This window comes from Janibacter massiliensis (assembly GCF_900289115.1).
Lineage (GTDB): Bacteria > Actinomycetota > Actinomycetes > Actinomycetales > Dermatophilaceae > Janibacter_A > Janibacter_A massiliensis.
In genome coordinates, this window is sequence record NZ_LT985196.1 from 2,343,995 (window position 1) to 2,398,607 (window position 54,613).

Annotated in this window: 56 protein-coding genes and 4 pseudogenes (1 of these 60 only partly in view); 25 read left to right on the forward strand and 35 right to left on the reverse strand. The window is 72.1% G+C overall.

Annotated elements, in window-relative coordinates:
* Positions 1-61: 61 nt before the first annotated feature.
* The 5 genes and pseudogenes from DAA34_RS11445 to DAA34_RS12570 all read right to left on the reverse strand — a co-directional run.
* Positions 62-292: a hypothetical protein gene (locus DAA34_RS11445; protein ID WP_106819449.1), complete on the reverse strand. Its 231-nt coding sequence runs from the start codon at positions 290-292 to the stop codon at positions 62-64.
* A 76-nt stretch (positions 293-368) separates the two neighbouring features.
* Entirely contained in the window at positions 369-3,965 is a 3,597-nt protein-coding gene (gene smc / locus DAA34_RS11450; RefSeq protein ID WP_106819451.1) for a chromosome segregation protein SMC, read from the reverse strand.
* A 57-nt stretch (positions 3,966-4,022) separates the two neighbouring features.
* A complete protein-coding gene (locus tag DAA34_RS11455) occupies positions 4,023-4,460 on the reverse strand; it encodes a hypothetical protein (protein WP_158707723.1) in 438 nt (145 codons plus the stop codon).
* 234 nt (positions 4,461-4,694) lie between these two features.
* Positions 4,695-5,060 (reverse strand): DUF952 domain-containing protein, encoded by a 366-nt coding sequence (locus DAA34_RS12565; RefSeq protein ID WP_267894626.1) that lies wholly within the window; start codon positions 5,058-5,060, stop codon positions 4,695-4,697.
* Positions 5,049-5,360, reverse strand: a pseudogene (locus tag DAA34_RS12570) (chorismate mutase); the annotation flags it as partial. The pseudogene DAA34_RS12570 and the gene DAA34_RS12565, both read right to left, overlap by 12 nt.
* A 79-nt stretch (positions 5,361-5,439) precedes the next feature.
* Here DAA34_RS12570 and DAA34_RS11465 point away from each other — a divergent pair.
* Together DAA34_RS11465 and DAA34_RS11470 are read left to right on the forward strand one after the other, a co-directional pair.
* Entirely contained in the window at positions 5,440-7,302 is a 1,863-nt protein-coding gene (locus tag DAA34_RS11465) for an acyltransferase family protein (RefSeq protein ID WP_106819457.1), read from the forward strand.
* A gap of 84 nt (positions 7,303-7,386) precedes the next feature.
* Complete coding sequence (locus tag DAA34_RS11470; protein WP_106819459.1) at positions 7,387-8,895, forward strand: HNH endonuclease signature motif containing protein; 1,509 nt, start codon at positions 7,387-7,389, stop codon at positions 8,893-8,895.
* Between the two features lie 3 nt (positions 8,896-8,898).
* On the opposite strand, the pseudogene DAA34_RS11475 reads toward DAA34_RS11470, so the two are convergent.
* The 4 genes and pseudogenes from DAA34_RS11475 to DAA34_RS11490 form a co-directional block, all read right to left on the reverse strand.
* Positions 8,899-9,045 (reverse strand): annotated as a pseudogene (locus DAA34_RS11475) (zinc finger domain-containing protein); the annotation flags it as partial.
* Positions 9,046-10,012: 967 nt separating this feature from the next.
* On the reverse strand, positions 10,013-12,472 hold the full coding sequence (locus tag DAA34_RS11480; RefSeq protein WP_106819461.1) for a heavy metal translocating P-type ATPase: 2,460 nt from the start codon (positions 12,470-12,472) through the stop codon (positions 10,013-10,015).
* Complete coding sequence (locus DAA34_RS11485; protein WP_106820144.1) at positions 12,472-12,702, reverse strand: heavy-metal-associated domain-containing protein; 231 nt, start codon at positions 12,700-12,702, stop codon at positions 12,472-12,474. Before DAA34_RS11485 ends, DAA34_RS11480 begins: the two co-directional genes overlap by 1 nt.
* Positions 12,703-12,723: 21 nt before the next feature.
* Positions 12,724-13,113, reverse strand: a complete 390-nt coding sequence (locus DAA34_RS11490) for a nuclear transport factor 2 family protein (RefSeq protein ID WP_106819463.1) — start codon at positions 13,111-13,113, stop codon at positions 12,724-12,726.
* A gap of 143 nt (positions 13,114-13,256) precedes the next feature.
* Here DAA34_RS11490 and DAA34_RS11495 point away from each other — a divergent pair, with 143 nt between their 5' ends.
* Positions 13,257-13,577 (forward strand): four-helix bundle copper-binding protein, encoded by a 321-nt coding sequence (locus DAA34_RS11495; RefSeq protein WP_106820146.1) that lies wholly within the window; start codon positions 13,257-13,259, stop codon positions 13,575-13,577.
* Here DAA34_RS11495 and DAA34_RS11500 read toward each other — a convergent pair.
* Positions 13,574-14,002 (reverse strand): heavy metal-responsive transcriptional regulator, encoded by a 429-nt coding sequence (locus DAA34_RS11500; protein WP_106819465.1) that lies wholly within the window; start codon positions 14,000-14,002, stop codon positions 13,574-13,576. The two genes, DAA34_RS11495 and DAA34_RS11500, sit on opposite strands and share 4 nt — an antisense overlap.
* Positions 14,003-14,542: 540 nt before the next feature.
* Here DAA34_RS11500 and DAA34_RS11510 point away from each other — a divergent pair.
* A pseudogene (locus DAA34_RS11510) lies at positions 14,543-14,770 on the forward strand (MerR family DNA-binding protein); the annotation flags it as partial.
* 297 nt (positions 14,771-15,067) lie between these two features.
* Here the strand turns inward: DAA34_RS11510 and DAA34_RS12615 are convergent.
* Positions 15,068-15,205: pseudogene (locus DAA34_RS12615) on the reverse strand (zinc finger domain-containing protein); the annotation flags it as partial.
* A 483-nt stretch (positions 15,206-15,688) separates the two neighbouring features.
* The gene (locus DAA34_RS11520) at positions 15,689-16,096 is read right to left on the reverse strand and encodes a MerR family transcriptional regulator (protein ID WP_106820148.1); all 408 of its coding nucleotides are present in this window, start codon (positions 16,094-16,096) and stop codon (positions 15,689-15,691) included.
* Positions 16,097-16,195: 99 nt separating this feature from the next.
* On the opposite strand from DAA34_RS11520, the gene DAA34_RS12335 reads away from it, so the two are divergent.
* On the forward strand, positions 16,196-16,348 hold the full coding sequence (locus tag DAA34_RS12335; protein WP_199847460.1) for a hypothetical protein: 153 nt from the start codon (positions 16,196-16,198) through the stop codon (positions 16,346-16,348).
* A gap of 447 nt (positions 16,349-16,795) precedes the next feature.
* Here DAA34_RS12335 and DAA34_RS11530 read toward each other — a convergent pair whose 3' ends face one another.
* Together DAA34_RS11530 and DAA34_RS12195 are read right to left on the reverse strand one after the other, a co-directional pair.
* Positions 16,796-18,313: a multicopper oxidase family protein gene (locus DAA34_RS11530; RefSeq protein ID WP_106819471.1), complete on the reverse strand. Its 1,518-nt coding sequence runs from the start codon at positions 18,311-18,313 to the stop codon at positions 16,796-16,798.
* 208 nt (positions 18,314-18,521) lie between these two features.
* Positions 18,522-18,965 carry a DUF6153 family protein gene (locus DAA34_RS12195; protein WP_158707724.1) on the reverse strand — a complete coding sequence of 148 codons (444 nt, stop codon included), beginning with the start codon at positions 18,963-18,965 and terminating at the stop codon, positions 18,522-18,524.
* Positions 18,966-19,115: 150 nt separating this feature from the next.
* Here DAA34_RS12195 and DAA34_RS11540 point away from each other — a divergent pair, with 150 nt between their 5' ends.
* The 7 genes from DAA34_RS11540 (at position 19,116) to DAA34_RS11570 (ending at position 26,068) form a co-directional block, all read left to right on the forward strand.
* Positions 19,116-19,325: a heavy-metal-associated domain-containing protein gene (locus DAA34_RS11540; protein ID WP_106819473.1), complete on the forward strand. Its 210-nt coding sequence runs from the start codon at positions 19,116-19,118 to the stop codon at positions 19,323-19,325.
* A gap of 137 nt (positions 19,326-19,462) precedes the next feature.
* Positions 19,463-21,733, forward strand: a complete 2,271-nt coding sequence (locus DAA34_RS11545) for a heavy metal translocating P-type ATPase (protein WP_106819475.1) — start codon at positions 19,463-19,465, stop codon at positions 21,731-21,733.
* Positions 21,734-21,787: 54 nt separating this feature from the next.
* Positions 21,788-22,126 carry a hypothetical protein gene (locus DAA34_RS11550; protein ID WP_106819477.1) on the forward strand — a complete coding sequence of 113 codons (339 nt, stop codon included), beginning with the start codon at positions 21,788-21,790 and terminating at the stop codon, positions 22,124-22,126.
* Between the two features lie 155 nt (positions 22,127-22,281).
* Positions 22,282-22,878 carry a YdhK family protein gene (locus DAA34_RS11555; RefSeq protein ID WP_106819479.1) on the forward strand — a complete coding sequence of 199 codons (597 nt, stop codon included), beginning with the start codon at positions 22,282-22,284 and terminating at the stop codon, positions 22,876-22,878.
* A 94-nt stretch (positions 22,879-22,972) separates the two neighbouring features.
* On the forward strand, positions 22,973-25,144 hold the full coding sequence (locus tag DAA34_RS11560; RefSeq protein ID WP_106819481.1) for a heavy metal translocating P-type ATPase: 2,172 nt from the start codon (positions 22,973-22,975) through the stop codon (positions 25,142-25,144).
* An 11-nt stretch (positions 25,145-25,155) separates the two neighbouring features.
* Complete coding sequence (locus tag DAA34_RS11565; RefSeq protein WP_267894617.1) at positions 25,156-25,497, forward strand: metal-sensitive transcriptional regulator; 342 nt, start codon at positions 25,156-25,158, stop codon at positions 25,495-25,497.
* A 46-nt stretch (positions 25,498-25,543) separates the two neighbouring features.
* Positions 25,544-26,068, forward strand: coding sequence for a carboxymuconolactone decarboxylase family protein (locus tag DAA34_RS11570; RefSeq protein WP_106819485.1), 525 nt, complete (start codon positions 25,544-25,546; stop codon positions 26,066-26,068).
* Between the two features lie 132 nt (positions 26,069-26,200).
* Here the strand turns inward: DAA34_RS11570 and DAA34_RS11575 are convergent, their stop codons facing one another.
* The gene (locus DAA34_RS11575; RefSeq protein ID WP_106819487.1) at positions 26,201-26,815 is read right to left on the reverse strand and encodes a CueP family metal-binding protein; all 615 of its coding nucleotides are present in this window, start codon (positions 26,813-26,815) and stop codon (positions 26,201-26,203) included.
* Between the two features lie 408 nt (positions 26,816-27,223).
* On the opposite strand from DAA34_RS11575, the gene DAA34_RS12770 reads away from it, so the two are divergent.
* The 4 genes from DAA34_RS12770 to DAA34_RS11595 all read left to right on the forward strand — a co-directional run bounded on the left by DAA34_RS12770 (position 27,224) and on the right by DAA34_RS11595 (position 30,374).
* Positions 27,224-27,472 (forward strand): methyltransferase, encoded by a 249-nt coding sequence (locus DAA34_RS12770; protein ID WP_407657039.1) that lies wholly within the window; start codon positions 27,224-27,226, stop codon positions 27,470-27,472.
* Between the two features lie 213 nt (positions 27,473-27,685).
* A complete protein-coding gene (cmtR, locus tag DAA34_RS11585; RefSeq protein ID WP_106819490.1) occupies positions 27,686-28,045 on the forward strand; it encodes a Cd(II)/Pb(II)-sensing metalloregulatory transcriptional regulator CmtR in 360 nt (119 codons plus the stop codon).
* Positions 28,042-30,039, forward strand: a complete 1,998-nt coding sequence (locus DAA34_RS11590; RefSeq protein WP_234354229.1) for a heavy metal translocating P-type ATPase — start codon at positions 28,042-28,044, stop codon at positions 30,037-30,039. The genes cmtR and DAA34_RS11590 overlap by 4 nt, the downstream gene beginning before the upstream one ends.
* A gap of 11 nt (positions 30,040-30,050) precedes the next feature.
* Complete coding sequence (locus tag DAA34_RS11595) at positions 30,051-30,374, forward strand: thioredoxin family protein (RefSeq protein WP_106819491.1); 324 nt, start codon at positions 30,051-30,053, stop codon at positions 30,372-30,374.
* A gap of 223 nt (positions 30,375-30,597) precedes the next feature.
* On the opposite strand, the gene mutM is transcribed toward DAA34_RS11595, so the two are convergent.
* From mutM to DAA34_RS11640, 9 genes are all read right to left on the reverse strand, one after another.
* Positions 30,598-31,440: a bifunctional DNA-formamidopyrimidine glycosylase/DNA-(apurinic or apyrimidinic site) lyase gene (gene mutM, locus DAA34_RS11600; RefSeq protein ID WP_106819493.1), complete on the reverse strand. Its 843-nt coding sequence runs from the start codon at positions 31,438-31,440 to the stop codon at positions 30,598-30,600.
* Positions 31,441-31,444: 4 nt separating this feature from the next.
* Complete coding sequence (rnc, locus tag DAA34_RS11605; RefSeq protein ID WP_106819495.1) at positions 31,445-32,242, reverse strand: ribonuclease III; 798 nt, start codon at positions 32,240-32,242, stop codon at positions 31,445-31,447.
* Between the two features lie 11 nt (positions 32,243-32,253).
* A complete protein-coding gene (gene rpmF / locus DAA34_RS11610) occupies positions 32,254-32,448 on the reverse strand; it encodes a 50S ribosomal protein L32 (RefSeq protein WP_106819497.1) in 195 nt (64 codons plus the stop codon).
* Position 32,449: 1 nt separating this feature from the next.
* Positions 32,450-33,052, reverse strand: a complete 603-nt coding sequence (locus DAA34_RS11615; protein ID WP_106819499.1) for a YceD family protein — start codon at positions 33,050-33,052, stop codon at positions 32,450-32,452.
* 120 nt (positions 33,053-33,172) lie between these two features.
* Positions 33,173-33,688 carry a pantetheine-phosphate adenylyltransferase gene (gene coaD, locus DAA34_RS11620; RefSeq protein ID WP_234354230.1) on the reverse strand — a complete coding sequence of 172 codons (516 nt, stop codon included), beginning with the start codon at positions 33,686-33,688 and terminating at the stop codon, positions 33,173-33,175.
* Complete coding sequence (locus DAA34_RS11625; protein WP_106819501.1) at positions 33,685-34,239, reverse strand: hemerythrin domain-containing protein; 555 nt, start codon at positions 34,237-34,239, stop codon at positions 33,685-33,687. The genes coaD and DAA34_RS11625 overlap by 4 nt, the downstream gene beginning before the upstream one ends.
* On the reverse strand, positions 34,236-34,823 hold the full coding sequence (rsmD, locus tag DAA34_RS11630) for a 16S rRNA (guanine(966)-N(2))-methyltransferase RsmD (RefSeq protein WP_106819503.1): 588 nt from the start codon (positions 34,821-34,823) through the stop codon (positions 34,236-34,238). The genes DAA34_RS11625 and rsmD overlap by 4 nt, the downstream gene beginning before the upstream one ends.
* A 3-nt stretch (positions 34,824-34,826) precedes the next feature.
* Positions 34,827-36,992, reverse strand: a complete 2,166-nt coding sequence (locus tag DAA34_RS11635; RefSeq protein WP_106819505.1) for an ATP-dependent DNA helicase RecG — start codon at positions 36,990-36,992, stop codon at positions 34,827-34,829.
* Between the two features lie 3 nt (positions 36,993-36,995).
* On the reverse strand, positions 36,996-38,777 hold the full coding sequence (locus DAA34_RS11640) for a DAK2 domain-containing protein (RefSeq protein WP_106819507.1): 1,782 nt from the start codon (positions 38,775-38,777) through the stop codon (positions 36,996-36,998).
* Between the two features lie 192 nt (positions 38,778-38,969).
* Between DAA34_RS11640 and rpmB the strand changes: the two genes are divergently transcribed.
* Complete coding sequence (gene rpmB, locus DAA34_RS11645; protein WP_106819509.1) at positions 38,970-39,164, forward strand: 50S ribosomal protein L28; 195 nt, start codon at positions 38,970-38,972, stop codon at positions 39,162-39,164.
* An 82-nt stretch (positions 39,165-39,246) separates the two neighbouring features.
* On the opposite strand, the gene thiL is transcribed toward rpmB, so the two are convergent.
* Positions 39,247-40,230 (reverse strand): thiamine-phosphate kinase, encoded by a 984-nt coding sequence (thiL, locus tag DAA34_RS11650; RefSeq protein ID WP_234354231.1) that lies wholly within the window; start codon positions 40,228-40,230, stop codon positions 39,247-39,249.
* Between the two features lie 53 nt (positions 40,231-40,283).
* Here thiL and DAA34_RS11655 point away from each other — a divergent pair, with 53 nt between their 5' ends.
* Positions 40,284-40,748, forward strand: a complete 465-nt coding sequence (locus DAA34_RS11655) for a DUF3515 family protein (protein WP_106819511.1) — start codon at positions 40,284-40,286, stop codon at positions 40,746-40,748.
* 4 nt (positions 40,749-40,752) lie between these two features.
* Here DAA34_RS11655 and DAA34_RS11660 read toward each other — a convergent pair whose 3' ends face one another.
* Positions 40,753-41,892 (reverse strand): D-alanine--D-alanine ligase family protein, encoded by a 1,140-nt coding sequence (locus DAA34_RS11660; protein WP_106819513.1) that lies wholly within the window; start codon positions 41,890-41,892, stop codon positions 40,753-40,755.
* Positions 41,893-41,937: 45 nt separating this feature from the next.
* Between DAA34_RS11660 and DAA34_RS11665 the strand changes: the two genes are divergently transcribed.
* Positions 41,938-43,041 carry a trans-sulfuration enzyme family protein gene (locus tag DAA34_RS11665; RefSeq protein ID WP_106819515.1) on the forward strand — a complete coding sequence of 368 codons (1,104 nt, stop codon included), beginning with the start codon at positions 41,938-41,940 and terminating at the stop codon, positions 43,039-43,041.
* Between the two features lie 18 nt (positions 43,042-43,059).
* Here the strand turns inward: DAA34_RS11665 and DAA34_RS11670 are convergent, their stop codons facing one another.
* From DAA34_RS11670 to leuC, 5 genes are all read right to left on the reverse strand, one after another.
* Complete coding sequence (locus DAA34_RS11670) at positions 43,060-44,070, reverse strand: NAD(P)H-dependent glycerol-3-phosphate dehydrogenase (protein ID WP_106819516.1); 1,011 nt, start codon at positions 44,068-44,070, stop codon at positions 43,060-43,062.
* The gene (locus tag DAA34_RS11675) at positions 44,067-44,816 is read right to left on the reverse strand and encodes a lysophospholipid acyltransferase family protein (RefSeq protein ID WP_106819518.1); all 750 of its coding nucleotides are present in this window, start codon (positions 44,814-44,816) and stop codon (positions 44,067-44,069) included. The genes DAA34_RS11670 and DAA34_RS11675 overlap by 4 nt, the downstream gene beginning before the upstream one ends.
* A 44-nt stretch (positions 44,817-44,860) precedes the next feature.
* A complete protein-coding gene (locus DAA34_RS11680; RefSeq protein WP_106819520.1) occupies positions 44,861-45,235 on the reverse strand; it encodes an HU family DNA-binding protein in 375 nt (124 codons plus the stop codon).
* A gap of 129 nt (positions 45,236-45,364) precedes the next feature.
* Positions 45,365-45,958 carry a 3-isopropylmalate dehydratase small subunit gene (gene leuD / locus DAA34_RS11685; RefSeq protein WP_106819522.1) on the reverse strand — a complete coding sequence of 198 codons (594 nt, stop codon included), beginning with the start codon at positions 45,956-45,958 and terminating at the stop codon, positions 45,365-45,367.
* 15 nt (positions 45,959-45,973) lie between these two features.
* Positions 45,974-47,386, reverse strand: coding sequence for a 3-isopropylmalate dehydratase large subunit (gene leuC / locus DAA34_RS11690; protein WP_106819524.1), 1,413 nt, complete (start codon positions 47,384-47,386; stop codon positions 45,974-45,976).
* A 145-nt stretch (positions 47,387-47,531) separates the two neighbouring features.
* Here leuC and DAA34_RS11695 point away from each other — a divergent pair, with 145 nt between their 5' ends.
* Positions 47,532-48,278 carry an IclR family transcriptional regulator gene (locus tag DAA34_RS11695; RefSeq protein ID WP_106819526.1) on the forward strand — a complete coding sequence of 249 codons (747 nt, stop codon included), beginning with the start codon at positions 47,532-47,534 and terminating at the stop codon, positions 48,276-48,278.
* Positions 48,279-48,302: 24 nt separating this feature from the next.
* Here the strand turns inward: DAA34_RS11695 and DAA34_RS11700 are convergent, their stop codons facing one another.
* Both DAA34_RS11700 and DAA34_RS11705 read right to left on the reverse strand, forming a co-directional pair.
* Positions 48,303-48,758 (reverse strand): DoxX family protein, encoded by a 456-nt coding sequence (locus DAA34_RS11700; RefSeq protein WP_106819528.1) that lies wholly within the window; start codon positions 48,756-48,758, stop codon positions 48,303-48,305.
* Entirely contained in the window at positions 48,758-48,949 is a 192-nt protein-coding gene (locus DAA34_RS11705; protein ID WP_106819530.1) for a hypothetical protein, read from the reverse strand. Before DAA34_RS11705 ends, DAA34_RS11700 begins: the two co-directional genes overlap by 1 nt.
* A gap of 81 nt (positions 48,950-49,030) precedes the next feature.
* Between DAA34_RS11705 and DAA34_RS11710 the strand changes: the two genes are divergently transcribed.
* Entirely contained in the window at positions 49,031-49,636 is a 606-nt protein-coding gene (locus DAA34_RS11710) for a MerR family transcriptional regulator (protein ID WP_158707725.1), read from the forward strand.
* A gap of 60 nt (positions 49,637-49,696) precedes the next feature.
* On the opposite strand, the gene fumC is transcribed toward DAA34_RS11710, so the two are convergent.
* Positions 49,697-51,091: a class II fumarate hydratase gene (gene fumC, locus DAA34_RS11715; protein WP_106819534.1), complete on the reverse strand. Its 1,395-nt coding sequence runs from the start codon at positions 51,089-51,091 to the stop codon at positions 49,697-49,699.
* Between the two features lie 9 nt (positions 51,092-51,100).
* Positions 51,101-51,583 (reverse strand): MarR family winged helix-turn-helix transcriptional regulator, encoded by a 483-nt coding sequence (locus tag DAA34_RS11720; protein ID WP_106819536.1) that lies wholly within the window; start codon positions 51,581-51,583, stop codon positions 51,101-51,103.
* 101 nt (positions 51,584-51,684) lie between these two features.
* Here DAA34_RS11720 and DAA34_RS11725 point away from each other — a divergent pair, with 101 nt between their 5' ends.
* The 4 genes in view from DAA34_RS11725 to crtI are tightly spaced (at most 8 nt apart) and all read left to right on the forward strand, a layout consistent with a single transcriptional unit that may run on beyond the window.
* Complete coding sequence (locus tag DAA34_RS11725) at positions 51,685-52,263, forward strand: hypothetical protein (RefSeq protein ID WP_106819538.1); 579 nt, start codon at positions 51,685-51,687, stop codon at positions 52,261-52,263.
* Complete coding sequence (locus tag DAA34_RS11730) at positions 52,260-53,045, forward strand: glycosyltransferase (RefSeq protein ID WP_106819540.1); 786 nt, start codon at positions 52,260-52,262, stop codon at positions 53,043-53,045. Before DAA34_RS11725 ends, DAA34_RS11730 begins: the two co-directional genes overlap by 4 nt.
* An 8-nt stretch (positions 53,046-53,053) precedes the next feature.
* Positions 53,054-54,133 (forward strand): polyprenyl synthetase family protein, encoded by a 1,080-nt coding sequence (locus DAA34_RS11735; protein WP_158707726.1) that lies wholly within the window; start codon positions 53,054-53,056, stop codon positions 54,131-54,133.
* On the forward strand, positions 54,130-54,613 hold the start of the coding sequence (gene crtI, locus DAA34_RS11740; RefSeq protein ID WP_106819544.1) for a phytoene desaturase family protein. It continues 995 nt past the right edge of the window; only the first 484 of its 1,479 coding nucleotides appear in the window; its start codon is at positions 54,130-54,132; the stop codon falls past the right edge of the window. Before DAA34_RS11735 ends, crtI begins: the two co-directional genes overlap by 4 nt.

Genomic DNA, 54,613 nt, shown 5'->3' on the forward strand with positions numbered 1-54,613 from the left:
ATCCCCGCCCGCCCCCGGGACGGGGACGGGGACGGGCGGGGATCGGCTCAGGAGCCGGGGGTCACTGGCGGAGCGAACGGACCTTCGCGGCGCCGGCCTTCGTCGCCCCGGCGATCCCGGAGGTGGCCTGCCCGACCTTGTCGGTGCTGCGCCGGACCTTGACGACGACCTCCTCGCCGCGCTCCGTCAGCAGCTCACGTCCCTCCCGGCGGGCGGGCACCGCGACGAGCGCGATGACCGCGAGGGAGAGCGCGGTGATCAGCAGGAGAGCCAGCACGACGGGGAGGAGCATGACACCATCGTCCCCCGCCCGACGGCGCCTCCAAAATCGACACGCGCGAAGGCCCCCCCCGTGACGGCGGAAGAGATCAGACCGGGGCCGACCCCGTGTCCGCGGGCGCGACGTCGCGGATCCGTTGGCTGACGACCGTGGTGATCCCGTTGCCCTGCATCGAGACGCCGTAGAGCGCGTCGGCGACCTCCATCGTCTTCTTCTGGTGGGTGATGACGATGAGCTGGCTGCTGTCCCGCAGCTCCTCGAACAGGGTGATGAGGCGCCCGAGGTTGGTGTCGTCGAGGGCCGCCTCGACCTCGTCCATGATGTAGAAGGGGCTCGGACGGGCCTTGAAGATCGCCACGAGCAGCGCGACCGCGACGAGCGAGCGCTCCCCGCCCGACAGCAGCGACAGTCGCTTGACCTTCTTGCCGGGCGGACGTGCCTCGACCTCGAGCCCGGTCGTGAGGAGGTCGTCGGGGTTCGTCAGGACCAGCCGCCCCTCACCGCCGGGGAAGAGCCGACCGAAGACCCGCTCGAACTGCTCGGCGGTGTCCGCGAACGCCTCCCCGAAGACCCGCTCGACCCGCTCGTCGACCTCCTTGACGATCTCGAGCAGGTCCGCCTTCGAGCGGCGGAGGTCCTCGAGCTGGGTCACGAGGAAGGTGTGCCGTTCCTCGAGCGCGGCGAACTCCTCGAGGGCGAGCGGGTTCACCCGCCCGAGCGCCTTGAGGCCTCGCTCGGCGGTGCGCAGGCGCTTCTCCTGCTCCTCGCGCACGTACGGGCGCGGCTCGGGAGCGGGGGTGTCCTCCGTCGGCTCCGAGTCGTCCGGGCCGGGGACGTGCGGGACGAGGCGGTCGGGACCGAACTCGTCGACGAGGACGTCGGGGTCGATCCCCAGCTCCTCGACCGCCCGCTCGCGCAGCTGCTCGATGCGCGCGACCTGCTGGGCGCGGGCGACCTCGTCGGCGTGGACGCTGTCGGTGAGCTGCCGGAGCTCGTCCTGGGCGACGCCGAGCCGCTCCCGGGCCTGCCGCAGGGCCGCGTCGCGCTCGTCGTGCTCCCGCTGGGCGGCCTGGCGGCGCTCGTCGGCGATCCCGACGAGGGAGGCGATGCGGGCCGCTCCCCATGCCCCGGCCTCGTGCACGGCGCGGGCGACCTCGGCCTCCCGGCGGCGGCGCTCGCGCCGGGCGCGCAACCGGTCGCGGGCGGCCTGCTCGTTGCGCGCGGCGCCCTCGAGCGACTCGGCTCGGCCGCGCAGGGACCGCGCCCGCTCCTCGGTCGTGCGCAGCGTGAGCCGGAGCTCGGTCTCGGCCGTCCGGGCCCGGGATGCCTCGAGCTCGAGCCGGTCCCGCTCGTCGGTCGAGTCGTCGGCGTCCTCCGGCTCCTCCTGCTGCGCGGCGGCGAGCCGTTCCTCGAGCCCGGCGAGCTCGACCCGGTCCCCCTCGAGCCGGTCCCGGACCGCGGCGGCGTTCTTCTCCGTGCGGTCGGCCTCGGCGTGGGCGGTGCGGACCGCGGCCCGCAACGAGCCGAGCTTCTCGGCGACGGCCGACATCCGGGCGTCCGACTCGTGCAGGGCCTCGAGGGCCGCGTCCAGCCGGGCGCGGGCCCGGGTGACGGCCTCGCGGGCGGGGACGAGGGCGAACCCGATCTCCTCCCCCCGCGCGGCGTGGCCGGCGACCTCACGCTCCGCCTCCTCGAGCGCGGCGGTCAGCTCGAGCTGGCTCGGCGGGGGGGCGCTGCCGCCGCGGACCCCGGCGGCCGTGACGACGTCCCCGTCCGGGGTGACCGCCGTGACCGACGGCTCGGCGGCGACGAGGCGGGCGGGGGCCTGCGCATCGGGAACGAGAGCGACGAGGTCGAGGACCCGGGCGAGCACCCCGCCCACGCCGTTGCGGGCGCTCGTCATGTCGAGCGCCCACACGGCTCCCTGGGGCAGCGGCGGGCGGTCGGACGCGGCGGGGGCGGGCGCGTCGGCGACGACGACGGTGACCTGACCGGCGTCGTCGGTGCGCAGCCGGTCGAGCGCGGACAACGCGCTGGGCGTGTCCGCGACGGCGACGGCGTCAGCGGCCTGGCCGAGCGCCGCGGCGACCGCGGCCTCGTGGCCCCCGGTGACGTCGACGAGCGTCGGGAGGGCTCCGATGAGCCCCGGGAGGTCGTCGCCGAGCTCGAGCAGCGCGGCACCGCCGTCCTTGCGACGCAGGCTCATCGCGAGCGCCTCGACCCGGGCGGCAGCAGCGCCGCGGGCGGACTCGACGGCTCGCCGCCCGGTCTCGAGGCGCTCGACCTCGGCCTCGGCGGCCCGGACCGCCTCCTCCGCCGCCTCGTACGCGGAGTCGAGGTCCCCCTCACCCGACTCGTCGGCGGCGATCGTCCCCTCGAGCGCGTGGAACTCCGCCTCCGCGGCGCTTGCGCGCGCCCGGGCAGCCTCCGCGGCCTCGACGAGCCGACCGGCCTCGGCCTCACCGGCCTCGATGCGGCTACGGCGGGCCCCGACCTGCCCCGCGAGCCGCGCGAGCCCCTCGCGCCGGTCGGCGGCCGCGCGGGCCAGGGCCGCCAGGCGGTCGCGCTCGCGGGTGTGGGCGGACTCGGCCTCCTCCTTCGCGGCGACGGCCGCCTCGACCTTCTCGCGGACCGCGGCGACCTCGGCGAGCATCGCCTGCTCGGCCTCACGGGCCCGTGCGGCCTGGGCGCGCAGCTCCTCGGGGTCGCGGCCGCTCGTCGACTCCTCCTCGTCGTCCCGGGTGAGCAGGCGCACCCGGTCGCTCGCGAGCGCGGCCGTCGCCTCGAGCCGCTCGGCCAGCGACCGCAGGCGCACCCACCGGTCCCCCGCGGCGGCGAGCTCGGGCGCTGCGGCCCGGGCGGCCTCGTCGAGCGCGCGGGTCTGTCCCTGCAGCTGCGCGACGGTCTCCTCGGCGCGAGCCCTGCGGGCCAGGAGCGCACGCTCGTCTGCGACCTCCTGCTCCAGCGCCGACGTCAGCTGGACGAGGTCGTCGGCGAGCAGGCGGGAGCGGGCGTCCCGGGCGTCGGCCTGGATCGTCGCGGCGCGGCGGGCGGCCTCGGCCTGACGACCGAGGGGACCGAGCTGACGCCGCAGCTCGCTCGTGAGGTCGGCCAGGCGGGCGAGGTTTACCTCCATCCCCTCGAGCTTGCGCAGCGCCTTCTCCTTGCGCTTGCGGTGCTTGAGGACGCCGGCGGCCTCCTCGATGAATCCCCGGCGTTCCTCCGGGGTGGCGCGCAGGACGGCGTCGAGCTGCCCCTGCCCGACGATGACGTGCATCTCCCGGCCGATGCCGGAGTCGGACAGCAGCTCCTGGATGTCAAGGAGGCGGCAGCTCGTGCCGTTGATCGCGTACTCGGACCCGCCGTTGCGGAACATCGTCCGGCTGATCGTCACCTCGGTGTAGTCGATCGGCAGGGCGCCGTCCGAGTTGTCGATCGTCATCGTCACCTCGGCGCGACCGAGCGGTGGCCGCCCGGAGGTGCCGGCGAAGATGACGTCCTCCATCTTCCCGCCGCGCAGGGTCTTCGCGCCCTGCTCGCCCATGACCCAGGCGAGGGCGTCGACGACGTTCGACTTCCCGGACCCGTTCGGGCCGACGATGCACGTGATGCCGGGCTCGAGCCGCAGGTGGGTCGCCGACGCGAAGGACTTGAAGCCCTTGAGGGTCAGGCTCTTGACGTACACGCGGGCGGCTCCGGGGACGGGGACGGTCGGGCCACCCTACCTGCGCCCCGCCAGGACTCAGGCCGTCTTCAGGCGTGCCTCGACCTCATCGATCGTCGATCCGTCGATCGCACGGGCGAGATCGTCCAGCCGATCGTCACGACGAGGCGAGACATCCACCCGGCCGTCGACGACCCGGAACGTGCCGCCCGCCGAGAACGCCCCCCAGACCGATCGCCCTCCTTGGCGATCAGGCGTGTCCCCCAGCACGAGAAGCACCTCGTCCCCGGCCTTCAGCCAGGGCTGGCCGGACTCGGTCTGGCGATCGCCCTCCCCTGACGAGGCAGGGACGGCCCGCTCGTACTCGACGTAGCCGTTGTGAATGTCGATCTCCTGCGGCGTGCGGACGGCCGTGAGGTGGCGGTCGACCTTGACGGTGACGACATGGAGCGCCAAGAAGCTGTCGGTGTCACCATCGGGCGTCGTTTCCCACGACCGGGTGACGGTCCCCGTCACCACAGCGTGCTTCGCGGCGTCGCGCAGACCACCCAGCACCTCGCGCTCAAGGGTGACTGCACGGACCCCCGGATCGACCCCCGTGGTGCCCGCAGCCGTCGAGGTGGCCGACCGGTCATCGCCCACCGGGGCGTCGCGTGACGCGTCGTCGCTGCACCCGACGAGGCCTAGACCGGCGACCAGCGCTGCGACCCCTGTCCAGAGCCGAATCCCTGCCATGCCCCCGACGGTATGTCAGTCGGGCGGTTCGATGGTGGCGACCTCGGTGACCGCGTCGACCGGGATCGGCCCGTACACGTGGGGGAAGAGCTCGTCACCGCCGGGCACACCGGGTTCCCGGACGACCTCGGCCTCGAGCCGAGCGGGGTCGATGGTCAGCAGCAGCAGCGGCCCGTCGACGTCTGCGTAGAAGCGCCTCCGGACGCCCTGCCACTGGTGCGGGCCGCTCGCGTGGATGAACCCGACCTCCTCGAGGGTCATCCCGCGGGTCGAGACCCGGTACTCGCCCACCTCCCGGGCCCGGGCCCAGTCCTCCGGGAGCGCGAGGTGGAAGATCGCCGGGGCAGGGTCCGTGCCGCGGTCGCCCCCCTCCCCTGCGATGGCCTCGTGGTGGCGGATGACCTCGGCGATGACGAAGGTGAGGAACTTCTCGGCGAACGTCGGGTCGAGCCCGGCATCGTCCGCAAGCGAGCGCAACCGGGCGATCTGACGCTCCTCGCGGGAGGGGTCGGCCGGGGGCAGCCCACGCTCGGCCTTGAGCACCCCGACCCGCTGCGTCGCCTTGAACCGCTCGGCGAGCAGGTGGACGAGCGCGGCGTCGATGTTGTCGATGCTCGACCGCAGGCGCTGCAGCTCGGCGGGGACCTCGACGGGTGGCGTGGTGCTCGGGTCGGTGCTCACGGACGCCAGCGTAGGAGCGCGGCACGGGCTCCGGCGCGCCTGCCCGACCGACGGACGCGCGCTCCCTACGGTGACGACCATGGCGGCGACCACCGAGGCGGTCGGCGCGGCGCGGGCCGTGCCGGAACGACCTCGTGCGCGCGTCCACCTTCCCGGGCTCGACGGCCTGCGCGGGCTGGCGGTCATCGCCGTCATCGTCTACCACCTCGAGGGTTCCTGGCTGCCCGGTGGCTTCCTCGGCGTCGACGTCTTCTTCGTCGTCTCCGGGTTCCTCATCACCACGCTGCTGCTGCGCGAGGGTGAGCGGACCGGGCGTATCGACCTGCGCTCGTTCTGGGTCCGGCGCGCCCGACGACTCCTGCCGGCGCTCCTGCTGTGCGTCGTCGGGTCCGTCCTCGTCGCCTCCCTGTCCGAGCGCGACCTGCTCGTCGGGATCGGCCGGCAGGTCCTCGGCGCCCTGACGTTCAGCACGAACTGGCTCGAGATCGGCGCGGGCTCGGACTACTTCGACCGCGGCTCCCCCCAGCTGTTCCGAAGCCTGTGGTCGCTCGCCGTCGAGGAGCAGTTCTACCTCCTGTGGCCGTTCGCGGTCGTCGGCCTGGGCGCGCTCACGCGCTCGTGGCGGGTCCGCACGGGTATCGCCGCCGGGCTCGCCACCCTCTCCACGATCCTCATGGCCGCAGCGTGGGAGCCGGGCTCGGCGACCCGCGCCTACTACGGCACCGACACCCACGCGACGGGCCTGATGATCGGCGCGGCGCTCGCGTTCGCGTGGTCGGCACCGCACCGCGCGTGGACGAGCACGGTGACGTGGCAGCGGTACCGCCGGTGGGTCGTCGGGGGGAGCCTGGGGGTGCTCACGCTCCTCGTCGTCGTGCTCGCGGAGTCCTCCGCGGTCACCTTCCGCGGCGGGATCGCCCTCGCCTCGCTCGCGACCGCCGGCGTCCTCCTCGGGACGATCGACCGCGACGGCCCGCTGCGCCGCGCCCTCGAGTGGGGCCCGCTCACCGCCGTCGGTCGGCGTTCGTACGGGCTGTACCTGTGGCACTGGCCGGTCATCCTCGTCGTCGCCCAGGACATCCCGGCGAGCGACGGGACCGCCCGGTTCCTCTGGTCCCGGGTGTGGGCCGTCGTCGTCACGTGGGCGTGCGCGGACCTGTCCTTCCGGCTCGTCGAGACGCCGATGCGGCGGCACGGCTTCCGCGGCTGCGCCCGGCTGCTCCTCGCGCGCCTGGGGCCGCTCGACGGGCGCCGGGCGAAGATCGCCCTGGCCGCCGGCCTCCTCACCGCCGTCGCGGTGACGACGGTCGTCCTCACCGCGCCCGACACGAGCTCGACGCAGCGGATGATCGAGGCGAACGAGGCCGCGGCGTCCGGGCCCCGGCAGGACGAGACGGTCGTGCTGCGGGACGACTTCACCATGCCGAGGGGGCGGGAGATCGACGCCTTCGGCGACTCGATGATGGTCGGTGCGGTCCCCGCGCTGAAGTACTACTTCCCCGGCATCCAGATCGACGCGCGCTCGAACCGGCACTGGTCGGACGGGGAGGCGGCGGTCGAGCGGGCCGGCGACACCCTGCGCCGCGCCGTCGTCATGTCCTTCGGGACGAATGCGGGTATCGACGAGGCGACCGTGACCGCGGTTCTCGACCGGATCGGGCCGGACCGGATGGTCGTCCTCGTCACGATCCACATCGACGAGCCGCGCACGAGGGCGGACAACACCCTGCTGCGGCGGGTGGCGAAGGAGCGGGCGAACGTCGAGGTCGCCGACTGGGACGCGGCGGTGCGTTCGCGCCCCGATCAGCTCCAGCCCGACGGCATCCACCCCAGCCTCGAGGGCGCGCACCTCTACGCCTCGACCATCCGCGCCGCCTTCGCCCGGTTGTCGGAGGAGGCCACGGGGACGAAGGTGAAGCTCGCGCCGAAGCCCATGCCCTGATCGTCGGGCGGGTGACGGTTCGTTCCCGGCCGTGGGAACGAAGGCCCGGTCCCGTTGTCGGACCCCTCCGGCAGAGTCGTACACATGTTCGATGACATCGACACCCTGTGCGCGACGATCGTCGACGGCCTGCGGGTCGGCGCAATGGCCGCTGCCACCCTCGCGCCCTCGCAGGACCTCGAGACGTTGACGAGGGCCGCAGCGTCGTTGGAACGGGTGCGCCGGGCCGCCGACGCCGCACAGCTGGCCGTCCTGGCCGACATCGGCCGCCGGGGACACGACCGCGGGCCCGACGGGTCGCTCGTCGAGACCCGGACGCCGCCGGGCCTCGTCGCGGAGATGGCGCCCGATGTCGTCGCGATGACCCTCGACTGCCGGCCCCACGAGTCACGGGTCCGGACCGAGCTGGCGGTACGGCTGGCGCATGATCTCGACCCGCTCCTGCGCCCGCTGCTCGAGGGTGAGGTGCCGGAGGACACCCTGCGTCTGGTCGCCGACGAGACCGCCGACGCCTCCTCGCAGGGCGTGCGGGCGTGCGTCGGGCACCTCCTCGCGGCCAAGCGCGGCACGCGGACGCCGCGGCTCCAGGCCCTCGACCGCCACGACCTCGCCCAGGCGTGCCGCCGGGTGCTCGACCGGACCGACCCGGGGTGGCGTGAGGCAAGAGCGGCGCAGAACAGAACGACGCGGACCGATGTCACGACCTACCCCGGGCCGACCGGCACGACCGTGATCGCCGCGACGCTGCCGAGCGAGGTGGCTCTCGTCATCACCGCGAGCGTCGACCAGCTCGCGCGGCAGCGGCGGCGGGACGACCCCGACCTCACCGCGGGCGCGGCCCGTGCGATGGCGCTGGCGGACCTCGCAATGCGCGGGGTGGAGGTGAGCACCCACGTCACGCTCGGGCTCGCGCTCGTCCACGGGTCCGGGCCCGGGTCCGGGTCCGGGTCTGGATCCGGCTGCGGACCGGCCCGCCCAGGGTTCGTTCCCTCGGGCGGGAACGAGACCGCTCCGGCGTGGGTGGGCGGGGTGGAGGTCCCCCGGCTGGGATGGATCCCCGGGTCGGTCGTCCAGACCCTCGTGGAACGGCTGGACACCCGGGTGACCCGCGCGCTGCTCGATCCCGAGGAGGGGACCGTCTCGGAGACCTCGTCCGTGGGCTACGTGCCCTCGCCCGCGGTCCGACGCCTGGTGCAGCTTCGTGACACCCGGTGCCGGATGTGGGGATGCAGCCGACGCGTCGCCGACTGCGACCTCGACCACGCAGTCCCCTACCCCGCGGGCCCGACCGCCGGGGCCAACCTGTCCGGGCTCTGCCGCCACCACCACCGGGTCAAGCACGCACCGGGGTGGCGCCACACCCTGCACGCCGACGGGACCACCGAGTGGACCTCGCCCGGCGGGACCCAGCGGGTCACGTGGCCGACCGCATACGCGGCTGCGGTCCCCGACCACCCGGCCTGGCGGCCGAGCAGTCTGCACGCCGGTCCGCCGATCGGCCCGATCGCCATGGAGCCGAGCGGCGACCTCGTCGACGCTGGCACAGAGGGCGCAGTGACCGAGGGTGCGGACGTCGGTTCTCCCCCGTTCTGAGCCCTACCCCCGGGAGCGTGGCCTGGGCTGGCAGCGTGGGCACCAGAACGAGCTGCGGTTCATGAATGCGCTGCGGCGGATCGGCGTGCCGCACCGGGAGCAGGGCCGGCCCTCCTGCCCGTACGCGTCGAGCCGCCGGTCGAAGTAGCCCTACTTCCCACGATAGATACATTGAAAAACTGGGAGTCTCTGATGGAGACGTTTCCGCTGGTCAGAGGCCACTTCGCCGCGAAATAACGTGCCATGACGTGTGCTGCCTACACACCAGAGTACGACCTCACGACTTCAACATACCAACGGCCCGGTCGAAGGAAGAATCGGACATCCGCGACCGTGCGCACAGGACGCCTCCGCCATCGAATATGGGCACTACGTCGCCTACGACGCAGTCCCGGCCTCCCCTTCTCTTCTCCGCTTGGCGTCTCATTCCAGCGGGTGGTCAGTGAAGACCTGGGCGATGGCCGTCACCTGTTCGCGTCTCAGCGGCGGCGCGGCCTCGTTGATCCTCCGGACGTGCTCGTCGTGCACCGCCGAGCCGAACGCGTAGTCCAGGTTCGAGACCGGGTCAGGTTGTTGATCACCGGGCGTCCGTCGCGGCCGCCCACCTTCTCGGTGCGTGCCGCAAGGTCTCCCTGCCTGATTCGTCGCCTTACGGTCTTGGTACTGCAGCCGTGGCGCTCGGCCACAGCGACGACGACCAGCCATGCGTCCTCGGACATCGGGCCTCCTCAAGATCTCCTGAGCATCCATAGTGGCGTCCGAAAGCCGATGCTCGGCCTCTGGACCCATGATCAAGTGTTTCGAAATCCTGCTCTCGGACGAGTCGTTTCAGACACGAAGTTTCGAGACTCGACCATCAGCATGAGCCCGGCAGCCAGGTATCGTCACATCAAGGAGATGATTGTTGTGATACTTGTGACGTCGCGGCGTGCAACCATGTCTAGCTGGACGTCCACGTCAATCCGGTAGCCTCCAAACGCGCAGGGACACGCGAAGTAGTCGAGCCGGGGTTCCAGTGCCCGGCAGGGGCGCAGGGGCGTGCCAGATGTCCAGCAAGACCAGTCCTTGTCCGCCGGTGACCCTGTTCAGCTCGAACTCGTCAATTATGGGGCTCAGCTCACTTCTGCCTCTCATTCTCCTCGGCATTCGGACTGGTACGCCCGACGCTGCCGATGGCTTCGAACAGCAGGGAGGGCCGGCCGCCGAGGCTGTTGACGAAGATGGTGGTCACCGACAGAGCCATGGCGACCATGGCCCAGACCGGGTACACCAGGCCGGTGGTGGCTGCTGGGATTCCGATGCCGTTGAACAGGAATGCCAAGGACACGTTTTGTCGGGTGCGCCGGTAGCTGGCGCGGCTGGTCTGCTGGGCTTCGAGGATCGCCGTGAGGTCGTCGCGGACGATGACCACGTCGGCGGATTCGACCGCGATATCGGTCCCGCCGCCCATGGCGATTCCGACGTCGGCCTGCATCAGGGCCGGTGCGTCGTTGATGCCGTCACCGACCATGGCCACGCGATTGCCGCCGTCTTGCAGCTCGCGCACCAAAGCGGCTTTCTCTTCGGGCAGGATTCCGGCGCGGATATCCTCGATGCCCACTTCGGCTGCAACGTGGGCCGCGGCGCGGCCGTTGTCCCCGGTGGCCAGCACCGGGCGGATGCCGGCCTCACGCATGGCCGTAACCGCTTGGACAGCGTCTGGGCGAATGTCATCGCCCAGGGCGATCACCCCCTGGAGGCGGCCGGCAACGGCGACGGCGACAACGGTGCGGCCAATGCCCTCCAGGCGGGTGACCGCCGACGACAAGGGACTCAGGTCGATGCCCTGGTCCCGGAGGAAGGCGGGTCGGCCCACTAGGACGGGGTCTCCCTCGATCGAGGCGCTGACGCCGAAACCGGTGATGGAGTCAAAATCATCCACCGGCTTCACCGTCAGGCCGCGCTGTTCGGCGGCGGTGACGATGGCACGGGCCAGCGGGTGCTCGGAGGGGTTCTCAGCCGCGGCGGCGATGGCCAGCAGTTCCGCCTCATTGCCCATCGCCTCGGTTTCACGGACCGTGGGGCGGCCTTCGGTGAGCGTTCCGGTCTTATCGAGCACGATCGTGCGCACTTGGCCGAAGGTCTGGAATGCTTCGCCCGTGCGCATGATGATGCCCTTATCGGCGGCCTCACCGGCGGCGCGGACGATCGCCAACGGTGCAGCGATACCCACCGCGCACGGGTAGCCCATCACCAGGACACCGATGCCGGCGAACACGGCGCGGCGGACGTCCGGCTCTCCGGTGAGAACCCAGCTGCCGGCCAGCCAACCCAGTAGGGCGAGGGCGGCGACGATGAGTACCGTGGGGGTGTAGACGCGCAGCACCCGGTCCACCAGGTGCAGGATGCCGGGTTTAAGAGCCCGGGCGTCTTCGACGTGGCGGACCACCTGGGCCAGGAAGCTGTCGGCTCCGGTGCGGGTCACCTCCACCAGCACGGAGCCGGCCCCGTTGATGGACCCGCCGATCAGCTCATCGCCGGTTGAGCGTTCGGTTGGCACTGGCTCGCCGGTCACCAGGGACAGATCGACGGTGGTGTGTCCGTCGATGACCTGCCCATCGACGGGGACCCGGTCGCCGGGACGGACCCGCACAGTGTCCCCGACACTAATCTCGGCTACCGGCACTTCCTCTTCGCGGCCATCGCGTACCAGCCGTGCGGTATCGGGTTGCAGTTCGAGCAGTTTCCGCACCGCCTGGCTGGAGCGGGTCTTCACCAGCAGCGAGAGCCATTCGGAGAAGATATGGTAGTTGGTCACCAGCACGGTCACCGCGAAGAACGGTGCGGTCGGATAATCCGGCAGGACTCCCGTCAATCCGATGATGCCGCCGGCAATCCCCGCGAAAGCGCCAACCTCCAGCAACACATGTTGGTTGAGGATGCCGCGCCGGGCCGCCTGATACGCCATCCGCAGGATATGCGGGGCAACACCGAACACCACGGCCAGGGCCAAAGCACCGGTGACCCACCCGGCTATTAGATCGGTGATCAGCCCGGTTTCCCGGCCGGCGTACGCCAACGCTGCCGGCGCGATGATCGCCAGGGCACCCAGTGCCGCGCGGGCTTTCCCGGCCGGCAGCAGGATCGCATAGGCGACGGGAACCATCAGCACCACCACCGAAGCCGGCACCAACACTGACCAGATGCCGGAGACTTCCAGGATCATCGCGATGGCCGTCAGGCTGGCGGCGACCGCCAGCAGCAGCCTTTTGCCTTCCCGGATCAGGTCCGCTTCCTCGTCCTCAAAGGGGCGCAGCTTCCGTGGGTCGTACAGGTCATAGCCGATATCGCGCAGCGTCCTCAGGATTTCCTGCGGTTTGATCAGCTTCGGGTCATAATCGATGAGCGCCTGCTCGTGGGTGAGGCTGACGGCGACCTGATCAACCCCGGCCTGGCGGCCCAGCGCCTTTTCAATGGTGCCGGTACACAACGAGCAGTGCAGCCCGGCGATTCGGGCACGAATCCGAGCGTGCCCCTCCAGATGGCTGGGCTCCTCATCCCACAACTGCTCGTCCTGGGGTGCGGTCTCCGTGGTCATTACGCTGATCCTTCAGTGCCGGCGACCTCGTAGCCGGCGGTCACCACACGTTCTTCGAGTGCTTCACGGTCGGTCACGTCGGCGTCGTACCGAATATTGAGTTCACCGGTGCGGTGATCGGCTGTGGCCTCGCTGACACCCTCAAGCCGGCGCAGCGCTGTGCCTAACCGCTGCTCACACCCGGTGCAGCTCATTCCCTCAACCTTCAGAGTCACGGTTGTTGTTGCCATGGTGCTCACCTCGCACTTTCCTCAATTTCGATCCTTGTCCTGCCGAGAACCTGGCAGAACGGTGTAGTGAATGGTTTGGGCCTGGATTCGGCCGTTCCGGATGAGAAAAGAATCTGCCCCATCCTCGACGCGGCCACCGTTCGCCGCCTGGGCGGTCCACTCCAGTAAAGCGACCTCCCCGGCAAAAACACGGGCCGTATAGGTGAATTCGGCCTGCGGCAGCTGCCCGCGCAGCAGCTCGGCCAGTTCGCGGACTCCTTCGTGGCCGCGGTGCGCACCGGCCCCGGTCAGCACCACCACGTCGGACGCGTAATTGCGCTCCAGGTCCTCATCCACGGTGCCATGTGCGCCCTGCTGCACGTGTTCGTCGAACACCTTGCCAGTACCCCGGGCCGTCAGTTCGTCTGCCATGGAACCACACTAGACCTTCCACTCGACTGGAAGGTCAAGTGAGCAGCCACGGGATAGTGCCCGCTGCGGTTGACGTTCCAGCGGAGGAAGGTCCACGATGAGAAGACTGGTGGCTACTCGGAAAAGAAGTACCCCAAATGCCCATGATCGAGGACCAGACCAAACACCTCATCGACACCCTCAGCGACTGTCTGGCCAAGTGCGAGGCCTGCGCCCAGGACTGCGCCGACCAGGGCAACAAGGACCTGGCCAGCTGCATCAAGCTCTGCACTGATTGCGCGGACCTGTGCCGGGCCTGCATTCCGTTACTGGCCCGCGGCAGCCAGTTCTCCGCCGAGTTGTGCCGGGTATGCGCCGTCGCCTGCGAGCAGTGCGCCCAGGAATGCGAACGCACCGGCATGGACGAGTGCGCTGAAGCCTGCCGCAAGGCCGCCGACGCCTGCCGTCAGATGGACGGAGTCTAGCCGCGATGGTCTGAGGCGGGCCCGCTCTTCTGTCGCACATGCTCAATCAACCGGCAGGTGCAGTAGTCATCGGCCGTGGGGAGCCGGTCCGCCTCTGAGACGATCTCCGTCAACTGTTTCTGGAGCACCACGAGCTCACGTATGCGTTGTCCGATTCCCTCCAGTTGGGATTCTAGGACGCCGCGCACATAGGCACACGGGACCTCGTTGCGCTCACGAAAAGCCAGGATCTCCCTCACCTCGTCCAGACTAAACCCCAGCCGCTGGGCGCTGCGGATAAATGTCAACCGATCGATGAAGGACTCGTCGTAGTCCCGGTATCCGGACGTGGTACGCCCCGGTTCGGCCAGAACCCCAATGGACTCGTAGTACCGGAGCGCCTTGGTGGTCACGCCAGACAACTGAGCTAGTTCGCCGATCTTCATGGAACCTCCTGCCAGGACATTATAGCCGAGGGTAAAGTTAATCCAAACAGCCTGCTGGCATCGCCAGCGGCGAGGCTGCTGAATGCAGTTTCAGATCAGCAGAGCACTACCGCGGCGCGTGCCACACGCGCTCCAGAGGAAGGTCCGCGACGTAGCCGTCTATCGGCAACAGTCGAAGGAGCACCAGCCGACGGCCCTTTTCTAAACCCGATCGGCTCCGCCCTTAGCCTGGTCGGTGGCGTGGTTGGAATCCATGGGCAGCAATCGTGGCCGGTGCGGTCGCCGCAGGCTCGGCGGGTGGCGATGAGCACGATGAGCGCCACGAACGCGATGCCGGTGCCGAGCACCCAGGGGTTGCCGAGGATCCCGCCGACGCCGGCGAGGACGCCGCCGGCGATGAGCAGCGGCAGTGCGCAGCAGAGGGCCATGAAGAGCACGGCCCCTGGCCCGAGCGGCAGGCCGCTGCTGGCTCGGGCGTCGCGTCTGGTTGTCATGGGTGTTCTCGTTTCATTCGGGTTCGGCTCAGCAGCAGCGGTGGCAGCCGCCGGCCTCATGCTCGCCCAGATCCGGCAGATCGTGGACATCCGCGACGCCGGCCACGCCCCGTGCGACCACGGGCGCGAGCTGCTCGACGCGCGCCTGCGCGACATCGAGCAGCAGATCGCGCAGCTCTCCGCCCTGCGCGACACCATCGCCGGCCTCCGGGACGACGCGGCGCAACCCGAGCCCGAGACGTGCAGCGCGGGCCAGGTCTGCCGGTACGTGTAGACATGAGAGCCGTTCGTCCGCGGCGCTGACAGACCCCATGTCTACGGCTTAAGACGATCTGCAGTGGCACACCGAGGCCGCTTAGGGAAAGCCGCAGGCACGACGGCCAGACGGTGCGTTCTGGCATCGGCACCTCGGCTGAGCCTACCAATCAGCGCGGTCGCAGGGCATCAGAATCGGCAGCTTCGGAAGGGCCGGATCCACTACCTTGGCGAGCGCGCTGGGCGGCCTGCTGTCCGACATCCGCACCGGTGGCGCTCGCGACACATTGACGAACTGCGGGTCGAGGCAATGCTCTCATACGTGAGGGCTGCCCGCCCGTTCGTGATCGCATCGAGCACGACCGCTCACCGAGCGTTTTTGCTGGCAGACCGGGCAAGAGCGGCTCGAGCGGCTCGTGAACTTCTCCCGCACGATCGCCGTTCCGCAGCGCCTGCAGGGGTGCCCGGCGAGCCCATAGACAGCTCGAAAGGGGCCTCTCGAACCAGACTTCCCACGTTAGTCTACGTTGAAGTTCAGACGCGTTCGCAGGAGCGTGTTTTCGCTGGTCAGATGTTGGTTTGAGCCCAAATGGGCATCACGGTAACGCACCTTCCCCACCTCTCAGAATACGTCCGCTCGACTTCAATGGGGATGGGGCCCAGTCGAAGGTAGAGTCTGTCTGCCAGACCAGCGTCTACTGTGTCGCCAGAGCCGCCGGGTCTGATGCGACTGCATCGGGGAACCGCGTTGCTGGGTCCTCCTCCGGGTGGGTTGACCTACTCGCCGACGCCCACCGAAACGGGTCGGGCCGACCGGACTGGCTCAGCTCGGCGGCTACCCGCTGCCGTGAGGTTCGCTAACTTCACGCAGGTGTGAGTGATCCTTGCGGACGAGGCTCGCGGTCGGATTGGGAGACTGGTCGGCGGGCTGTCGCATTCACGCGTCTTCGATGATCGAGCAGACGGGCGATGCAGGCTCGCAGGCTCGCTCGTCGGCGGCCCGCCGGGTGTCGACGAGGGTCTTCCGCAGCGCTATGAGGTCATCGACTGCGGTGTCGACCTCCTCGATGCGGGCGTCGAGCAGGTCCCGGACGGCGTCGCAGGGAGGGGTCCCGCCGTGGCGGATCTCGAGCACTTCTCGGACGTCATCGAGGTGGAGTCCGAGAGCGCGGGCTCTGCGGATGAACGTCAGCAGTTCTACATCAGCAGGCGTGTAGAGGCGGTATCCGGCCGTGCTGCGTGCCACTTCGGGGAGCAGGCCCTTGGCCTCGTACACGCGGACGGGCTTGCGCGTGACCCCTGCGGCCCTGGCCGCCTGGCCGATCGTCATCTCCAGGACTGCCATGATCTTCCTCCTCGGCATCATTGTTGACCTTCACCCAGGGGCCAGGTTCTAGTGTCGCTCGCGTCCGAGGAAGACGCTTTGAGGAAGGAGGTGAGAACGATGTCGTTCCAGGAGGGAGAGGTGTATCGCTGCCCGGACGAAGCCTGCGGCTGCGAGCTCGCGGTGACCAAGGGAGACCCGCCCAGCTGCGACGGCCAGCCGAGCCCGACGTGCTGCTGCGGCAAGACCATGGCCATGGTCAAGGCCGTCTAGTTTGTGGCTCGACTGCTGGTCGGCGGCTTGGCGGGCAGAGCGCCTGGCCGCGGACCAGCCGCTCTCCTTGATCGGCGCAGGCTGCTGTGGCCCGTTACCCCGGTCTGCGATTCTGGCACTCATTCGTCGAGCGCCGCAGCGGCGACGTTCTCCATTTAGCATGCGCAGCCCGCGCGGCAGTCGAAGCATGCCGCGTCAGCTGGGCATCTGCCCCGGGCTGCGGCGCACCGTGTTCATGACGAACGCAGTCACGTTGCCGACGTGGATGAGGCAGCGAGCCGGCGGGGCCGTGGATTCGGCTGATGGGCAGCCGGCGAGGATCGCGTTAACATGTCGCGCGCTGTTCGGGACGCCGGCCCGGGAGCCCGGGTTTGGCGTCGGAGCCTCGGGACGAGATGCGCGGCCACGCATCCCGGCTGGGTTGCGCGGCCGCGCGTGGCCAGCCGGTCAGTTCTCCTGGTAGGCGATCGTCGTCATCATCCCCGCCTCGCCGTGGTAGACGTTGTGGCAGTGCGTGAGCCAGCGGCCGGGGTTGTCGGCGTCGAACTCGACGCGCAGCGCCTTGCCGGGCAGGACGATCGCAGTGTCCTTGCGCGGCCCGCCGCCGGGGAGCTGGTAGGTGTGCCCGTGCAGGTGCATGGGGTGCCACATCGTGGTCGAGTTCTTGAACTCCAGGGCGACCCGCTCGCCCTGCTTGATGCCGAGGGCGTCGCGCATCGGCCGGTCCATGTCCATGCGCTTGCCGTTGATCGCCCAGTCGTACTTCTCCATGCCCCCGGTCAGCTCGAGCACGAGGGTCCGGTCGACGGCGCGCTGGGGCAGCCCGACCGCGCTCGCTGCCCTGAGGTCGGAGGCGGTGGCGGGGGTCTTGGTCGGCGGGAGCGTCGTCTTCTTGGTCGGTGCGGTGCCGGATCCGGTGCGCAGGACGGCGAGGGCCTGGTCCTGCTTGCCGAGGGCCTCGGCGATGACGGCGAACGCGCCGTCGCCGGCGGTGATGACCGCGTCGTAGCGCTCCCCCATGCCGAGCACGACGCTCTCGGCCTTCGAGGGCTCGACGGGGAAGCCGTCGGTGTGGGTGATCGTCAGCTGGTGCTCGGCGACGCCGAATCGGAAGGCGGTGTCGCCGCCGGCGTTGATGATCCTCAGCCTGATCCTCTCCCCGGGCTTGGCGGTGAAGGTCTGCGGGTCGTTGGCGGGCTTGCCGTTGATCAGGTAGAGGGGGTAGTAGACGTCACCGGCGTCGCCGCCGAGCAGCGGCGAGCTTGCGCCCATGAGGGTGTTGCCCATCCGCATCGGCCCCATGTCCATGCCGCCGTGGTCGATCATGCCCTTCTCGAGTTCGGCGAGGACCTGGTCGGGCGTCGCGGTCACGCCGTCGAGCCAGTCGTCCAGGACGATGACCCACTCCTTGTCGTAGTCGGCCTTCTCGTTCGGGTCGTCGATGATCAGCGGCGCGTACAGGCCGCGGTCGAGCTGGGTGCCGACGTGGGGGTGGAACCAGAACGTGCCCGGCTCGGGGAGGGTGAACTCGTAGGCGAACGAGCCGCCGGGCTGGACGGGCTTCTGGGTGAGGTTCGGGACGCCGTCCATGTCGTTGCGCAGCGCGAGGCCGTGCCAGTGCACGCTGGTCGGGTCGGGCAGGTCGTTGGTCAGCGCCACTTTCAGGGTGTCGCCGACGTTGCCGCGCAGTGGCTCGGTCGCCGATGCTCCGCGGTAGGCCCAGGTCTTGGCGGTCTTCCCGCCGAGGTCGAGGGTGACCGGTTCGGCGGTCAGCGTGCGCTGCACGACGGTCCCGGTGCGGCGGCGTTTTGCCTCGGCCGCGGTGACGGCGGCGCTGCCGGGCTTGACGAATGAGGTCGTATTGGTGGCGGAGCCGGACCTGGAGCTGCAGCCGGCGAGGCCGGCGGCGGTGAGGGTCAGTGCGCCGGCGGTCAGGAACTGGCGGCGGTTCAGGGTGGAGTGCATGGGTGATGTCCTTCTGTGTCGATGGTGAGCGGTGCCACGGCATCGAGCCGGCGCGCTCGACGATCACGGTTGATCGGAGACGCGGGGCGGCGACGGCCCTCGAAGGAGGGCCAGCGCCGTTGGAGCGCGATGGCATCGCAGGTGCGGGGCAGGGCCGGGGACCCCGCCGAGGAGGTCGGAGGAGCGCCGCGTCGGCGCTCCCGGCTGCTCACGTTCGTTGGATCGACAGCTCCAGGTGCGACAGCGCGAACCGGCGGGGCGTCTGCGACGGCGGGGTCGGCGTGGCTGCGGCAAGATCCGGGTAGGGCAGGCTGGCGGCGGGCGGGACCGGCAGGGCCGGAAGGTCCTTGCCGGTCGGCACGGAGACGCAGGTGGAGCCGCCACTGCCGTTCATGGCGTCGGCGCAGCCGCCGGAGCCGTGGACCATGCCGTGCGCTCCGTACGTCGCCGACGCGGGGGCGGCGGTCGCCTGGGCCGCGGCGGCGGGTGATGCCGGGGACGCGTGGCCCGAGGAGGCGATGGAGGCAGTCGCGGGCATGGGCCCGCCGACCAGCGCGTGCATGCCGAGGAGCCCGGCGATCAGCAGCGCGACGAGGACGGCCAGCTGCAGCCAGTGCCGGCTGCGGCGGGGGTCGTCGGTCGCGGTCTGCACACCACCAGCATACCCCGGTGGAGTATCCCTTCAGCACGGCGGCCGATTCGGCGATCAGCCCGGCCCGCCTTGCGGGAATACCCGATGGGGGTATACGGTTGCTCCCGTACAGGTACCCACCCGGGGTACCGAGAACGAGGAGGATATCCGATGGCTGCGAACGAGTACCAGGTGACGGGCATGACCTGCGGGCACTGCGAGATGTCGGTTCGCGAGGAGGTCAGCGAGGTCCCCGGAGTCACCGACGTCGAGGTCAGCGCGCAGACCGGCAAGCTCGTCGTCACCGCCGAGGGGGACCTCGACGATGCCAAGGTCCTGGCCGCCGTCGAGGAGGCCGGCTACACCGCCGTGCGCGCCTGACGACGCCACCAGCGCTGCTCAGACTCCCCGTCGACCTCGACGGCGACGGGGGCTGAGCGCGCACGACTGATCGCAAGCGGAGAAGACTGCCCTGCGCAGGAACCGGACGCCGCACAGCCCAGAGAAGGGATCGAAGAATGAGTGCACCAGCGCCGCTCAGCGCGGACGCCGGCATCGAGCTGGAGATCGGCGGGATGACCTGCGCCTCCTGCGCGAACCGGATCGAGCGCAAGCTCAACAAGCTCGACGGCGTCACCGCCGCCGTCAACTACGCGACCGAGAAGGCCAAGGTCACGATGCCCGCAGGCTACGACCCGGCCCTGCTGGTCGCCGAGGTCGAGAAGACCGGCTACACCGCCGCCCTGCCCAAGCCCCCGAGCTCCAAGACCGCCGAGGCGGCCCCGGGCGAGAACGAGGACGCAGATCCGGAGCTGACCTCGCTCAAGCAGCGGCTGATCGGGTCGATCGTGCTCACCGTCCCGGTGATCGCGATGGCGATGATCCCCGCGCTGCAGTTCACCTACTGGCAGTGGGCCTCCCTCACGCTGGCCGCGCCGGTGATCGTCTGGGCGGGCTGGCCATTCCACAAGGCCGCGTGGACCAACCTCAAGCACGGCACCGCCACGATGGACACGCTCGTCTCGATGGGTACCTCGGCGGCGTTCCTGTGGTCGCTGTACGCGCTGTTCTTCGGCCACGCCGGTATGCCGGGCATGAAGCACCCGTTCGAGTTCGCCTTGGCCCGCTCCGACGGCGCGGGCAACATCTACCTCGAGGCCGCCGCGGGCGTGACCATGTTCATCCTCGCCGGCCGCTACTTCGAGAAGCGCTCCAAGCGCCAGGCCGGAGCCGCGCTGCGGGCACTGCTCGAGCTCGGCGCGAAGGAGGTCTCCGTGCTGCGCGACGGGGCCGAGGTCAAGATCTCGACCTCCGACCTGTCCGTGGGCGACGAGTTCGTCGTCCGCCCCGGCGAGAAGATCGCCACCGACGGCGTGGTCGTCTCCGGCACCTCCGCCGTGGACGCCTCGATGCTCACGGGCGAGTCCGTGCCCGTGGAGGTCCGCGAGGGTGACCCGGTCACCGGCGCGACCGTCAACGCGGGCGGCAGGCTGGTGGTCCGTGCGACCCGGGTCGGCTCGGACACCCAGCTGGCGCAGATGGCCAAGCTGGTGGAGGACGCCCAGTCCGGCAAGGCGCAGGTCCAGCGCCTGGCCGATCGGATCTCCGGCATCTTCGTGCCGATCGTGATCGTCATCGCCCTCGTCGCGCTCGCAGCGTGGCTGATATCCGGATCCGGCGTCGCGGCCGCGTTCACCGCCGCCGTCGCGGTCCTCGTCATCGCCTGCCCCTGCGCCCTCGGCCTGGCCACTCCGACCGCGCTGCTGGTCGGCACCGGCCGCGGCGCGCAGATGGGCGTGCTCATCAAGGGCCCCGAGGTCCTGGAGTCCACCCGCAAGGTCGACACCGTCGTGCTCGACAAGACCGGCACCGTGACCACCGGCAAGATGACCCTGGTCGACGCGATCACCGAACCCGGCACCGACCGCGCCGAGCTGCTCCGCCTCGCCGGCGCATTGGAGGACGCCTCCGAGCACCCCATCGCCCAGGCCATCGCCAAGGGCGCGGTCCAGGAGGTCGGCCAGCTGCCCACGCCCGAGGACTTCGTCAACGTCGAGGGCAAGGGTGTCCAGGGCGTCGTCGACGGCCACGCCGTGCTCGTTGGCCGGGAGTCCCTGCTGGCCGACTGGTCCCAGCACCTCTTCCCGGACGTCGCCGCCGCCAAGGCCGCCGCCGAGGCCGAGGGCAAGACCGTCGTCGCCGTCGGCTGGGACGGCCAGGCCCGCGGGATCCTCGTCGTGGCCGACACGGTCAAGCCCACCAGCGCCGAAGCCATCGCAGGCCTGAAGGGCCTGGGCTTGACCCCGGTGCTGCTCACTGGCGACAACGAGGCCGTGGCCCAGCGGATCGCCGCCGAGGTCGGCATCGACCAGGTGATCGCCGAGGTCCTGCCCAAGGACAAGGTCGACGTGGTCACCCGCCTGCAGGGCGAGGGCAAGGTCGTCGCGATGGTCGGCGACGGCGTCAACGACGCCCCCGTGCTCGCGCAGGCCGACCTCGGCCTGGCGATGGGCACCGGCACCGACGTCGCCATCGAGGCCTCAGACATCACACTGGTGCGCGGGGACCTGCTGGCCGCGGTCGACGCGATCCGCCTTTCCCGCAGGACTTTGGGCACGATCAAGGGAAACCTTTTCTGGGCCTTCGCCTACAACGTCGCGGCCATCCCGGTCGCGGCGCTGGGCATGCTCAACCCCATGCTCGCAGGCGCGGCGATGGCGTTCTCGTCCGTCTTCGTCGTCGGCAACAGCCTCCGCCTGCGCGGGTTCCGCAGCGTCGCCAAGCAGTGACGCCACAGGACCAAACCATCCACCGTACCGATACATGAAAGGCATCCACTGAGAATGAACAACGAATCCCAGGCACCCGCCAGCTGCTGCAGCATCTCCCCCGCACAGCAGGCACCCGCCGCCGAGGCACCGGCCGTCGCCGGCTCCGGCTGCTGCGGCACGACCGACGCAGAGCGCCCCATGGTCGATGCAGACGGCCGCGAAGACCTCCTCGCCGGCAGCGAGGACGCCACGACCTGCCCCGTCATGGTCGGCAACCCGGTCAGCAAGAAGGCCGCCGAGGCCCAGGGCCTCTTCCGCGACTACGACGGGCAGCGCTACTGGCTCTGCTGCGCCGGCTGCGGTCCGACCTTCGACTCCGACCCGGCCAAGTACGCCGCCAACATGGCCTGACCCTTCGATGCGCCGGTGGCAGCGGCATCACCGCTGCGGCCCCCCGGCCTGTTCGATCGGAGCGTCCTGGCCCGAGGACCACCGATCGCCCAATTGACCCGTACCCCACAGGGGTATATGGTTGATGGGGCAAGACTGAATGAATAGGAGACTTTATGCGCAAGCGCTTCATGATGACCATCGCTGCAGGAGTGCTCGGCGGAGCACTCGTGCTCACCGGGTGCAGCACCGGCGGGGACCAGGACCAGTCCACGCCCTCGTCGAGCAGTCAGCACCAGGGCCACGGAGGCAGCAGCTCGACCGGCAGCGGCGGCGAGATGGAGCACCCGATGGACGGCGGACCTGCTCCCGCCGGCATCGAGAAGGCCACCTCCCCCAAGTACCCGGTCGGCACGAAGGTCACGCTCACCGCCGACCACATGGAGGGAATGGACGGGGCGAACGCGACAATCGTCGGCGCTTTCGACACTTACACCTACGCGGTGAACTTCACGCCGACGACCGGCGGCGAGCCGGTCAAGGACCACAAGTGGGTCGTGCAGGAGGAGCTCAAAGACGCCGGCGACCAGCGCCTGGCCGACGGCACCGAGGTCACCCTGGAGGCCGAGCACATGAAGGGCATGAAGGGCGCGAAGGCGACCATCGCCTCCTCCACCGACCAGACCGTCTACATGGTCGACTACGAGGCCGACGGCATGACGATGACCAACCACAAGTGGGTCGTCGAGAGCGAGATCCAACCGGCCTCTTGAGCCGGACGCCGCGGGCCCTCCAGGGTCCGCGGCGAGACACGCACGACCCGATCGAAGGGAAAAGACCGGGGAGAACGAGGGGAAGCGAAGAGCAATGACGGATCCGACCGCGCACCATGATCACCACGGCGACGTCGCCGACGAGACCGCGCACAGCGGGCACGACGCCGTTGCGACGGCCAACGACGCGCATGCGGCGCACGAGGGCCACGGCGTGGACCACACCGAGCATGGCGACCATGCGGCGCACGATGAACACGGTGGCCATGGCGGGCACGCTGGCCATGGCGACCATGTCGGCCAGTTCCGCCGGCTGTTCTGGATCAACCTCGTCATCGCAATCCCCGTGGTCGCGTTCTCGCCGATGTTCGCCATGCTGCTGGGCTATTCGGTGCCCGGCTGGGCGGGCTGGATCGCCGGGGTGCTCGGCACCGTCATGTACGTCTGGGGCGGGAAGCCGTTCCTGACCGGGGCCTGGAGCGAGCTGAAGAGCCGCCAGCCGGGGATGATGCTGCTGATCGCGCTCGGGATCACCGTCGCGTTCCTGGCTTCCTGGGCCGCCACGATCGGTCTCGTCCACCACGAGCTGGAGTTCTGGTGGGAGCTGGCGCTGCTGATCGTGATCATGCTGCTGGGCCACTGGATCGAGATGCGCTCCCTGGCCCAGACCACCTCTGCGCTGGACTCCCTGGCCGCGCTCCTGCCCGACGAGGCCGAGCGCGTCGAGGGCGACGACGTCGTCACGGTCGCCCCAGCCGACCTGCGCGTCGGCGACGTCGTCATCGTCCGCCCCGGCGGCAGCGTCCCCGCCGACGGCACCGTCGTCGATGGCCGCGCCGACATGGACGAGTCGATGATCACCGGCGAGTCGCGCCCGGTTGCCCGCGGCGAGGGCGACCCGGTCACCGCCGGGACCGTGGCCACCGACTCCGGTCTGCGCGTGGAGATCACCGCCACCGGCGACGACACCGCGCTGGCCGGGATCAACCGGCTGGTCGCCGAGGCGCAGGGATCGTCCTCCCGCGCGCAGCGCATCGCCGACAAGGCGGCCGCGCTGCTGTTCTGGTTCGCCCTCGGCGCGGCCCTCGTCACCGCGACCGTGTGGACGCTCTTCGGCCTGCCCGACGGCGCGGTCATCCGCACCATCACCGTGCTCGTCATCGCCTGCCCCCACGCTCTGGGCCTGGCGATCCCGCTGGTCGTCTCCATCGCCACCGAGCGCGCCGCCCGCGGCGGCGTCCTGGTCAAGGACCGCCTCGCACTGGAGTCCATGCGCCAGGTCGACGCCGTCCTCTTCGACAAGACCGGCACCCTGACCCGGGGCGAGCCCACCGTCACCGGCGTCGAGCCGACCGGGGGTCTGGACGCCGACCAGGTCCTCGCCCTGGCCGCCTCCGCCGAGGCCGACAGCGAGCACCCCCTCGCCCAGGCCATCGTCGCCGCCGCCAAAGAGAAGAGCCTCGCCATCGAGCCCGCCAGCGGGTTCTCCTCCTCGCCCGCCGTCGGCGTCACCGCGACCGTGGCCGGGCACGAGATCCGCGTCGGCGGACCCCGCCTGCTCGAGGAGACCGGGCAGTCCGAGATCGACGCCGTCCACGCCTGGCGCGCCGAGGGCGCGATCATCCTCCACGTCCTGCGCGACGGGACAGTGATCGGCGGCCTGAAGCTCGCCGACGAGGTCCGCCCAGAGTCCCGCGACGCCGTCGACGCGCTCCACCGCCTCGGCGTCGAGGTCGTCATGATCACCGGCGACGCCGAGGCAGTCGCCAACGAGGTCGGAAAGGAGCTCGGCATCGACCGCGTCTTCGCCGGCGTCCGCCCCGAGGACAAGTCCGCCAAGGTCGCCCAGCTCCAGCACGAGGGCAAGAAGGTCGCCATGGTCGGCGACGGCGTCAACGACGCCCCGGCGCTGGCCCAGGCCGACGTCGGCATCGCCATCGGGGCCGGCACCGACGTGGCCATCGCCTCCGCCGGCGTCATCCTCGCCAGCTCCGACCCGCGCTCCGTGCTCTCGGTCATCCAGCTGTCGCGGGCCGCCTACCGGAAGATGAAGCAGAACCTGTGGTGGGCAGCCGGCTACAACCTCATCTCCGTACCGCTCGCCGCCGGCGTCCTCGCGCCCCTCGGGTTCGTGCTGCCCATGTCGGTCGGCGCGATCCTGATGTCGCTGTCCACTGTCGTCGTCGCCCTCAACGCCCAGCTGCTGCGTCGCATCGACCTCACCCCCCAAGCCAGCACCCGCTCCGTCCTGGAGCGCCAGAAGTGAAGGACACGCTCATGACACTCGGCACCTCCACCGACAACACCGCCACCGAGGTCGACGCTGTGGCCCATCAGCACGGCTACATCAGCGACAAGGACCGCTACCTGGCGCGCATGAGGCGCATCGAGGGCCAGGCCCGCGGCATCGCCAAGATGATCGACGACGAGAAGTACTGCATCGACATCCTCACCCAGGTCAGCGCTATGACGCGGGCCCTGCAGGGGGTGGCGACCGGACTGCTCGACGACCACCTCAAGCACTGCGTCCTCGACGCCGCCAAGCAAGGCGACGAGGACGCGGCCATCGCCAAGATCCAGGAAGCCAGCGACGCCATCAACCGGCTCGTCCGCTCCTGACGGCGCGGCGAGAAGACGACCCGAGCACACGAAGGAGGAGGGACCCATGCCCCGATTCGACCGACTGAGCCCGCAGACCGCCGTCGGCGCGTCGCGCGAGCTGCTCGGCGACCTCGTCGAGCGCCACGGCACCGTGGGCGACATGGTCTCCACCATGGCCCACTCGCCGGCCGTGCTCGGCGGGTACCTGCAGCTGAGCCGGGCCATGCGCCGCGCCACGCTCGACCGGAAGACCAGCGAGCTGATCTCGATCGCCGTCCAGGAGCAGCAGGGCTGCGGCCTGTGCCTGTCCTCGCACGTCGAGGCCGCGCGCTCCCTCGGCGTCGCGGAGGAGGAGATCGAGCTCGCCCGTCAGGGCACCTCGTCCGACCCCCCGACCGCCGCGATCATCCGGCTCGGCCGGCAGGTCTACCGTGAACCGGCCTCCGTCACCGACGAGCAGATCGACGCGCTCCGCGCGCTCGGCCACAGCGACCGGGCGATCGCCGACGTCGTCGGCGTCGTCTCGCTCAACATCCTCACCGGCGCGTTCAACCTCGTCGCCGGACTCACGCCCGGCGATCGTTCCTGAGGCCCCGTGGTCTTGGCCTTGGCGGGCAGGCGTCCGGAGCCGTCCAGCAGCCGATGGGTAGCGTGCGCGTTCCGAACCTTCGCGGGGACCCCGGGCGGGAGCGCTGGTCGAGCCGCCAGTCGCGGGCGGTCCTCAGGCCAGATGGAGCGAAGTGATGCAGGTCGGGTCGTCCTGGCCCCTGGTGGAAACGTCGACGGTGCCTTCACTGCCTTCATGCTTGACCGTGAGGGTTCCTTCAATGCCTCGTGGCACCCAGATTCCGACGAAGCCGTTGTCGAAGGTCCTACGGACCTCATTGATCAGAACGTCCCCATCCGCATTGGTCAGCACGATCCGCACCTCTGTGTCACTGAGCTCACCCTTGCATGTTGTCAGGCTGTGGAAGTAGCACTCGTGCGTCTGGTCTCGGTAGGGTGCGACCGCGACATACACCTCGTCCTCGGGCATCGGAAGTCGCCAGTCGCGCTCCTGCCCATCGGTGAGGATGAGGGCGTCCGGCCGCACGGACGCCATGAGATCGGCCGGGCGGTCCTCGACCGGCATCGCGTCCAGCCGCTCGATGATCTGCGTTGCATCGAGGCCGGCTAAGCCGTGATCGGCGAGGAGATCAGCGTCGCTCGCAGGGCTGCTCGCCGGCGCCGAACCGGCCCCGGGTGAGGTGGTCGTGCAGCCTGTGAGGGCAATGCCGGAGGCGAGCACTGCGACGGCGGCGAGGCGCGCCAGATGCGGGGAGGTGGAACGGGGCATCGATCAGTCCTTCGGGGTTCGGCGTCCGGGCACCGAGGTCGTCTCGGTCGACCATCGGTGTAGCCAGGCCTGCACCGATGCCGACCCGTTGCGGCTCCACGGTCGCGGCTCGGCACACGGATCGCGGCCAATAGGTCAGGATCCACTGTACAGTAGACCCGTATCCGCAACCGCATCGGACGCCAGTTCGGCCAGCGGACTTCGGCCACTGCTGCGCAGCGGTCACGCGAATGGCTTAGGACTGACACGTCAGCACATCCTGTACTGTCAGTGCATTATGACCATCACCATCCATGCCGACGGCACGCCGGGGGCCGAGGTCCCGACCTGGCGCGCGAAGGAGCAGCCGTGAGACGCGTGCCGCCACTCCTCCTGGCTCTCGGCGCGGCGGCGGCGCAGGCGGGCGTCGTGAAGGCGTCGAGGGCCACCCGGACATCACGGGTACTTGCCTGTGCAATGGCAGCCCCGTCCGCGGCGCTGCTACTAGCATCGACGGCGGCATTGGAACGCCACAGCACGACCGTGGATCCAGTGTTGGTCGATCGCGCGGCTTCGCTAGTGACGGCGGGGACGTTCCGCATCTCTCGCAACCCGATGTATGTGGGGATGGCAGGCCTGCTCTTCTCGCCCACGCGGCCCTCCGCCGCTACTGGATAGCACTTCTGCCCGCCGCCGGTTTCGTCGCCCTGATAGACCTGACCCAGATCCGAGCCGAGGAAAGAGCACTGCGGGACAAGTTCGGGTCAGATTTTGACGCGTACGCGGCCGCGACGCCTCGTTGACTCGGGCCACTCAGGACGGAAGGCCAGCGCCCGCCCCATTGACCCTTGCACTCGACAATAGTTCAGCATTGACTGTATAGTTCAGTGCATGCTGACTATTGCTTCGCGCCTCGACGTCATGAACCGGCTCGGCCGGGCCATGGCGGATCCGACGCGCTCCCGGATCCTGATGACCCTGCTCGACGGCCCGAGCTACCCGGCCGTGCTCTCGCGCGAGTTGGAGCTGACGCGCTCAAACGTCTCGAACCACCTGACCTGCCTGCGCGACTGCGGGATCGTGGTCGCTGAGCCGGAGGGTCGGCAGACGCGCTACGAGATCGCCGATCCGCATCTCACGGCGGCGCTCACGGCTCTGGTCGACGTGACGCTGGCGGTGGACGAGCACGCGCCCTGCGTGGATTCGGCGTGCACTGTGCCGGGCTGCTGCGGGACGGGAGCCGGCGCGTGAGCGCCGCGTGCGGCTGCGACGAGCCGACCACGACGGCCGAAGAGGTCGAGGAAGAAGAGCGTCCGTGGTGGAGGCACCGGGGGATTATGGTCCCGGTCCTCTCCGGCGTCGCCTTCGGCACCGGCCTGGTCCTGGAGTGGACCGGGCAGGAGATTCCCGCTCTGGTGGCGTTCTGGGTCGGCCTGCTGCTGGGCGCGTCGACATTCGTGCCCGGCGCGCTGCGGAACCTCGTCACCAGGCGCAAGCTCGGCATCGGCCTGCTGATGACGATCAGCGCGGTCGGCGCGGTGGTCCTCGGCTACGTCGAGGAGGCCGCCGCGCTGGCGTTCCTGTACTCGATCGCCGAGGCGCTGGAGGACAAGGCGATGGACCGCGCCCGCGGCGGTCTGCGGGCGCTGCTCAAGCTCGTCCCGGAGACCGCGACGATCCGACGAGACGGTGCCTCGGTCGAGGTCGCGGCGAAGGACCTGGAGGCCGGGCAGCTCGTGCTCGTGCGCCCCGGGGAGCGGATCGCGACCGACGGGATCGTCCGCACTGGTCGCTCCAGCCTGGACACCTCCGCGATCACCGGCGAGTCGATCCCGGTCGAGGTCGAGCCCGGCGACGCGGTGTCGGCCGGGGCGATCAACACCGCCGGCTCCCTGGAGGTCGAGGCGACCGCGGCGGGCACCGACAACTCGCTGACCACGATCGTCGAGCTCGTGGAGCAGGCGCAGGCCGAGAAGGGCGACCGCGCCCGCCTCGCCGACCGCATCGCCCGCCCGCTCGTGCCCGGCGTGCTCGTGCTCGCAGCCCTCGTCGCGCTGATCGGCTCGCTGCTCGGCGACCCGGAGCTGTGGATCACCCGCGCCCTGGTGGTGCTCGTGGCGGCGTCGCCGTGCGCGCTGGCGATCTCCGTGCCGCTCACCGTGGTCGCCGCGATCGGCTCGGCGAGCAGGTTCGGCGTGATCATCAAGTCCGGGGCGGTGTTCGAGCGGTTCGGCGTGGTCCGCCACGTCGCTGTCGACAAGACCGGCACCCTGACCCGCAACGAGCCCGCCGTCACCGCCGTCCTCACCGCGGACGGCGTCACCGACGCGCAGGCGCTGGCCTGGGCCGCGGCGCTGGAGCAGCACAGCACCCACCCGCTGGCCGCCGCGATCACCGCGGCCTCGCCCGGAGCGCCTGCGGCCGAGGACGTGGCCGAGCGGGCCGGGCACGGCATCGAGGGCCACCTCGACGGGACCAAGATCACCGTCGGCAGCCCCCGCTGGCTCGACGCCGGGACGCTCTCCGACCGAGTCGCGGGCCTGGAGGAGCAGGGAATGACCGTCGTCGTCGTGCACCGCGACGGCGCGCCGGTCGCCGCGATCGGCGTCCGCGACGAGCTGCGCCCCGAAGTCCCCGAGGTGGTGAGCACTCTCGCCGACCGAGGCATCGGGGTGACCATGCTCACCGGCGACAACGCCCGCACCGCCCGGGCGCTGGCCGCGCAGGCCGGGATCGAGGACGTGCGCGCCGAGCTGCGCCCCGAGGACAAGGCGACCGCGATCGGCGGGCTGGGCAGGAACGGCTCGGTCGCGATGATCGGCGACGGCATCAACGACGCCCCGGCGCTGGCCGCCGCGGACATCGGCATCGCGATGGGCGCGACCGGCTCCGACGCAGCGATCGAGTCCGCCGACGTCGCCTTCACCGGGCACGACCTGCGGCTGCTGCCGCGCGCCTTCGACCACGCACGGCGCGGACGGCACATCATCAACCAGAACATCGTCCTCTCGCTGCTGATCATCACCGCACTGCTCCCGCTCGCCCTGTTCGGCGTCCTCGGCCTCGCCGCCGTGGTGCTCGTCCACGAGATCGCGGAGGTCGTCGTCATCCTCAATGGTCTGCGCGCCGCGCGCACCAAGCGCCCAGCCGGAGTCTCATCTGAGAATGCTGCAGTGGTCGCTGCCTCCAGAGAGCGGCCGGACGCCGTCTGCGCTGACGACTGCTGCGCTGACGACCGGATCTGAGGCCATGGCATATGGAGATCACATTGCAGTACTTTGACGGCTGCCCGAACTGGGCAGTCCTGAACGGCAGGCTGGCCGTAGCCGTGGGCGACCGGCCCGACGCCACACTCATCGTGCAACGGATCGAGACCCTCGACGACGCCCAGCGCCTCGGATTCCGCGGATCCCCGACCGTGCTGATCGACGGCGCGGACCCGTTCGCCGAGCACGACGCGCCCGTCGGGCTTGCCTGCAGGATGTACCGGACGCCCGACGGCCTCGCCGGGTCCCCGACCGTGGAGCAGCTCCGCGAAGCGGTCGAGCGGGCAGGCCGTCTCCCCCGGCTGGGACGCTGACCGTGGCTGCTCTTCACCCGACCGTTCGCACCTGAGCTGGCGTACGAAGCACGATCTCGGCGCATTCGGGCCAATCGGCTCGGCCGACCTCGATCCATCGCCTGACCGACGAGCAAGGTGACCCGCTTTTCAGCATCCCGGGCGACAGCGATCGATATACGTTGACGTACTGTGTGTCAAGGCAGTGCCACGATCGAGGCCGGTGTGCGAACAACCGATCAAACTAGCGTTTTCGCTGGCAGACGGGGCAGAAGTGGCTCGACCGGTTCATGAACTTCTCCCGCACGATCGGCGTCCCGCAGCGCTTGCAGGGGCGGCCAGCGAGCCCATAGACAGCTCGAAAGAGGCCTGCTGAACCGCTCTGGCCGTTGACGTTGACGTACAACGCATCGAAGCTCGTCCCGCCCTGGGCCAACGAGTCCGCCATCACGTCCCGGGCGTGCCCGAGCACCCGCACGATCGCGGGCTTGGTGAGGCGGGACGCCGGCCGCTCCCCGTGCACGCTGGCCCGCCACAGCGCCTCGTCGGCGTAGATGTTGCCGATCCCCGAGACGAGCCGCTGGTCGAGGAGGACCCGCTTGATCGCCGACTCCCGCCGCTGGGCCGCCCGGGCCACCGCGGCGGCGTCGAAGGCCGGGTCGAAGGGGTCGCGGGCGATGTGGGCGACGGACTCGGGCACCCCGTCGGCACCCAGCGGAGACAGGGCGAGACCCCCGAAGGTCCGCTGGTCGACGAACCGCAGCTCCGGCCCGCCGCCCTCGAAGGTGAACCGCGCGTGCAGGTGGCGCTGGTCCGGCGATCCGGGCTCGGCGACGAGCATCTGGCCCGACATCCCGAGGTGGACGACGAGGCCGAGCTCGCCGTCGAGGTCGAGCCACAGGTACTTCCCCCGACGGCACGCGCGCTCGATCCGCCGACTGACGACCGCACCGACGAGATCGTCGGGGCCGGCGAGGTGACGGCGCGCGACGCGGTGGCCGCGCAGCTGGAGGTCGCTGACCCGCCTTCCGGCGACGTGGTCGGCGAGGCCCCGGCGGACGACCTCGACCTCGGGCAGCTCCGGCACCGGCTCAGCCCCGGGTCGGCTCGGTGCCGATCTCGACCGCGGCGGGCTGGCCCTCGGGTGGGCAGCAGGCCCGTTCGGTCCCGAGCTCCGCCCGCAGCGCCTCGTACGCCTGCTCCGCGGCGCAGGCCTCGGCGACCTTCTTCGACCGCCCCGTGCCCGTGCCGCGGGTCTCGTCGCCGATGACGGCGCGCGCGGTGAAGACCCGCGCATGGTCGGGGCCCTCGTGCTCCCCCTCGTACCGCGGCGACGGCAGGCAGTGGACGACGCACAGCTCCTGCAGGCTCGTCTTCCAGTCGAGCCCGGCCCCGAGCGTCGCCGACCGCGCGAGCAGCGGGTCGACGAGGTGCCGCACCAGCCGGGTCGCCGCGTCGGGCCCCTGGGCCAGGTAGGTCGCCCCGATGACGGCCTCGACGGTGTCGGCGAGGATCGAGCTCTTGTCCCGGCCGCCCGTGCTCTCCTCGCCCTTGCCGAGCAGCACGTGGTCGCCGAGACCGATCGTCCGGCCGACCTCGGCGAGCGCCTTCGTGCTGACGACGGACGCGCGGTACCGGGCCAGCTGACCCTCGCTCACGTCGGGATGGGCGCGGTAGAGCGCCTCGGTGACGACGAGACCGAGCACGGAGTCCCCGAGGAACTCGAGCCGCTCGTTGTGCGGCACTCCCCCGTTCTCGTACGCCCACGAGCGGTGCGTGAGGGCACGCCGAAGCAGCGCCTCGTCGACGGGCTCTCCGACCACCTCGGAGAGGTAGGTGGAGAACTCCTCGACGGGACGCTGCCGGCTGCTGCCGGATCGGTCGTCCACGACCGGTCCGGTCAGGCCTGGTGCTCGGTGCGCTCGGCGACCTCGTAGCGACGGCCCTTGTACGTGCCGCAGGTCGGGCACGCGACGTGGGGCTGCGTCGGCGACGAGCACGAGGGGCACGTCGTCAGCGCGACCGGCGTCGCCTTCCAGTTCGCGCGGCGCGAACGGGTGTTGGAGCGCGACATCTTCCGCTTCGGGACAGCCACGTCAGTTCCTCTTTCCTTCGTCGGTCTCCACCGGGGACTCCCCGGCGGTCTCGGCCAGCGGGCGGAGCACCTCGAGCGCTGCCCACCGCGGGTCGATCACGTCGTGCTGGTGGTCCGGATCGTCCGCCAGGCGCGCCCCGCACTGCGAGCACAGACCCGGACAGTCCTCCCGGCACACCGGTTGGAACGGCAGCGACGGCACCACCGTGTCCCGTAGCACCGGCTCGAGATCGATGAGCTCGTTCTCGATCCGGTACTCCTCCTCGTCCTCGTCGTCCCCCACCTCGCGGTGGTGGTCGACGCGGTCGGGCCACACGAACAGCTCCTGGAACCGGATGTCCACCGTGGGGTGGACCTCGGTCAGGCACCGGACGCAGGCCCCGGTCGCGACCGCCGAGCCGGTCCCCGTGACGAGCACGCCCTCGACGACCGACTCGAGCCGGAGGTCGAGGTCGATCTCCTGGCCCTCGGGCACCGCGATGACGTCGGTGCCGAGATCGGCGGGGGCCTCGATCGTGCGGGACAGGGACGCCATCGATCCCGGTCGCCGACCGACCTCCTTGGTGTCGATCACCAGGGAGGAGCCGGGCTGGGTGGTGTTCATGTCTCCGCAGTCACGTGGGGGGCCGGCCTGCTGGGCGCAGACCGACGCACGATGCTACCGGAGCGGGGCGGCGCGGACCAATCGCGCGGGCCGGGCCGGGATGGGCAGCGTGCGAGGCACTCAGGCGTGCTCCGCGAGCCGACGGGTGAGGGCTGCCCTCACCCGTTCGCTCACCAGGCCGGTGATGTCCCCGCCGAAGCGCGCGACCTCTTTGACCAGCGAGCTCGAGACGTGCTCGAACTGGGGGTCCCCGGGCAGGAACACCGTCTCGACACCGGAGAGGTGGCGGTTCATCAGGGCCATCGGCAGCTCGTACGCGAAGTCGGTACCCCCGCGCAGACCCTTGACGACGACCGCCGCCTCGACGTCACGGCACACGTCGACGAGGAGCCGGTTCGCGAAGGCCTCGAGGCGGACGTTCTCCACCCCCGCGTCGGCGAGGTCGGCGCGAAGGAGCTCGATCCGCTCGGGCACGGTGAAGGTCCCCGTCTTCGCGGGGTTGTGCAGCACGGCGACGACCACCTCGTCGTAGAGCCGGGCCGCGCGGGCGATCACGTCCACGTGGCCGGCGGTCACGGGGTCGTAGGAGCCGGGACAGACGCAGCGCCGGGCGGCGTCGACCACGTCGCGGCTCACTCCTCGTCGTCGGCCGGAAGGAGGTCCTCGCCGTAGGCCTTCTTGACGATGGCGCGCACCTGCTCGACCGAGGCGCACCCCTGCGCGAGCTTCTCGTTGCGCGCGGCGAGCCACCGCTCGCCCAGGGCCCGGCGGTCGGCCTCGGACACCTCGGAACGCGCAGGGTTGAGGATCGAGGTCTCCTCCTCGGCCAGGTGGTGGTTGACCGCCGTGGCCAGCTCCTCGAGCGCGTCCTCGAACTTCTGGGTGTCGGTGCCCACGCACTCCAGGAGGGCGAGCAGCGCCTCGTGACCCTCGGCGTGCTCCTCCCTGCCGTGCTCCTCCTCGTGGTCGCTGATCGCGTCCTTGCGCTCGAGCCGGGGATAGACCTCCGACTCCTCGGACAGGGCGTGGGCGACGTGCAGCTCGGCGAACGCCTGCCGGGCGGCCTCACGGTCGCTCGTGTCGTCGCGCAGCTCGCGCAGCAGCGACTCGAAGAGGCGGTGGTCGGCAAGGATGAGCTCGACGACGTCGCCGTTCGTCGGGCGAGGGATGTCCTGGATCGTGGTCATGGGCCCATCGTGCCATCGGGGTCCGGCGGCGCCGACGCCTGCGCGTACCAGACCCGGGTCTCCCCGTAGGTCCGGTCCCCCGTCCGATGCACCCCCGGGGGCCACGTGGGCTCGGGCGACCGCGACGATCGTTCGACGACGACCACCGCCTCGGGCGTGAGGTGGGCCGCGGCGAGGGCGGCGAGGACTCCCGCGAGGACGTCCTCACCCACGTCGTAGGGAGGATCGAGGAATACGAGGTCGGCGTCGGCGGGCGGGCCGTCGAGCACGGCCGACACCGCGCGCGCCGCGACGGTCACGACCCCGTCGAGCCCCAGGTCGGCGACGTTCCGGCGGATCGTCGCGGCGGCCCGGCGGTCGTGCTCGACGAGCACCACCCGCGCCGCCCCCCGGCTGGCGGCCTCCAGCCCGAGGGCCCCGGACCCCGCGTAGAGGTCGAGCACGTGCACCCCGTCGAGCTCGATCCGCGCCTCGAGCGCCGAGAAGATCGCCTCCCTCACGCGGTCGCTCGTCGGACGGGTCCCGGCGCCTGGTGGGGCGGCGATCCGACGCCCCCCGAGAGCACCCCCGATGATCCTCGTCACTGCTCAGCCCTTCTCCAGGAACGCGGCCCGCTCGTCGTCGAGCCAGTGCTCGATCCTCTCGCGGAGCACCGGGTGGTGCGCCAGGTCGGGGTCGGCCGCGAGCAGCGCCGTCGCGTGCTCCCGGGCCGCCGCGATGATCTCCTCGTCCTGCGTGAGGCGCAGGTACCGGATCCGGCTGCGTCGGCCGCTCTGGGCAGCGCCGAGCACGTCGCCCTCGCGCCGCTGGGTGAGGTCGACCCGGGCGAGCTCGAAGCCGTCGGTGGTCGCCGCGACCGCCTCGAGGCGTTCCCGTGAGGCCGGGACCTCGCTGCCGGTCATGAGCAGGCACAGCCCGGCGTTGCCCCCTCGGCCGACCCGCCCGCGCAGCTGGTGCAGCTGGCTGATCCCGAAGCGGTCGGCGTCCCGGACGACCATGACCGTCGCGTTGGCGACGTCGACCCCGACCTCGATCACCGTCGTCGAGACGAGGACGTCGACGTCCCCGGCGGCGAAGGCGGACATCGTCGCGTCCTTCTCGTCCGCGGGGAGCCTGCCGTGCATCGGTTCGATCCGGCGTCCGGCCAGGGCCGGGTGCGCGCGCAGCTCTGCGACCGTGTCGAGGACCGCGGCCGGGGGCGCGAGCGCGGGAGCGTCCTCGGCCGGTCCGGTCGGCTGCTCGTCGTCGCCGTCGTCGCCGATGCGCGGGCAGACGACGTAGACCTGGTGGCCGGCGGCCACCTCCTCGCCGACCCGCTCCCACGTCCGGTCGACCCACGCCGGCTTCTCCGCCGGGACGACGTGCGTGGTGATCGGCTGGCGGCCACGGGGCAGCTCCCGCAGGACGGAGGTCTCCATGTCGCCGTAGACGGTCATCGCGACGGTCCGCGGGATGGGGGTGGCCGTCATGACGAGGACGTGCGGCGGCTCGGCGCCCTTGGCCCGCAGGGCCTCGCGCTGCTCGACCCCGAACCGGTGCTGCTCGTCGACCACGACGAGCGCGAGGTCGTGGAACTCGACGACGTCCTGGAAGATCGCGTGGGTCCCGACGACGATCCCGGCGGTCCCGGCGGCGATCTCCGTCAGGGCCGCCGATCGCGCCCGCCGGGGCATCGAGCCGGTGAGCAGGACGACCCGGGTCGACGCGTCGGCCTCGTCGCCGAAGCTGAGCATGCCGCCCTCCGCGAGCGGTCCGAGCATGGCGGTGATCGAGCGGTGGTGCTGGATCGCGAGGACCTCGGTCGGGGCGAGCAGCGCGGCCTGCCCGCCTGCCTCGACCGCCGCGAGCATCGCCCGCAGCGCGACGACGGTCTTGCCGGAGCCGACCTCCCCCTGGAGCAGCCGGTGCATCGGGGTGGGCCGGTCCATCTCGGCGGCGAGCGTCGCCGCGACCTCCCGCTGCCCGGCCGTGAGCTCGAAGGGCAGCCGGGCGTCGAACGCGGCGAGGAGGCCGTGCGACCCGGCGGCTCGGCGACGGGTCGTCTCCCGTTCCCGGGCCCGCCGCCGTCGGCCGAGGACGGTCTGCAGGACGAGGGCCTCCTCCATCCGCAGCCGCTCGCGAGCGCGCTCGACCTGGTGCAGGTCGTCGGGCCGGTGCAGCCACCGGTAGGTCGTCGTGAGGTCCGGCAGGTCGTGGGCCGCGCGCACCTCGTCCGGCAGCGGGTCTGGCAGGTCGTCGAGGTGGTCGAGGACGAGACGGACGCACTCGGCCAGCGTCCAGTTGTGGAGCTTCTTCACGTACGGGTACTCAGGGATCGGCCCCCGCTGGGCGACCTCGGCCTCGGAGAGCTCCTCGGGAAGGATGGTGTACCCGGGGTGGGCCAGCTGCAGGCGGCCGCGGTACTCGCTCACCTGCCCCGCGAAGAGCGCCCGGGCGCCGGGGAGGAGCTTGTGCTCGTGGGCGCGGGCGTCGAAGAAGGTGATGTCGATGTCCGTGGTGCCGTCGGTGATCGTCGCGGTGAGCATCGTCCCGCGGCGCTTCTGCATCCGACGGGTCGTGGCCGCCTTGACCCGGGCGACGACGACGACCTGGTCGCCGACGACGAGACCGGACAGGTGTGCCTCGTGCCCGAGGTAGCGCACCGGGAGGAGGTCGAGGAGGTCACCGACCGTCGCGATCCCCCGCTCGCGCAGCAGGGACCCGGCGGTCGTCCCACCGACCAGACCCTTCAGCGGCGTGGCCAGGCCCGCCACGGCTCACTCCACCCCGACGAGCAACGGGTAGTGCGCCTGGCCCCCCCGGAGCACGTCGACCTCGATCCCCGGGTGCGTGCGGCAGGCCCGTCCGCTGATCCGTTCGGCGTCCTCGGGGGCGAGCCCGTCCCCGACGAGGAGCGTGACGAGCTCACCGCCGCCCCGCGCCAGGCTGTCGATGACCTGCCCCGCGACGGTGACGAGGTCGTCGCCGACGATGACGATGTCCCCGCCGACGATGCCGAGCACGTCCCCGACCCGGCAGGGCCCGCCGGTCGTCAACCCGTCGGTGACCGCGGTCGTCACGCCGCCGTGGCGCGTACCGGCGAGCGCACGGGTCATCCGCACGACGTTCGTGCCGGCCTCGTCGTCGGGCTCGTACACGGCCAGGGCGGCGAGCACCTGCACCGCGGTGCGCGTCTCGAGGACGACGATCTCGAGACCCTCCTCGGCGGCTCGTGTCCTCGCTGCGTCGGCCGCCAGTCGGGTCTCCCGGTCGTTGGGCAGGAGCAGCACCGTCGAGGCCCCCGTCCGCCGGGCCGCGTCGAGCAGCTCCCCCACCGAGGCGCGGCGTCCCGGCCCCGACCGGACGGGGATCGCACCGCACCGCTGGTGGATCTCGTCGGTCCCGGGCCCGACGGAGCAGGCGACGACACCGAGAGGGCCGCCGGGTCCGACGTCCGAGCCCGCCCGACCGGGTGCCTCCCGAGCGGGGTCGTCGAGCCCGTGCGCCGGGTCGTCGGTCGGTGCGGCCGGCTCGCCGTCGGTGTCGAGCACGGTGACGCGGATCCGGCTGGGTCGACCCGCGTCCATGCCGGCCTCGATCGCGGCGCCGGCGTCGTCGAGGTGGACGTGGACGCTCCACGTGGGCTCGGTCCCGGCGACGATGACGCTGTCCCCCATCTCGTCGAGCCGGGCGCGCAGCGCCTCCACCGCGTCCTGGTCGCGGCTCTCGAGGAGGTACATCACCTCGAAGCGGGGGACGTCGACCTCGCGCGTCCGCGCGGCCGGCGGGCGCAGGTCGCGCACGGCGCGGGTGGGGTCCGTCGTGGCGGGCACGGGCCCCCACTCGGTGCGCCGGGCGAGCTCGATGTTGAGGATCACGTCGTCGAGCCGGTAGCGGGCCCGTGCGGCCTCGCCCTGGACGAGGCAGTCGAGGGACTCGACGAGGACGAGCAGGCCGGCGCCCCCGGCATCGACGACGCCTGCGTCGGCGAGGACGGGGAGCTGCTCGGGGGTCCGCTCGAGCGCACGGGTCGCGGCCACGACCGCCTCGTGGCACAGCCGCCGGAGGTCACCGCCGTCCGCGGCGACGGCCCCGGCGGCCCCGGCGCAGGCGTCGAGGACGGACAGGATCGTTCCCTCGACGGGCTGGCGCACCGCCGCCCTGGCGAGGATGGCGCCCCTGGCGAAGCCCGCCGCCACCGCCTTGGCGTCGTTCCCGCGCTCGTCCCCGGTGTCGGCCTCGGCGAGGGCCTGGGCGAACCCCGCGACGATCTGGCTGAGGATGACCCCGGAGTTGCCACGAGCCGTGAGGAGCATGGCCCGGGCGAGGGCGTTCGCCTCCTGCGCGGCCGACAGCTGTCCGAGCACGCCCCGCCGCTCGTTCTCGTTGCGGACGACGGCGAGCGCCTCGTCGTACGTGAGGTAGAGGTTCGTGCCCGTGTCGCCGTCGGGCACGGGGTAGACGTTGAGCGCGTCGATCTCGGCGCGACGGGCGGCCAGGGCCGCCCGCGTGAGGACGGCCCACTGCCGGGCGGCCGGGCCGTCGAGGTGGGTGAGCACGGGTGCAGGCTAGTGCCAGGGCCGTTCGTTTTGGCCCGGCGCACCGTCCTCGGCTACGCTTGACCGGTTGCCCGGTGGCGCCCTGCCCTCGGCCGCGGTGCGCACGAGGCCCGATCGTCACGGTCGGTCCCCCGCTCGCGGGCGGCCCGGCGCACCAGACCTGCACGACCTACACATCATCAGGAGATCCCCGTGGCTGCCAACTGCGACGTCTGCGGCAAGGGACCGAGCTTCGGTCACAACGTCTCGTTCTCGCAGCGTCGCACGAAGCGACGCTGGAACCCGAACATCCAGCGGGTGCGCGCGCTCGTCGGTGACAAGGGCGTCACGCCCAAGCGCCTCAACGTCTGCACCTCCTGCATCAAGGCGGGCAAGGTCAAGCGCTGACCCCTGCGCCGCTCGGCCCGGAGCCGGTCACCCCGTCGCGGGGTGACCGGCTCCGGCCGTTCCCGGGCGGCATCGGCCACGCTCACGGCGCGAAGTGGTCCCACCCCGCATCGGGCAGGTCGACGTCGCCCAGGCGCACCCCGTGACCGGCGACGACCTCGCCGACGACGGCGAACGGCGGGGGGATCTGAGCGTCGGGCGGGAAGGCCGCCAGGAGGCTGTGCTCCTCGCCCCCCGTGAGGACGCACCGTCGCGCCGCGGACCGCCCCACGGCCTGCGCGACGTGGTCGGCGTGCACGGCGACGGCGGCCGGGTCGAGGACGAGGGCGACACCGCTCGCTCGGGCCACCCGGTGGGCGTCGCGGGCGAGCCCGTCGGAGAGGTCGATCATCGCGCTCGCGCCGGCGGCGGCGGCGGCCGGTCCGGCCGCCAGGGGCGGCGTCGGCCTGCGGTGGAGCGCCAGGCACTCCGCGGCGACCGACCGCTCGTCGGCGGCGAGCACGCCACCGACGAGGAGCTCGAGCCCGGCGGCCGACCTCCCGAGCGTCCCCGCGAGCGCGAGCCGGTGGCCCGGTCGGGCTCCGGCCCGGGTCACCGCCGGGCCGTCGAGGGCACCGAGGGCGGTCACCGAGACGATGAGCACCCCGGCTGGCGCCGAGCTGAGGTCGCCCCCGACGACGGGAGCGCCCGCCCGGGCCGCGCCCTGCCCGATGCCGTCGGCGAGCGCGAGGACCCAGTCGAGCGAGGTGTCCGGGTCGGCGGCCAGCGTGAGGAGGAAGCCGGCGCAGCGCCCGCCCATCGCCGCGACGTCCGCCGCGTTCTGCGCGATCGCCTTGTGGCCGACGTCGTCCCCGGTCGACCAGTCGTCGCGCCAGTCGCTCCCGCGCACGAGGGTGTCCGTCGTGGCGACGAGCGGCTCGGCCCCGACGAGGACGGCCGCGTCGTCCCCCGCCGGGACGACAACCCCCGGCACGCCCCTGCCCGTCCCCGTCCGGGGCAGGACGAGCTCGAGCAGCCCGCGCTCGTCCAGGTCTCCCACGACCCGTGGGCGGTCGTCCACAGCCACCGCGGCCCACCTCCTTCAGCGACGCTCGGTCCCGAGGTGGCACGCTAACGCTCATGCCGCTGCGTCCCCTGCCCGCCCTCGGAGCGGCCCTCGGGGCCGTGCTGCTCGTGCTGCCGGCCGTCGCCGGCTGCAGCCGCGGGGTCCAGGTCGCACCCGCACCGCAGGCAGGTGACCCGGCGTGCGCCCGGGCGGCCGGCCTGTGGCCCGACACGGTCGGCGGGGCCCCGCGCGTCGAGACCCGGGGTGGCGACGCGACCACCGTGGCGTGGGGCGACCCGGCCGTCGTCGCGCGGTGCGGCGTCCCCTCCCCCGCCCCGACGACCGACCCCTGCGTCAGCGCCGACGGTGTCGACTGGGTCGCCCGCGAGCTCACCGACGGCGTCGCATTGACGACGTACGGGCGGTCACCGGCGATCGAGGTCCTCGTCCCGGCGGAGCACGGGCCCGCGCCGTTGCTCGCCCCGGCGTTCACCGAGGCCGCGAAGGCCCTGCCGACGACCGGTCGGGCCTGCGTCTGAGGGGTCAGCGCAAGCCGGTCGGCCGCTCGAGGGCGAGCTCGAGCAGCTCGGTGATGAGCTCGCGGTAGGGCAGCCCGCTCTGCGCCCACATCCGCGGGTACATCGACGTCGGGGTGAACCCGGGCATCGTGTTGACCTCGTTGACGACGACCTCCCCCTCGGACGTGACGAAGCAGTCCACCCGGGCGAGCCCCTCGCAGCCGAGCGCCTCGAAGACCCGGGCGGCCAGGTCCTGGACCCGGGCCGTGACGTCCTCCGGCAGGTCGGCCGGGCAGTCGAGCCGGATGCCGGTCATGTCGAGGTACTTGGCCTCGAAGTCGTAGAACTGGTGGGCACCGCCCGCCTCGACGACGACCTCCCCGAGCGCGGAGGTGCGCGGGCGCCCACCGTCGCGGGCCTCGAGGACCGCGCACTCGACCTCACGGCCGGCGATCCCCTGCTCGACGATGACCTTGCGGTCGTGCCGACGGGCCTCCTCGACCGCCGCGACGAGCGCGGCGCTGTCGCTGGGGTCGTCGACCTTCGTGATCCCCATCGACGAGCCCGCCCGGCACGGCTTGACGAAGAGCGGCGCAGCGAGGTGGTCCAGGGAGGCGAGCGCCCCGTCCCGGTCGCGGGTCCACCGGGCGTCGGTGATGACCTCGTACGGGCCGACCGGCAGCCCCGCGCCCTCGAAGACGACCTTCATGTAGTGCTTGTCCATCCCGGCCGCCGACGCGAGGACGCCGGATCCCACGTACCGCGTGTCGGACAGCTCCAGGAGGCCTTGGATCGTCCCGTCCTCGCCGTACGGGCCGTGCAGGAGCGGGAGCACGACGTCGACCTCGCCGAAGGCGCGCGGGACCTCGCCGGGCTCGTGGACGACGAGCTCGCGGTCGGAGGCGCTCGTCGGGAGGATCACCTCGGTGCCGGAGTGCGTGACCTCGGGGGTGTGCGTCGCGGTGAGCCGGAGGGGCTCGGGGTCGTCGGCGACGAGGAGCCACGAGCCGTCCTTGGCGATGCCGATGGGCACGACGTCGAACCGCTCGCGGTCGATCGCGGACAGGACGCCGGCCGCCGTCGAGCAGGACACGGGGTGCTCGCTCGACCGACCGCCGAAGACGACGGCGACGCGAGGACGGCGGGGATCGGTCTGGTCGGTCACCGCACGGAGCCTACGCCGCGACCGGCACCGCTACGGTGAGCGGCCATGAGCGATCCAGCACGCGCCGGGGGCGCGCCGGACCCGACGCCGCGACCGGCGACCCGGCTCGTGCACGGCGGCCGACCGGACCCCCGGGCAGGTGCCCCGCTCACCGAGCCGGTGACGTTCACGTCGACGTACGTCCAGGACGGGCCGGTCTCCTACGCCCGGTTCGGCAACCCGACGTGGACCGCGTTCGAGGACGTCCTCGGCGAGCTCGAGGGCGGGTCGGCGCTCTCCTTCGCCTCGGGGATGGCCGCGGTCGACGCCGTCCTCTCCCTCGTGCCGCAGGGTGGGACGGTGGTCGCTCCGCGGGGCTCGTACAACGGCACGGTCGCCTGGCTGCGGGAGGCCGAGGCGAGCGGCCGTGCGGTCGTGCGCTGGGTCGACGTCGCCGACACCGAGGCGGTCCTGGCCGCCCTGCCCGGCGCGGACCTGCTGTGGGTCGAGAGCCCGACCAACCCCCTCCTCGAGGTCGCCGACCTGCCCGCGCTCGCCACCGCGGCGCGGGCGCTGCGGGTCCGTACCGCCGCCGACAACACCTTCGCGACCCCGCTCGGCGCCCGGCCCCTGGCGGACGGGGTCGACGTCGTCGTCCACTCCGCGACGAAGTACCTCGCGGGGCACTCCGACGTCCTCCTCGGGGCGACGGTGACCCGGGACGACGCCCTGCTGCAGCGCCTGCACACCCGCCGGACGCTCGGTGGCGCCGTCCCGGGCCCGATGGAGGCGTGGCTGGCGCTGCGCGGCGTGCGCACGCTGGCCGTCCGCTTCGAGCGGGCCTGCGCGAACGCCGCCGTCATCGCGCAACGGCTCGCGGAGCACCCGTCGGTCCGGCGCAGCCGCTACCCCGGCACCGGCGGGATCATCTCGATCGAGGTCGGCGACCCGGCCGACGAGACCGGCGCGATCGCCGAGGCGGTGGCCGCCACGACCCGGCTCTGGGTGCCCTCGACGAGCCTCGGCGGGGTGGAGTCGCAGATCGAGCGGCGACGGCGCCAGCCCGGGGAGCCGACGACCACCCCGACGAGCCTGCTGCGCCTGTCCGTCGGCATCGAGGACGTCGAGGACCTGTGGGCGGACCTGGCCGCGGCCCTGGAGGCCGCGTAGGGGGTCACATCCGGTCCCCTAGGCCTCCAGCCCGTCGGTCTCGGCCTTCCGCGCCCGGCCGAGCAGCCGCGCGACGACCTCCCGCGCCCCGAGCCCGTGGTGCACGACCTCGACGACCTGCTCGGTGATCGGCACGTCGACGTCGTGCTCCCGGGCGAGCTGCAGGATCGACCCGCAGGACTTCACACCCTCGGCGGTCTGCCGAGTCACGGCGACGACCTCCTCGACCGTCATCCCCCGGCCGAGGTTGACCCCGAACGTCCGGTTCCGCGAGAGCGGCGACATGCACGTCGCGATGAGGTCCCCGACGCCGGCGAGCCCGGCGAAGGTCATCGGCTGCGCCCCGAGCGCCACGCCGAGACGCGTCGTCTCCGCCAGGCCACGGGTGATGATCGTCGCCTTCGTGTTGTCGCCCATGTGCAGGCCCTCGGCGATGCCGACGGCGAGCGCGATGACGTTCTTCACGGCGCCCCCGATCTCGGCGCCGACGACGTCCGTCGTCGTGTACGGGCGGAAGGTCTGCGTGGCGCACGCGGCGGCCACCGCCTCGGCCCGCTCGTCGTCGACGCACGCGACGACCGATGCGGCCGGGTGCCGCTCGACGATCTCCCGCGCCAGGTTGGGGCCGGAGACGACGACGACCCGTTCCGGCTCCACCTCCGCGACCTCGGTGATGACCTCGCTCATCCGGCGGGTCGTCCCGAGCTCGACGCCCTTCATCAGCGACACGACGGAGGCGTCCGAGGGGATGGCACCGCCCCAGCGCCCGAGGTTGTCGCGCAGCGTCTGGCTCGGGACGGCGAGCACGACATGGTCCGCGCCCTCGGCGGCCGCGGCCGGGTCGGTCGTCGCCCGGATCCCCGCCGGAAGCCGGTGGTCGGGCAGGTACGCCTCGTTGCACCCGGCGTTGATCTGGTCGACGACCGCGGCCCGACGCCCCCACATCGTCACGTCTGCGCCCGCGTCGGCGAGGAGGGTCGCGAAGGCGGTCCCCCAGCTACCCGTCCCGTAGACGGCCGCCCGTGTCATCGACGGGCCTCGCGTCGGGCGGCGGTCCGGTCGTACCGGCCGATCGCGGGCAGCCCGTGGGCCTTCGGGTCGAAGCGGACGGCGGGGGCGCTCTCGCCGCGGACCTCCTCGAGGAGCGCCGTGATGGCCGCCATGATCCGGTCCGTCGCCTCGTTCGCCACCTCGCGTGTCACCTCTCGACCGTACAGGTCCGACAGATCGACGGCCGGACCTGCGTGGACGTGGATGGTGCGGCGGGGCAGGAACCGGGGCAGGCGCCGCGCGTAGGGCATGACGACGTCCTGCGCGCCCCACTGCGCGACCGGGATGACGGGGGCACGGGTCTTCAGCGCGAGCCGGGCGGCGCCGGTCTTCCCTCGCATCGGCCACAGGTCCGGGTCGCGGGTGAAGCTCCCCTCGGGGTAGATGCCGATGACCCGGCCCCGCCGCAGGAGCGTGACCGCCGCGCCGAACGCCTCGTCCGCACGGCTGGTCTCGCGGTCGACGGGGACGATCCCCGCGGACCGGAGGATGGGGCCGACGACGGGCGCCCGGACGATCCCGGCCTTGCCGAGAAAGAGCGCCGGGGTGTCGTTGTCCCAGAGGGCCAGGGCGAAGCAGAGCGGGTCGAACGCTCCGATGTGGTTGACGCAGACGAGGGCGGGGCCCTCGGGAGGCACGTGCTCCAGACCCCGGTAGCTGCGGCGGACGAGCGCCCGTACGACGGGCGCGAGGATCGCCGCGACGACGCGGTAGGTGCCCGGCATCGACCGTCGCCCGGTCCGCCCGCCGGGAGGGCGCCGCGGCCCGATCATCCGCGGGGCGCCTCGGCCGCACCCTCCGTCGCCGTGGACCGTCGGGCCGTGCCCGGCGCCGCGCGCACGACGGCCGGCGCCGACTCCGGGAGCGACGCTGGGTCGGCGACGTAGTCCTTGAAGCTGTCGCTCGCGCGGAACCGCGGGACGAGCGTCGTCGGGATCGGCACGGCCTCCCCGGTGCGCGGGTTCCGACCGGTCCGCGGCGCGCGCTGCACCTGGTCGAAGGTGCCGAAGCCGGTGATCGACACGCGGCCGCCGCGGGCGACCTCCCGCACGATCGCGTCGAGGACGACCTCGAGCGCCTCCGCAGCCAGGCGGCGGCTGCCCAGGCGGGCCTCGAGCGCCTTGATGAGCTCTGCCTTGTTCACGTCAGCTCCGTTGCTGGGCGGCGGTCACCCGCCGAACCGGACGGGTCGCTCCCGGCGACCGTAGTCCGTGGACCGGCGGCCGTCCACGGTTTCGGGGAACGCGTCTCGCAGAACGGTCCCGGCAGATCCTCAGTCGAGGACGGTCGCCGGCTTGTGCGCGGGGCGGGAGGCCTCGAAGGCGTCGATCGCGTCGACGTGGCGCAGCGTGAGACCGATGTCGTCGAGCCCCTCGAGCAGCCGCCAGCGGGTGTAGTCGTCGACCTCGAACGGGCACACGAGGTCGCCGCAGGTGATCTGCTTGGACTCGAGGTCGACGGTGATCTCGGCACCCGGCTCGGACTCCAGCCGCTTCCACAGCAGCTCGACGTCGTCCTGGGTGACCTGCGCCGCGAGCAGTCCGGCCTTCGAGCTGTTGCCGCGGAAGATGTCGGCGAACCGGGACGAGACGACGACGCGGAAGCCGTAGCCGGTGAGGGCCCACACCGCGTGCTCGCGGGAGGAGCCGGTGCCGAAGTCCGGTCCGGCGACGAGCACGGAGCCGGAGGCGTACGCGGGGTCGTTGAGGACGAACGTCGGGTCGCCCCGCCAGGCGGCGAAGAGGCCCTCCTCGAAGCCGGTCCGGGTGACCCGCTTGAGGTACTCGGCGGGGATGATCTGGTCGGTGTCGACGTTGCTGCGGCGCAGCGGGACGCCGATCCCGGTGTGCGTCGTGAACTTCTCCACGGTGGCTCCTCCTGCTCAGGCGGTCGCGTCGACCGGGTCGAGGTCGGCCGGGCTGGCCAGGGTGCCGCGCACGGCGGTGGCGGCGGCGACGGCGGGGCTGACGAGGTGCGTCCGGCCGCCGGGGCCCTGCCGGCCCTCGAAGTTGCGGTTGCTCGTCGACGCGGCGCGCTCGCCGGGCGTGAGCTTGTCGGGGTTCATCGCCAGGCACATCGAGCAGCCGGGAAGGCGCCACTCCGCCCCGGCGGCGTCGAACACGGCGCCGAGCCCCTCCTCCTCGGCCTGGATACGGACCCGGGCCGAGCCGGGGACGACGAGCATCCGCACGGAGTCGGCGACCCTCCGGCCGCGCAGGATCTCGGCGACCTCGCGCAGGTCCTCGATCCGCCCGTTGGTGCAGGAGCCGACGAAGACCGTGTCGACGGCGATCTCGCGCAGCGGGGTCCCGGCGGTCAGGCCCATGTACTCGAGCGCGCGCCGGGCGGCGGCCTTCTCGTTCTCGTCACCCATCGCCTCCGGGTCGGGCACCGCCGCACCGAGCGGCAGGCCCTGACCCGGGTTCGTGCCCCAGGTGACGAACGGGGTGAGCTGAGAGGCGTCGATGACGACCTCCGCGTCGAAGGTCGCGTCGTCGTCGCTGCGCAGCGTGCGCCACTCCGCCACGGCGGCGTCCCAGTCGGCACCCTGCGGGGCGTGCGGACGGCCGCGCAGGTACTCGAAGGTCGTCTCGTCGGGGGCGATCATCCCGGCGCGCGCACCGGCCTCGATCGACATGTTGCACACCGTCATCCGGGACTCCATCGACAGGGCCTCGATGGCCTCGCCGCGGTACTCCAGGACGTAGCCCTGGCCACCGCCGGTGCCGATCTTCGCGATGACCGCCAGGACGATGTCCTTGGCGCCGACGCCCGGGGGCGGGGTGCCCTGGACGGTGATCGCCATCGTCCGGAACGGCTTGAGCGGAAGGGTCTGGGTGGCGAGGACGTGCTCGACCTCGGAGGTGCCGATGCCGAAGGCGAGCGCGCCGAACGCGCCGTGCGTGCTCGTGTGGCTGTCGCCGCAGACGACCGTCATGCCGGGCTGGGTGAGACCGAGCTGGGGGCCGACGACATGGACGATGCCCTGGTCGACGTCGCCCATCGGACGGATCGGCACGCCGAACTCGGCGCAGTTCGCGCGCAGCGTCTCGACCTGGGTGAGGCTGATCGGGTCCGCGATCGGGCCCGGCGTCGTCGGGACGTTGTGGTCCTCGGTCGCGAGGGTCAGGTCAGGCCGACGCACGGGGCGCCCGGCCAGGCGCAGACCGTCGAAGGCCTGCGGGCTGGTCACCTCGTGGAGGAGGTGGAGGTCGATGTACAGGAGGTCAGGCTCCCCCTGCGCGCGTCGGACGACGTGGGCGTCCCACACCTTCTCTGCCAGCGTGCCGGCCATCGGCGGTCACCTTCCTGCGGACGAGGCGCCGCGACGGTCGGGCGGCACCGGGATCGGGCCCGGTCGTGGGGACCCTCCGTGAGATTCGCACGACATTTCAGCCCGTGGACTTGCGTCTCACCGTCTGAGATCGCAGTATCACCCCATGGACAGCGGAAGCGGCGTCGGCGTTCTCGACAAGGCGGCGGTCGTGCTGGGTGCGCTCGAGGCGGGCCCGTCGACCCTCGCCCAGCTCGTCACGGCCACGGGTCTGGCGCGTCCGACGGCGCACCGGCTCGCGGTCGCGCTCGAGCACCATCGCCTCGTCGGCCGCGACATGCAGGGCCGGTTCGTCCTCGGCCCGCGCCTGGGAGAGCTCGCCGCGGCCGCCGGCGAGGACCGCCTCCTCGCCGCCGCCGGGCCCGTGCTGGGCGCGTTGCGGGACCACACGAACGAGTCCGCCCAGCTCTTCCGCCGCCAGGGGGAGCAGCGCGTGTGCGTCAGCGCCGCCGAGCGGCCCATCGGGCTGCGCGACTCCATCCCCGTCGGGGCGACGCTGACGATGCACGCGGGGTCCGCGGCCCAGGTCCTCCTCGCGTGGGAGGAGCCCGACCGCCTCCACCGTGGCCTGCAGGGCGCGGCCTTCACCGCGACGATGCTCTCGGGCGTGCGCCGCCGCGGCTGGGCGCAGAGCGTCGGTGAGCGCGAGGCGGGCGTCGCCTCGGTCTCGGCCCCCGTCCGCTCCCCCAGCGGTCGGGTCATCGCCGCGGTCTCGATCTCGGGACCGATCGAGCGCCTGTCGCGTCAGCCTGGCCGCCTCCACGCGGCCACCGTCATCGCCGGCGCGAACAAGCTGACCGAGGTCCTTGCCCGGCACGCCGCGCAGCAGGAGGAGCAGAACGGCGCCGGCTGAGCCTTGTACCCCGTCAGGCGTCCGTCACCCCGCCGCCACGACGACGCAGGCAAGGACGAAGACGGTCTGGATCGCGGCCCTCCGCACCAACGGCGTCGACGGCGCATCCGGGTGACGCACCCCTCGTGCAGCACGCACGTTCGCCGGGAACATTGCAAGCAGGAGGACGCCGAGGCAGACCGCGGTCACCGGTCGCACCCATCCGGCCAGCGACGGCGGGACGAGAAGACCCACGGCTCCGGCGACCTCGAACGCGCCGGTGAGCGCGACGAGCGCCCCCGGTGCGGGCATCCCCGGCGGGACGATCGCGACGAGCCCTGCCCGGCGTCGAGGATTTAGCCGGACCGACGCGGTGAGGAGGAACATCGCCGAGAGGCCCACCGCGATCGCCGACGCCCACGATCCGACGCCGGGCACGCCAAGTGCTCCAGCCGCCCGCGCGACGAGACTCACGGCGACGAGGACGACGAGAGGCGCCATCAGGACGCCACCCCGCCCAGCCGCTCGCGCGCCGTCCGGCCGCGCCGCTCCAGCACCACCGCCCCGGTGGCCGCGGGGAGGGTGCGGCGCACCCACCGGTCGGGTCGCCACGGCTGGCGGGTCGGCAGGCCGACGAGGAAGAGGGCGAGCGGACCCTCGTGGTCGTGGGTCCACTGCTGGCGGACGGACATCACACACCCCTACGAGTTGGATAGCGATACTATCCAATGGTGGAGAGTGGCACTATCCCTGTCAACCGTGAAGGAGGGCCGATGACGCTGTCGGAGCTGGCCGAGGCTGCGAACCTGCCGGTCGCGACCGTGAAGTACTACCTGCGCGAGGGTCTGCTGCCGCCCGGTACACCGGTGACGCGCACACGGGCCGATTACAGCGCGGGCCACCTCGACCGGCTCCGCCTCGTGCGCGCGCTCGTCGACGCGGCCGGCCTGTCGATCGCCGACGCACGGCGGATCGTCGCGGTCGTCGACGACCCGCCGCAGCGTCGGAGCGAGCTGCTCGGCATCGCGCACGGCGCGCTCCCCTCCCGCCACCGGGACCACGAGGTCTCCGACGAGGCGCGCCGGTTCGTCGCCGGTCTCGGCTGGACGATCGACCCCGACACCCCCGCGCTGCACGACCTCACCGGTGCGCTCGAGGCGGCGCGCACCGCCGGGATACCGGTCGGCGCCGACCAGCTCACGGCGATGGCGGACGGGTGCGCGACGATCGCGGAGGCCGACGTCGACCTCGCGCTGACCAGCGGCGACGCGAGCGACGCCGTTCGTGTCGCGACCGCGGGGACCGTCCTCACCGACCCGATCGTCGCGGCGATGCGTCGTCTGGCCCACCAGCACGTGGCTCGACGCCGCCTCGACTGATCCGCGGCGCGCCGGGCCGGCCTCCCGTCGCGCGCCGACCGTCGTCGACGCCCTCGAAGGTCAGGGGTGGGTCATGTCGAGCGGGACGACCCAGCGGTCGAAGTCCTCCGCGCTCACCGTCCCGAGCTCGATCGCCGCATCCCGCAGGGAGAGGCCGCGCGCGTGGGCGTGCTTGGCGATCGTGGCCGCCGCGTCGTAGCCGATGTGTCGGTTGAGGGCCGTGACCTGCATGAGGTTCGACTCGAGGTTGGCCTCGATCCGCGGCAGGTTGGGCTCGATCCCGTGTGCGCAGTGCTCGTCGAAGGCAAGGCACGAGTCGGCGAGCAGCCGGATGCTCTCGAGCACCGCATGGACCATGACCGGCTTGTAGACGTTCAGCTGGAAGTTGCCCTGGCTGCCCGCGAAGGCCACCGTCGCGTCGTTGCCGAACACCCGGGTCGCCACCATCGTCAGCGCCTCGCACTGGGTCGGGTTCACCTTGCCCGGCATGATGCTGCTGCCCGGCTCGTTCGCGGGGATCGTGATCTCGCCGATGCCGTTGCGCGGCCCGGACGCGAGCCAGCGGACGTCGTTGGCGATCTTCATCAGCGCGCCGGCCAGGGTGCGCAGCGCGGCCGAGGTCTGGACGAGCGCGTCGTGCGCCGACAGCGCGGCGAAGGCGTTCGGCGCCGTGCGGAACGGGTGCCCGGTCTGCTCGGCGATGCGCTCGGCGGCGAGCGCGCCGAACCCCGGATGGGCGTTGAGGCCCGTCCCGACGGCGGTCCCGCCGATGGCGAGGTCGAGCAGCCCCTCCGCGGCGGCCCGCACCTGGTCGAGGGCGTAGTCGAGCTGGGCGACCCAGCCACCGATCTCCTGGCCCAGCGTGATCGGCGTGGCGTCCTGGAGGTGGGTCCGCCCGACCTTGACGACGTCGGCGTACTCCTCCGACTTCGCCGCGAGCGTCCCGCGCAGCCGTCCGACGTCGGGCAGCAGGCGCTCGTGGATCTCGAGGACCGTCGCGATGTGCATCGCCGTGGGGAAGGTGTCGTTGCTGCTCTGGCCGCGGTTGACGTGGTCGTTGGGGTGGACGGGCGTCTTGCTGCCCATCACCCCGCCGGCGAGCTCGATCGCCCGGTTGGCGATGACCTCGTTGGCGTTCATGTTGCTCTGGGTGCCCGAGCCGGTCTGGAAGACGACGAGCGGGAAGTGGTCGTCGAGGTCGCCCGCGATGACCTCGTCCGCGGCCCGCACGATGAGCGCCGCCAGCTTCGGGTCGAGCTCGCGGAGCTCGCCGTTGGCCTCAGCGGCGGCCTTCTTGAGGATGCCGAACGCGCGCACGATCGGCCGGCCCCAGACGAAGGTGTCCCGTCCGATCGGGAAGTTGTGGATGCTCCGCTCCGTCTGGGCCCCCCAGTACCGGCTCGCCTCGACCTCGACGGCACCCATCGAGTCGGTCTCCTGCCGCGTCGTCGTCATGCAGCGAGCCTACGGCGTGCGCATCGGCGCAGGTGAGGTGCGGTGCGCGGCCTCGTGCAGCCGGGTGATGACGTCGGCGACGACCGCGAGGGTGTCGTCGTCGAGCTCGGCGAGCACCGAGCGCATCTGCTCGGTGAGCGGGGCGAAGCAGCGACGCGAGGCGTCCTCCCCCGACGGCGTGAGCCGGACGTCCACCCGGCGGCCGTCGACCCCGTGCTCGGAGCGTTGGGCGTGCCCGCTGCCGGTCATCCGCGTGACGAGCGCGGTCGTCGCCGGCGCGGAGACCCCGAGCTCCCGACCGAGCTCGCGAGGACCGATCGAGGCGCCCGGCCACCCCTTGACGACGCCCATGGCGTGCACGTCCCGGGCCGGGACCCCCAGGACCCGCGAGACCTCGGTGACGTAGCGGTCGATCGCGAGCGAGAGCACCCGGACGGCCTCGCAGACGCGCTCCTCCGCCGCCCGCCGGGCGTCGCCGGTCCCCTCGTCCATCGTCCGCTCCTTCCCGTCGGGCCTCGTGGCCCGGGAACAGGGTAGGCAGCACGGGCACCGTCGCGCGCGCCCCCGCCCCACCGTCGCCTAGGTTGTCCGGCATGTCCTCGGCCCGGTCCGCGTGGGAACGCGCCCAGCGACGGTGGTGGCCCACGGACGGCCTCCGGGTCGTCGCGGCGCTGAGCGTCCCGCTCGCCTGGTGGGTGGCGGGCCTGCCCTCGGCGGCCTGCCTCTTCCTCGTCCTCGGGGCGGCGATGCTCCTGCGGGCCCTCGTCCTGCCCGTCGCCACCGACGCTGCCTGCCAGCTCGTCTTCCTCGCCGTGGCGTGGGCGGCGGTGACGGGCCTCTACCAGCGGGTCGGGTGGCTCGACCTCCCGGCGCACGCGGTCGGGACGGCCGCGGCGGCGGTCCTCGTCTGGCGGCTCGTCGTCGTCTCCAGCCCGGGCGAGCGCGGGATGCCCGTCGTCGCGCTCCTGTGGCACCTGCTGGGCCTCGCCGCGTTCCTCAGCCTGCTGTGGGAGGTCGGCGAGTGGGCGGGCCACACCTACCTCTCGCGCGCGATCGGCGTCGGCTACGACGACACGATCGGCGACCTGGTCGTGGGGACGTTCGGCGGGGCGCTGCTCGCTCTGCCGATCGCGCGCCGCGACGACGGCCGCCCCGGGGGTGGCCCGGCGTGACACCCGGCCCCGGACGGCCGACGGTCAGCGTCGTCATCCCCGTGCTCGACGACGCCCCCGCCCTCGAGGGCTGCCTCGCCGCGCTGGCCGCGCAGACCCGAGCACCCGACGAGGTGATCGTCGTCGACAACTCCCCCGGCGCCGCCGACGAGGCGACGGCCGCCCTCGCCCGCGGAGCCGGGGCGCGGGTGGTCCGGGAGCCCCGTCGCGGGGTCGGCGCAGCCTCCGCCGCCGGGTACGACGAGGCCCGCGGTACCGTCATCGCCAGGCTCGACGCCGACTCCCGCCCCGCCCCCGACTGGGTCGAGACGGCCCTTCGGGAGCTCGCCGACCCCCGGGTCCACGCCGTCACCGGCCCGGGGACCTTCTACGACATCCCGGGCCTGCGCGGGCTGCTCGCCGCGCTCGCCTACCACCTGCCGCTGCGCGCGGTCGGGTGGTCGATGGGGCACCCGCCGCTGTGGGGCTCGAACATGGCGATCCGCACCTGCGCGTGGCGCGCGGCGTCGGAGGTCGTCCGCCGCGACGACCCCCTCGTCCACGACGACCTCGACCTCGCGTTCGCCCTCGGCCCGCTGGCACGCGTCCGATGGACCCCCGCGCTGCGCGTCTCGGTCGAGGGGCGCGCGTTCGGCTCCCGCGCCGCGATGGCGGCCCGCGTCCGGCGGACGTTCCACACCTGCCGCCTCCACTGGGCGCGGCAGGGGCCTGGCGAGCGCCTCCTGTGCAGCCTGACCCGCGGGCGGATCTTCCACGATCCGACTGCTTCCACTGTGGAATGATCGACGCCATGTTGCTCGCTCCACCCGCCCGGCCGGCCCAGGCGCCCGCCGTGCCGGCCGACCACGTCGAGCGCTGCGTCGAGCTGGCCCTGCGCACCCTCGAGCACGGCGACGGCGAGCGGCGGGAGCCGCTCCTCGACGGCACGTCGATCGCGGGCCTGGCGGCCCGGCAGGTGGCCTCCGGCGGGGGTCGGATCCGTCCGGGCCTCGCGTGGGCCGGCTGGGCCTACGCCGCGGCCCCGGGAACGACCGAGCCCGCCGACCTCGTCCGGCTCGGCGCCGCGCTGGAGCTGCTGCACACCTTCGCCCTCGTCCACGACGACGTCATGGACGAGAGCCCGACCCGGCGCGGCATCCCGACGACCCACGTCGCCGTGGCAGCGGCCCACCGCGCCCACGGCGGGGTCGGCGACCCGCAGCGGTTCGCGGAGTCCGTCGCGGTCCTCGTGGGCGACCTCCTGCACGCCCGTGCGCTCGTCCTCGCCGCGCCCCTGCCGGCCCCCGTCCACGCCCGGTTCGCCGAGATGGTGCTCGAGCTCGTCGACGGCCAGGCGCAGGACGTGCTCGCCGCGGCCGCGGGTCCCGGCGACCTGGACCGCGCCCGCGAGGTCGCGCTCCTGAAGACCGGCCGGTACTCCGTCCAGCGTCCGCTCGAGCTCGGCGGCACCCTCGGCAGCGCCTCCCCCGACGTCCTGCGCGAGCTGTCCCGGTACGGCGAGCTCGTCGGGGAGGCCTTCGCGCTGCGCGACGACGCCCTGGGGGTGTGGGGCGATCCGGAGCGGACCGGCAAGCCCGTCGGTGACGACCTGCGCGACCGGAAGCAGACGATGATGCTGGCGCTCGCCCGGGATCTCCTCCCCCCGGCCGGGCTCGCCCTCCTCGACACCGACAGCGGGCGGGCGCTCGCCACCGACGAGGTCGCCGAGCTGACCGCCCACCTCGAGGCAGTCGGCCTGCGGCAGGCCGTGGCGCAGCGGGTCGAGCACCTGATCGGCGAGGCGGTCGAGGTCCTCGACCCCGCCCGCGCCGAGGCCGCGGGCGGGCACCTGGAAACGGTCGCCCACGAGATCGCCGGGAGCATGCCGTGAGTCGGGTCGTCGTCGTCGGGGCGGGGCTCGCGGGCCTGTCCGCCGCGTGCCACCTGCGGGGCGCGGGTCATGAGGTGACGGTCCTCGAGACGGAGGCGACCGTCGGCGGCCGGGCCGCGTGGATCGAGGACGCCGGCTTCACGTTCGAGACCGGGCCGACCGTCCTGACGATGCCGAGCCTCGTCGACGACGCCCTCGCCGCGGTCGGCTCCCGGCTGGCCGATCGTCTTCAGGTGCGGCGCCTGGACCCGGCGTACCGGTCCTGCTTCGCCGACGGCAGCGAGCTGCGCACCCGCTCGGCGCACGCCGACATGCGCACCGAGATCGAGCGCTTCAGCGGACCGGCGGACGCGGCCGCGTTCGACGGCTTCGTCGACTGGCTCACGCAGCTGCACGACGTCGAGATGCCGAACTTCATCGACCGCAACCTCGACTCCGTGCTCGACCTCGTCTCCCGCCCCGCTGCGGCCGCCCGCCTCC

What these genes read in the sequence shown, in the direction of transcription:
- DAA34_RS11445 (WP_106819449.1), bottom strand. Translation starts at nt 292, where the DNA reads ATGCTCCTCCCCGTCGTGCTGGCTCTCCTGCTGATCACCGCGCTCTCC.
- DAA34_RS11465 (WP_106819457.1), top strand. Translation starts at nt 5,440, where the DNA reads ATGGCGGCGACCACCGAGGCGGTCGGCGCGGCGCGGGCCGTGCCGGAA.
- DAA34_RS11470 (WP_106819459.1), top strand. Translation starts at nt 7,387, where the DNA reads ATGTTCGATGACATCGACACCCTGTGCGCGACGATCGTCGACGGCCTG.
- DAA34_RS11480 (WP_106819461.1), bottom strand. Translation starts at nt 12,472, where the DNA reads ATGACCACGGAGACCGCACCCCAGGACGAGCAGTTGTGGGATGAGGAG.
- DAA34_RS11485 (WP_106820144.1), bottom strand. Translation starts at nt 12,702, where the DNA reads ATGGCAACAACAACCGTGACTCTGAAGGTTGAGGGAATGAGCTGCACC.
- DAA34_RS11490 (WP_106819463.1), bottom strand. Translation starts at nt 13,113, where the DNA reads ATGGCAGACGAACTGACGGCCCGGGGTACTGGCAAGGTGTTCGACGAA.
- DAA34_RS11495 (WP_106820146.1), top strand. Translation starts at nt 13,257, where the DNA reads ATGATCGAGGACCAGACCAAACACCTCATCGACACCCTCAGCGACTGT.
- DAA34_RS11500 (WP_106819465.1), bottom strand. Translation starts at nt 14,002, where the DNA reads ATGAAGATCGGCGAACTAGCTCAGTTGTCTGGCGTGACCACCAAGGCG.
- DAA34_RS11520 (WP_106820148.1), bottom strand. Translation starts at nt 16,096, where the DNA reads ATGGCAGTCCTGGAGATGACGATCGGCCAGGCGGCCAGGGCCGCAGGG.
- DAA34_RS12335 (WP_199847460.1), top strand. Translation starts at nt 16,196, where the DNA reads ATGTCGTTCCAGGAGGGAGAGGTGTATCGCTGCCCGGACGAAGCCTGC.
- DAA34_RS11530 (WP_106819471.1), bottom strand. Translation starts at nt 18,313, where the DNA reads ATGCACTCCACCCTGAACCGCCGCCAGTTCCTGACCGCCGGCGCACTG.
- DAA34_RS11540 (WP_106819473.1), top strand. Translation starts at nt 19,116, where the DNA reads ATGGCTGCGAACGAGTACCAGGTGACGGGCATGACCTGCGGGCACTGC.
- DAA34_RS11545 (WP_106819475.1), top strand. Translation starts at nt 19,463, where the DNA reads ATGAGTGCACCAGCGCCGCTCAGCGCGGACGCCGGCATCGAGCTGGAG.
- DAA34_RS11550 (WP_106819477.1), top strand. Translation starts at nt 21,788, where the DNA reads ATGAACAACGAATCCCAGGCACCCGCCAGCTGCTGCAGCATCTCCCCC.
- DAA34_RS11555 (WP_106819479.1), top strand. Translation starts at nt 22,282, where the DNA reads ATGCGCAAGCGCTTCATGATGACCATCGCTGCAGGAGTGCTCGGCGGA.
- DAA34_RS11560 (WP_106819481.1), top strand. Translation starts at nt 22,973, where the DNA reads ATGACGGATCCGACCGCGCACCATGATCACCACGGCGACGTCGCCGAC.
- DAA34_RS11565 (WP_267894617.1), top strand. Translation starts at nt 25,156, where the DNA reads ATGACACTCGGCACCTCCACCGACAACACCGCCACCGAGGTCGACGCT.
- DAA34_RS11570 (WP_106819485.1), top strand. Translation starts at nt 25,544, where the DNA reads ATGCCCCGATTCGACCGACTGAGCCCGCAGACCGCCGTCGGCGCGTCG.
- DAA34_RS11575 (WP_106819487.1), bottom strand. Translation starts at nt 26,815, where the DNA reads ATGCCCCGTTCCACCTCCCCGCATCTGGCGCGCCTCGCCGCCGTCGCA.
- cmtR (WP_106819490.1), top strand. Translation starts at nt 27,686, where the DNA reads ATGCTGACTATTGCTTCGCGCCTCGACGTCATGAACCGGCTCGGCCGG.
- DAA34_RS11595 (WP_106819491.1), top strand. Translation starts at nt 30,051, where the DNA reads ATGGAGATCACATTGCAGTACTTTGACGGCTGCCCGAACTGGGCAGTC.
- DAA34_RS11615 (WP_106819499.1), bottom strand. Translation starts at nt 33,052, where the DNA reads ATGAACACCACCCAGCCCGGCTCCTCCCTGGTGATCGACACCAAGGAG.
- DAA34_RS11625 (WP_106819501.1), bottom strand. Translation starts at nt 34,239, where the DNA reads ATGACCACGATCCAGGACATCCCTCGCCCGACGAACGGCGACGTCGTC.
- DAA34_RS11655 (WP_106819511.1), top strand. Translation starts at nt 40,284, where the DNA reads ATGCCGCTGCGTCCCCTGCCCGCCCTCGGAGCGGCCCTCGGGGCCGTG.
- DAA34_RS11665 (WP_106819515.1), top strand. Translation starts at nt 41,938, where the DNA reads ATGAGCGATCCAGCACGCGCCGGGGGCGCGCCGGACCCGACGCCGCGA.
- DAA34_RS11670 (WP_106819516.1), bottom strand. Translation starts at nt 44,070, where the DNA reads ATGACACGGGCGGCCGTCTACGGGACGGGTAGCTGGGGGACCGCCTTC.
- DAA34_RS11675 (WP_106819518.1), bottom strand. Translation starts at nt 44,816, where the DNA reads ATGCCGGGCACCTACCGCGTCGTCGCGGCGATCCTCGCGCCCGTCGTA.
- leuC (WP_106819524.1), bottom strand. Translation starts at nt 47,386, where the DNA reads ATGGCCGGCACGCTGGCAGAGAAGGTGTGGGACGCCCACGTCGTCCGA.
- DAA34_RS11695 (WP_106819526.1), top strand. Translation starts at nt 47,532, where the DNA reads ATGGACAGCGGAAGCGGCGTCGGCGTTCTCGACAAGGCGGCGGTCGTG.
- DAA34_RS11700 (WP_106819528.1), bottom strand. Translation starts at nt 48,758, where the DNA reads ATGGCGCCTCTCGTCGTCCTCGTCGCCGTGAGTCTCGTCGCGCGGGCG.
- DAA34_RS11705 (WP_106819530.1), bottom strand. Translation starts at nt 48,949, where the DNA reads ATGTCCGTCCGCCAGCAGTGGACCCACGACCACGAGGGTCCGCTCGCC.
- DAA34_RS11710 (WP_158707725.1), top strand. Translation starts at nt 49,031, where the DNA reads ATGACGCTGTCGGAGCTGGCCGAGGCTGCGAACCTGCCGGTCGCGACC.
- fumC (WP_106819534.1), bottom strand. Translation starts at nt 51,091, where the DNA reads ATGACGACGACGCGGCAGGAGACCGACTCGATGGGTGCCGTCGAGGTC.
- DAA34_RS11720 (WP_106819536.1), bottom strand. Translation starts at nt 51,583, where the DNA reads ATGGACGAGGGGACCGGCGACGCCCGGCGGGCGGCGGAGGAGCGCGTC.
- DAA34_RS11725 (WP_106819538.1), top strand. Translation starts at nt 51,685, where the DNA reads ATGTCCTCGGCCCGGTCCGCGTGGGAACGCGCCCAGCGACGGTGGTGG.
- DAA34_RS11735 (WP_158707726.1), top strand. Translation starts at nt 53,054, where the DNA reads ATGTTGCTCGCTCCACCCGCCCGGCCGGCCCAGGCGCCCGCCGTGCCG.